The following is a 44,524-nucleotide window of genomic DNA, read 5'->3' on the forward strand; positions in this document are numbered from 1 at the left end:
ACCTAGGAAAAGATTTGGGTACAAAACCCCAAACGAAGTTTTTATACATTCATTAAATAATAATGGTCAAGTTGCATTTATGACTTGAATCCGCCCCCTAAAAAAATGCCAGATTATAAATTACTCAAATAAAATGCAATAATCAACAACCAAATAATTTAAAACATGAAATACGCATTAGTAATCGGGCTCTTTTTAGTCCAAATCTTTGGTTATGCACAATCGAATAAAGAAACTGTTCCTACTCCAAAACCCGATGACAAGTTGTTATTGACTATTTTTCTTAAACACGATCAGAGCATGAATTTGAATGAGATCGAAAAGATTAGAACCGATCAAGGTTTTTATAAAAATTTTCCACCCGAAGGAGTTTCTGTAGTAAACTGGTATGTGGTTATGGGGATTGGACAAATGGTGGTCTTAGAACTTCCAGCCTCCAAATTATCTGCAGTAAATCTAGCCATTGAAAGAACCGCATGGAAGGCTTTCAAAACAGAAATTTATCCAACGTATAACTTGTACCCAATTGTAGAAGGCAAGTTGGAAAATAAAGCAAAGGTATCTTACTAAAAATGATAAAAAATTAAGATAGTACAAATGGGAGTTTGTACTATCTTATTTTTTTGTTTACTGTTGACATATGGTGTGTCTTACCAATTTAGGTTGGGAATTTCTGTTGTACAAAAGAGGGTAATTTGTTCTATTTGGAATTGGATAGTCATTTTTATAAGACATACCATCATTTAGTCCCCACATAATGACTCTGCTTATTTTATCTTTATTCTTTACAAAAATCGCTAAATATTTTTTTTGGGAGCTATTTCCAGCTATCCGTTACAATCTTTTGGCAAGGCAGAAAAACGCCTTCCCAAAAGGATTTTCACTCCTATCTGGGCTAGCGATTTTGGAGGTGAAAGAAATGTTTTTTTTAACATAACTTCGTTTTTGCACAAAATATATGTAAAAATTTTAATTGTTTTATCTTACTTTAGCATAATGAATAAAGTATCATAGTTGTGATACATATCTATCCATAACTGAGTGCCTTTGTATCGTTTTGTGATACAAATAAACGAGTTAACAAACATTAAAAAAAAATGATTGATATTTACAAAAAACGTCCTTTCAAGACTAGAAACGCTGATGAATATAACCTAAGCGACATATTATCTCTTTTTGTCAATCCTATTGAAGGTCTAAGGTCACCTGTTGATTTTGAAAATTCAATAATAAAGGGAAGAATGGGCTCTGGAAAAACTATGTTTTTAAGGGCTAATTATGCATATTATTTATTCAACATTGTTCCTAGACTAATTGAAGGGGAAGAACTTATTCTTCCTGTGTTTATTAGGCTAAGTGATTTCCAACATATAAAAGAACCTAATGAGATATATCGTCAATTAATAATAAAAATAGTAGAAGAACTTTCTACTATTTATTTAAAATTACAAGATCAAAAAGCGATGGTAAATATTCAATTAGGTATGAAAAAAATACCTAATGATATTTATTTTGACTCTAAAATAAGGCAAACAGCAAATCAATTATTAAAACTAGGCTCAGAAGAATATGTAGAAAAATTAACTTCTGAATTTGGAATAGAAGGCCAAGCAAAATATTCATTTTTTAGCCTATCTGCTAATTACAACAAAACAACGGTATTAGAACTTAAGAAAAAGGAAAATCCCGGAATAAAAGATATCGTGGATATTTATGACTTACTATTGAAAGATAGTGACGGGAAAGTTTTACTTTTAATAGATGAGGCAGGCTCCTTAGATAGGCGATTTTTCAAAAATGACGATAATGATTCATTTTTTGAAATTTTTATGAATCAACTTAGAACGTCTAGTTTTATAAGAACCAAAATTGCAGTATATCCTAATTCATATTCCGATATTCTAACTGAGACAAGATATGGTGATATTGTTCAATTAGAAGAAGATATAAATAGTAAAGAGTCTTATTTAAAATTTAGAGATAAAGTAGAGGCTATAATATATAATTACCTGAATTTTGATTTTTATGGATTAGATGAGAGTGAAAAAATTTTACCCAAAGAATTATTCGATATGAATGAAACAAAAATGGGCGACTCTGTTGAACAAATAATAAGTGGTTCAGCTGGTAACCTTAGGAGATTAATTCATCTTTTGGACCAAGCTATGAATGAAGCTTTTATTTCAAATCAAGGAACTGGAAAAGTTACTAAAGATGACGCCATATCAGCGTTAAAAAATCATTGCCAAAGTATTTTAACTTTATTTTCTGCTCCAGAAAAAGAGTTTATTCATAGTATAGCTAAAGTTTGTAAAAATAGAAGTACATACAGGTTTAAATTCCCAAATAATGGTCAAACACTTTTCAAATATTTAACTAAGTCGCAGGAATATAATATACTTAATATATTAGAAGCAGGTTCTGGAAGAAGAGGAACGACATATTCTTTTGATTATTCTTATTGTGTACATCAAGATTTAACAACACACATTATCTTAAATACCGAAAAAATTGACAAGGAAAGGTCATATCAAACAGGTGATTGGGTTGCAAGGAATGTAACTGTAGACGATGACTTAATAAAACAAGCCGAAATGCCTGGTAAGATATCTGGACTTGTTCGATTTATTAATGAAGGAAGTGGTTTTATAACAGACGTAGACGAAAAAGAATACTTCTTTAGAAAAGATTACATAGTTGAGTCAGATAAAAATAAGTCAATATATCGTGGAAAAGAATTAATTTTCCATCCTTGGAAAAGTGGAGATATTTTAATTGCAACAGAAATTGAAATAATCTAAAATGTTTGCTAACACCCGTTATATTTAATTGTTAGTTTCTTGATTGCTTATTAAAATTTACAACCTGGCGCACGTTTGCAGGTTACCCCGCTACGCAAAGTATAATTTTTAATTCAATTTTCAAACGGCAACTACATCGTGAACGTTGCGCAAATGTATCAGACTTTGCGCCCATTCCTATTGACAATCACAGTAGCTAACACTTATTATATTTTGTAAATGACCCGACCACTCGGATATCAAAGTATTTCAACGGTTTGTTAGCGCATTCCCGACGCTTTGTGATTTCTGTTCCCGCAAATTAAATTCGTTAATAAACAACAGGCATCCACTAATAATAGTTTAAACTCAAATCTGCAAATCAATAAAAAGTGATACACTTTACGTGACTGCTTCCTTAGTCGCAATGACCCTGATTGTGATGCTCATTGTGCATGCGTGTGTGAGATTCTTTAAGAATGACAAACTAGGTGGATTTGCTTTGTGTTTTGTTGGCTGCTTTAAAAAATCATAACTTAAATATTATTCTATCTCTCATAAGATTTAAAAAATCAGCCAAAGTATAATGGTAATAGGAAAGAAGTACTTTTCACCATCAGAAGGACAAAATATTGTGTTGCTGTCTAATCTTGTTTAGCAAGATATCGTTCATTCAATCCTCAAACGCATTAAATAACAAAGACGTTTCTTGCCCTCGTATCAGGTACGAAGGTAAATAAAGCAAAAAATTACCCTCGTTTATTTATTTCTTGATATGATTTCTCGATTGACTTTGGTACTTGTGTGAAAAGCAATCCATTCGAAAATAATCGATATTCAGAAGCTAAACTCTTTTTCGAAAATAAATTCATTTTCAAAAAGCAGCCAAAACAAAAAACGCTCCCTTTTCAGGAAGCGTCTACTACTTTTTATAAAATTCTAACTAGCAATCAAATTTATTTTATAGTCTTCATAATTCCTTCAATCGCCAATTTAGGTTCGGAATTTCTTCTGGACCAAAGTGAGTGATTTGTTCTTTTTAGATAATAATTTACTAATAAACTCAATCGTCTACTACTTAATACTCGAAAGAATTGGTACAATAAGGGGTAACGAGGAAATAAATCTCTGCTGTTGCCGACCACTAGAAAAGCTTCATAGAAATAGGAGGCTTTGTTTATTTCCAATTCTTTCATAAAATCTTCTAAGACCCAGACCACAACCGAGTTATTCGGTCTAGCACCCTTAAAAGTTGTTTAACCATATCCCCTCTTTTTAGTTAATCATTTCTTAAGCTATTAAAAAAACCATCCGTATTACTATAAATTCGCCTTATCAATTCAGATTAATTTATCCTTGTTTAAAAACAAATAAATTATTACTGACCAAAAAATAAATCTATATCAAACTTTTATATTAGAAATATTGATCTACATAGCACTTTTAAATATTGCGATTTTTCAGGGAATTGTCTTAGGATTTATTATAATAAAGTCTTCACTATTCAATAGTAACTCAAATAAATATTTAGCCTATTTGCTATTTACGCTGTCAATAGAATTACTGAAACATGTTAGTGAAATTCAACACGTATTCACCTCCTACCCTTTTCTGCAATTTATTGACGACATCGAGTGGGTTTTTCTGATACCTGTTTTCCTGTTTTTGTTTGTAATCAATCGCATTGATAAAACTTCAAGAGGCCAACAACGAAGCTATTTGTACTATATTCCGTTTGCATTATCTGCTACCCTTGCCTCAATAAGCAATCTTGGTCATTTTGTAGAATCGGTTACTTTTTCTGAAACAGGAATGATTATAATGCAAATTTTCAGTCTGATTCATCTTTTTTTAGCTGTCACATTCATTCCTTTTCTTTCGATTTATTCTTTTTCCAAGGTAAAACATTTAAAAGATTTACAAGAAAAAAATTGGATACTTACCTTATTAACCATTGTTTCATTACTACTGTTTGCTTGGCTAACTGCTGCACTAACTGGTTTACTCCTTAACTATGACATTTCTTACTCCATGAGTACATTGGCCTTGGTGGCAACATTTTTAATTCATTGGATAGCATATATGGGTATTTACAAATACAAACTGGCCAAAAACAAAGATGCTGTTACTACTTTTTTAAATACCGATTTAACGCTTTACGATCATAGAATTCCAATCATAGAAAATAGTAAACCCGAAGCACAAAAAGAATCGATTACTGCAGACAATATTTATTATCAAAAACTCGAATCACTTTGCAAAGAGCAGCATATTTACACAGACTGCACATTAAATAGAGAGAAAGTTGCTGAAAAACTAGGCATTAGTCCAGGTTACCTATCCCAAATTGTAAATAGCATAACAGGTGATAACTTTGCCAATTACATCAATAACTATCGGATTGAAGCGGTCAAAGAAATGATCTCAAATTCTGAATATGAAAATTATAATTTATTGACAATTGGATTAGAATCTGGGTTTACATCAAAAACTACTTTTTATAATGCTTTTAAAAAAGTGACTAATCAAACACCAAATGAATATAAAAATGCCAATAAATAAGTACCAATTTCTACACTTTTAAGCTTTTGAGACCTTTAGCACTTATTTTTGCTTGAGTTTTGTATAAAATAATTCAAATCACATTTTATGAAAAAAATTTTGACACTTGCTGTTTTTACAGTTTTAGGATTTACAAATGTTACTGCACAAAAAATCCATTTTGGTATTAAAGGAGGTTTAAACTTTGCGAATATCAGCGGAGATAATTCAAAAAACTTTGATGGTGTAACAGCTTTCAATTTTGGTGTTTTATCAGAAATTCCAATTTCCGATAAATTTTCCTTCCAACCTGAGTTGGTATATTCTGGGCAGGGATATAGCTTCAATGATAATACAGTTGCTTTAGGTTACTTAAATGTTCCTTTGATAGGAAAATATTATGTAACAAAAGGATTTAGTGTGGAAGCTGGACCGCAAATAGGTTATTTGTTGTCTGCTAAAAACGAAAGTATTGATGTAAAAGATTCGTTTAAGTCTCTTGATTTTGGAGTTAATTTTGGTCTAGGGTACAAACTAGATAACGGTCTTAACTTTGGTGCAAGATACAATATGGGAGTATCTAACATCAATAAAGCAGACAATACTTCAAATAAAAACACAAACGGAGTACTTCAATTATCTGTTGGTTATTTCTTTTTCTAAATTGCAATAATCCCAATAATTCACATCCTGAACTATATTTTAAAATTCATCAGATGGATCTGGAAGAACACAAACCTTAAAACAGATATAAACGCAAAAAAACCTCGAAAACACTAAGATTTTCGAGGTTTTTTATTTTCGAAACAATTACAAAACTGTAATTATCATCAATTCAACAAATATTGATTATTACAATGCTAGAAATTTCGATAAAAATTCTAACCAAAAATTCTATTTCACAGTCTCCAATACAGCCTGTCTCGCCAATTTAGGTTCGAAATTTCTGTTGTATAAAAGCGGGTAATTTGTTCTATTTGGAATTGGGTAGTCATTTTTCCAAGACATACCGTCTTGCAGTCCCCACAAAGTGACTCTGCTTATTTTATCTTTGTTCTTTACAAAAATTTCGAAGAATTCTTTGTAACGATTTGCTAATTGCACTTCTACAGATTGCGGCAAACCATTTTTATACGGGTCTAAAAAGGTTTCGAACTCCTCTAATTGATACTGAGGCTCCATCATGCTTTTCCCTGTTATTTGACCTTCCTTGGTAATTGGTAATACATCCACATCCAACTCTGTAATCATTACTTTGATTCCTAAGGCCGCATAAGCATCAATCGCTTGTTGAATGTATTCCGTCTTAGGGAAATTTAAACCCCAATGTGCTTGAATCCCAACACCATCAATTCTGATTCCGGCATCTTGAAGCATCTTTATCATGCGAACAATTCCGTCTCTTTTTTCTGGACGCCAAGCGTTGAAATCATTATAATACAATTCGGTGTTGGGGGCATATTCACTAGCATATTTGAAGGCTAAGCGAACCATTTCATCGCCATCGCCAATACCGTTTACCCATGTTGTAGGTCGGTATTTGCCATTATCATCCATAACCTCATTTACTACGTCCCATGCTTGTACTTTTCCAGCATAACGACCAGCAACCGCTTTGATGTGGGTACGTAATTGCTCTTTTTGTTCTTCTTGCGAATTTGGCGCTCCTTTATCGTTCGTAAAAAACCATGCAGGCGTTTGGTTGTGCCATATCAAGGTGTGACCCATAACGAACATCTTGTTTTCTTTGGCGAAAGCAACATAGGCATCAGCCAATGTAAAATCATAAACTCCTGGTGACGGACATACAACTTCCGCTTTCATACAGTTTTCGGGGGTAACAGTATTGAATTCCCTTTTTATAATTGTTTGTGAGGCCTTATCCTTGCCCGAAACGATATCATCATTTATGGCACTACCTAATAAAAAGTAGTTTTTAAAGGCATCTTTTAATGTTACATTTTCAGTAGTTGTTACTGTTTTCGAAACAGCATTGGTTTTCACTTTTTGAGCATTGCAAGCTGCGAATGATAGTGATAAAACACCCAAAATTGTGGCCATTTTATTTACTGTGAACTTTGGTTTTTGCATAGTTTTTTGTTTATTAATAGAAAAATGTATTCCAACCTATTGTAATGACAAATAGAGTATAATTATTAAAAAGGGGCTTCGACAAGCTCAGCCTGACAAAGAAAACGTCATTAAATATTACTTGTACTTATCGAACTCCATGTACGGCCATGGCTAAGGTATATACCGAATCCAAGGCAGTAATAAAAAGTGTGGTTTGCTTTGGTCCACCAAAAGTGACATTGGCAGTCCAGTCTTTAGGCACGGCAATATGTGCTATTTGTTCCCCTTTTTTATTGAAAACAGTAACGCCTTTTCCGGTGAGATACACATTCCCTAAGTTGTCAATCGTCATCCCATCCGAACCCATATTGGCAAACAATTTTTTATTCGAAAGTTGGCCGTTTTTACCAATTGTATAGGAGTACGTTTTTTTACCAGATTCATCAGCAACATATAGGGTTTTGCCATCGGGAGTACCTATAATTCCGTTCGGTTGATTGAAGTTGTCGTCGGCTACAATTATCGGTATTTTTGTATTTGGTGCTAAATAATACACCCTTTTTGATGCTTGCTGTGGTTCTTGATGTTGCCACCACGTACGTTGGTAATAAGGATCCGTAAAATAAATACCGCCTTTGGCATCTACCCAAAGATCATTGGGACCATTGAATTTTTTACCTTCAAAATTAGCAAGAATCACGGTCACTTTTTTATCTGCATCAATAGACCATATTTCATTTTTTTCATCGGCAATGGCCAATAAATTCCCTTGGTTGTCAAAATAAAGTCCGTTAGAACGACCGGATGGTTTCATATAATCTGCAACCTTATTGTCACTGGCATTCCATTTCAGGATACGGTCATTGGGCTGATCTGTAAAATAGACATCGCCATTTTTGTCTGCGGCAGGACCTTCGGTAAATTCGAAACCATCAGCAACCAAAGTAAGCTGCGCACCATTGGCAATTATAGATTTGTTTAAATCTTTCTGCGCCTTGCAAGCTATATTTACGATCAAAAGCAAGCTGATGCTAAGTATATTTAGACAATTGTTATAAATCTGTTTTTTTGATTTAGTATTCATATCGTATTGTTAGTTTATTTTTTGATTGAATCTCCTTTAGCCCAATAAATAGCGCCAAAAATGTGGTTTAAGAAGTTTTTGTCTTTAAACGATTCTGGTTTATGACCCATAGCCGTATAAAAGGATCTTCTTCCTTCCTACTCTATATAACATGAAATAAGATGCAGCTTTTCCTTTCAACAGGATCGGATCATAAGCTGTAAACTCTTCTTATTACTTCATTATAATTAGCATAACCAAATGATCATCAGCGTCCCCGTTTATTAGTTATATCAGGAGATAATTTGACTATTTCTAACAACTAAAACACTAGTAAGTTACCTTCGATTTATTCTTCAACTTATTTTCTACAATAGGGTATAGATTGTAAGTTGGATAAATTTCTGACTTAAAAGCTTTCCATGCCGTTCGCTCAATCGCTAAATTTACGGCTGCCAATTTTGAAGCAGGGAGTTCCAATACAACCATTTGGCCAAGCCCCATAACTACATACCAATTCACTACAGAAACACCTTCGGGCGGGAAATTTTCATAAAATCCTTGATCGGTTCTTATCTTTTCAATCTCATGTAAATTCATACTTTGATCATGTTTAAGAAAAATGGTTAACAACAACTTGTCTTCACCTTTTTCAGAACTTGTTTTTACAGCAGTAGATTGCGAATAGCCAATGATTTGGAAAAAGAATAATGCGATAAATAATGCGTATTTCATATTTTATAAATTTCAGATTTATTGTATTTAATTAACTTAATGCTTCTTGTTACAGCAGCAGTTAAAAGTATAGTGGAAATTCGATAATAGAATAGTATTGCTTTTTTCATCCTATTAGTTGAGGATTTTTTTAAAAGAATTTCATCTAAAATAATTGATTTATATACCCATAAGTTTCATGATTTTTTTTGGTAAATCTGTATTATCGAAGAATTCCGAGAACTCTTCTTGACCTTTACCTATAACTCTCACAGGAATCGGCGAACCAGAATGATTGCCAGAACCCCAACTTATTCCTGCCTTTTCATTCAAAATATAGGCTGTTGTTTCTGCAATGGATTTTGTCTTGGTTTTAGTTAAATAATCGGCATCCGCGTTTACTTTCTTATTTTCTTTAAACTGTTTGTTGTAAGCTGATTTTAATAGTGCTAATTCTTTATCATCTAATGACAAACCGATATCATTGTTTCCTAAGCCAAAATCTGCCTGTACTAAATCTAAAATAGTATTAAAAGAAACTTTTGGATCCGTATTTTTAAGTTCCGTCATTTTTCTTTTAAACTCTTGAACTGAAATTATTTGGTATTTTAATAATTCAGGATGTGTAACATAATTTATCCCCGTAGATAAGGCACCTGTTTCATGGTCTGCAGTAACTATTATCAACGTTTCATCTGGTCGTTTTTTGTAAAACTCATAGGCTTCTTTAATGGCATCATTAAAAGCGAGTACTTCATGAACCATTGAAACACCATCGTTTCCATGACATGCCCAATCAATTTTACCTCCTTCTACCATCATAAAAAAACCTTTGTCATTATCAATCACTTCAATTCCTTTTTTTGTAAAATCGGCAAGAGAAAGCGCACCCTCATTTTTATCAATAGCCCAGAAAAATTCTCCTGAAGGATACATATCAGGATTTATGGCAATAATTTTTTCATCGCCATTTTTTAGTTTATTAAATTCCTGATGAGAGTCTGCAATGGTATAGCCTTTTTTAATAGCATTTTCAAAGGAATCCGGTTGATCTCCTTTATCTCCCTTAGGATGACGGAAGCCTCCTCCTCCGAAATAATCAATATTATAATTGGGTAGCTCCATGCTAATTTCGTAATACATATCACGAGAATTTTGATGTGCATAAAAAGACGCTGGAGTAGCGTGATCTATCGAAACACTAGATAATATACCTACTTTAAAACCTGCTTTTTTTACTTTTTGACTGATATTTTCATACGCTATTTCTTTGTCGGGTGATTTTCCTATAATACCATTATTCGTTTTAAATCCTGTTGACATTGCTGTTGCTGCTGCGCAAGATGTAGTAACATAAGAACTAGCTGAATAGTTAGTCATATTTGAGTTAACCGGAAAACTACTCATTAATAGTTTGTCCGCTTTAATCTCGTTAGGTTTTGCATTTAAATACATTTCAGTAGTATAAACTTGATTTGCTCCCATACCATCTCCAATAAACAGAAATACATATTTTGCATTTTGTTTCGTTTGACTATATCCAAAAGCGCCAAAAAGAGCCATTGAAATTATCATTATTTTTTTTATCATCTCTTATATATTTTAAATTTATTTTTTCTTAAACCAATGGCTTTCTAGTTTGGTAGTGTTAGTTGTTTATTTTGTTTTTTGAATACATATTTTGAAGTAAATATATCATTAAATGAAAATTTTTGATAAAACTAATTAAGCATATTACCCTAAATATGTTGCATTGTTACTGTAAATAGTATCTAAAAAGTTTGTAAAGACCTATTTATTAGCTGCCCAATAAATACCGCCAAAAATGTGATTCAAAAAGTCTTTATTTTTAAACGATTCTGGTTTATGACCTAAAGCAGTGTAAAACGATCTTCCTCCTTCATATTCTTGATACCATGCAATAGGATGTGCCTTTCCCATTCCTTTCAATGGAATGTCATCATAACCCGCAGTAAAATCATACGAAGTTTCATCAACCGTCAATAGAATATGAAGTTTATCTAAATTCATGTTTTTAAAGTTGTACCATTCATCAGAGCGAAGCCATTTATTGGGTAAATGCCATGTTGCTGGAAAATCATGATTGGCAACGTTTACAATGGCTGCTTGTAATTTTGGATGATTTACGAACTTCGCTCCTACTAGACCATCAAACCAAGCGTTATCGTTTTCGCCATCTGCCGTTCCGTGTATGCCCACAAAGCCACCGCCTCGTTTCATAAATGCCTTTAAAGCATCCATATGTTTTGGTATCAAAAAATTGGCATTGGCGTTCATGAATATCACAACATCATATTCTGGTAATTTCGTTATAAGATCATCTGGTCTTTGGGTCCAATCAAACTTAAACTGATTTTCTGCTGCCATTTCTTTGAATGCTTCTACAGCTACAGGGATAGAATTGTAATGCCAAGTATCATGCTGAGTAAACAATAAAACACGAAACTGATCTTGTGCATTGGTTTTAATCATAGTAAGGATAAAAATAGTTACTAATAGATGTTTCATTTTAAAAGGTTTCATAAAAAAATTTTATTTTAATAATTCATAATAAATGTATTCCCAAGCCAAATCCACACTATACAAAGGTGGAAAGCTATAGTCTTCCACTTCAGACAAGATGTACTGTACTCCAGCTATTTCTTGATACTTGAAAATATCTTTGAAATCTATTTTTCCACTTTCGCCTAATTCTTTATAATCCTTTACATGCCAACTAATAAATCGGTTGGGATAATTTTTGAAATAATCAATAGGATTCACTCCTCCCCTGTGCATCCAATACAAATCCAATTGAAAAGAGACATAATCCGGATTGGTGTTTTTAAGAAAATAATCATAAATGGATACGCCTTCGACCTTTAAAAATTCATCGGCATGGTTGTGATACACAAACTTAAGTCCGTTCTTCTTGCAGAGTTTTCCAACTTTATTATAATAATTGCAATACTCTTGCAATTCTTTGATCGTCTTAATTCCTTTTAATTTACTATTTGAAGTCGATAGGTATTCAACACCAGCTATTTTATGGTCTTGTATCGTTTTGTTCCACCAAGCATTGATTGCGGCATCATCATTTTTGTCTTCGGGATCGAAAAAGGTCATCGAACCCAAAAATTTCATGCCTGCTTTTTCGACTATTGTCTTAAACTGCGTTGGACTTTGACCGTAAAAATCTCCGTCTTTATATACAAAGGTTTCCACATAGCTATACCCCATTCTACCTAACTGAATTAGGGTTTGCTCTGGGTTTTTAAGCATTTCTTTGTGAACAGAAACGAGCTGAATACCAATGTTTTTATCTTTAGGATTGTTTTTAATGTATCTTGTTTTCCATAAACTCTTTTCATCAGGATCAAAGCCTTCCAATATGACATCGGTATAATTTTGAAAGTTAAAAACAACCTTCATTGTCTTATTACCATTCAGGTCTTTGTCTTGCATCGTCCAATGATTTTCTGAAGAAAAGCTGCCTTTTCCTGTGAAAAATTCGCCTTTTGCATTATGCCCTGCAGCAAAAATAGCATCGGTAACCGTATCATAACCAATAATTTCATGCAATATTGGGTTGTATTGATTGGCACTGTTTTTTTGAAAAACTTCAACCGTGAGCGAATGATTATCGAAATTGGTCAAACTACTCATTTTTATCTCAGGAAGTTTTGCAACACTATCAGAACTAGGATTTATAGCACTTACCCATTGGCCCGAATATTGCCTGAGTCTATCTTTTTGAGAAGAAACACTGTAGTTTTCTTGAGCAAAACTGACGAATGACTTTAGCAAAAGAACTAAAAAAAGAACTCTTTTCATTTTTCTTATTTTTTATCAAGGTGAATAAATAGTGGCTTCTCCATTTCTTTTTTATACGCTTCTAATACAAAAGGATTTTTTTCTATACGGGCATCTTTCCAATCGTGCCACGGAAAACCATTTCTATTCGACCAATATTCCCAATCCCAATTGATGTAGCAAAATGCTTTTATTCCTGGATTGTCATATAGCATCTTGAAGAAAGGTTTGAACCATTTATCCCAAGAAACTTTACCATCCATAACACCGACAAATCGTGGTGTACACTCGCCTATCATCACTGGTTTTTTATGCTCATGAGCACCATCAAAAAAGTTTTGCAAACCATTGTTATCAAATTCTTCAGGGCTAAAAATATCAATACCCCACCAATCTACATATTGGTCACCAGGATAATATTCCATCAACTTTTCTGTACTTATAAAATCTGCCGAGCCACCACCTGAGCACCAAACTGTAGCCGATTTTATATTTTTTTCTTTAAATGCCTTAGAAATAGTAATGAATACTTTTTTATAACTCTCAGGAGAATAGCCATTCCAATCGCCTTCAAATTCGTAACCAATTCTGGTAAAAGAGGGTCTGTCTAATTCCAAAAGCACTTTATAGAATGCTTGTAATTGTTGGTCATATTTTCCATCAGCAACTTCTTTATCCAAACCTGCTCCTGTATCTTTTCCGCCCGTAAATCCTAAACCAATTTGAGGAATCATTCCTTTTGGCAAACTATCTAAAACTTGTTTTAAACCTTTCCCCCAACGTTGAATCTTTTTCACGGATGACGTTACGTTAACATACGTCATATAAATTGCTGGCATTTTATCTTGTCCAACGGCATTAACATAATCATTAAAGCCATTTTTATCCTGACCAGCACCGTGGTAAATTCCGGTTTGGGGTTCGTATTTGGCATTGTAAAATTCACGGTTACCCTTTATTTCTTGGCCATGCAACTTTACAACCAATAGCAAAAAAAGTAGGGTTGAAAACTTCACAATATTATTTTTGATATACCTCATATTATTTGTTTTCTATTTTCATTTTTAGTCCTTCTTGAAAACCATAATAAGCAGGTTTAGGTTTTAAATCTTCATCATAAATAGTAGGCCAATCTTTCATGTTGAAAAAACCTTTAATCCAAGAATCTCTATCTGTAAAATCCCAAACTGTAATTCCAAATTGCTGTTTTTTCGGAACTATCCTGCGATACATCAAAACTAGATTTTTATATTTTTCAGCCTGTGCTTGCTTCATTTCATCGGTTACCGAACTAAATTTTTCGATACCACCTAACCTTTCATCGTTATGGGAATTAAAAATAATATCGACTTCCGACAAGTGAATTTGCAAACCAGTTGCGGCCGCTTTTTTCAAAGAATAGGCAATGGCTTCATCTGGCGTATCCATACGAATGTGCATTTGAAAACCAATTCCATGAATGGGTACACCCTCTTTTTTGAAGTCTTCGACCATTTTCAAAACAGCATTTAATTTTGTAGTATCACTCTCAATGTTGAAGTCATTATAAAACAAAACGGCATCTGGATCTGCTTCATGGGCATATCGAAAGGCATTTGCTATATATTCTTTACCCAAATTGTTGTACCAAAACGTTTTTCTATATTCACCTCCTGCAGATTCAAAAGCTTCGTTAACAACATCCCATCCAGCTACTTTTCCTTTGTATCGGCCGACATATTTTTGAATATACTCTTTCATGAATTTTCCCAACCAGATGTTGTCTTTAGCCCCTTTTTCTTCTACCCATTTAGGTGTACTGCTGTGCCAAATAAGGTTATGACCAAAAAGACGTTGGTTGTGCTTGGTGGCGTAATACAATAAAGTATCGGCCTTTTTCCAATTAAACTGGTTTTCAGTAGGTAAAATCGACTGCATTTTCATATCGCTAGTAGCCGTGATACTATTGAAATTTGAAACCTGCAAAGCCATCAACGCTTGATCATTGATCAATTTATTGATATTAATTGCCGTGCCAATTGGAAATTCTGAAACGTTTTTCAAACCTGCCTCAGACGTAGTTTTTTGGCTTACACTTTTACAGCTTGTAAAGGCAAACACAGTTGAGACAAAAAGGATCTTAGCGATTTGAGGATAACGTTGTTTTTTATGTATCATGTTATTTATTTTTTGACATTAGTTACAGATCCGCTCACAATAGTTTCCGATCCGACGTTCTTTCTTTGAAGATAAGCTTCTGAATTTTCAAGAACATCTTTTCCTTTTGACTTGGGAGTATTTCTTAGTATTTACATAAATGATCATATTAAAAAACCACAATGTGTATTGTGGTTTATATGTTGGATAATAATAATTTTATAAAATTAGACGTCCTCTTTAAATTCAGTAAATGCTTTATAGATTGATAATTTTACTTTGCTTTCGTCGAATCCCAACCTGTCAGTTTTACTATTTTCGAAAAAATCTCATTGTTTTCATAGATGCCATTAAATTCTTCGGAACCTGGTCCATAAGCAAAAACTGGAATCAATGTAGCAGAATGTCCGCCAGTAGAAAATGAAGTTCCTACCTTACTATAATCATCATATTCCGTTCCATCTGCTTTCTTTTTTCTTTTTGCAGATAGTGTAAATCCTCCTGTTTCATGATCAGAAGTAACCACCACCAATGTGTTTCCATCTTTCTCAGCATAATCCAATACTTTTCCAATTAGATTATCAAAATCTAATAATTCAGCAATTAAATAAGGTGCATCGTTATCGTGTCCGCCCCAATCAATTTGCGAACCTTCAGTCATTATAAAAAAGGGGGCATTGTCTTTACTTAAAAATTGGATTCCCAACTCGGTTGCATCCGAAAGAAAATCACCTCTACCTTGAGACATTTTTGGCATTTGATCTTTAGCTAAAAGAAAACCAGCCTTTTGGCTTGATTTAATTTGAGCAAAATTCCCTAAAGCTGTAGTGTCTATTTTATAGTTTAGCGCTGTTAATTCGGTGACCAAATTACGTTTGTCTTTTCGCTGTGTAAAATATTTTAACCCTCCTGCCGCAAAAAAGTCGACTTTACCACCTAATAAATCCATTGCTATTTCGTCCCCCATACCGCGATTAATTTGGTGACCATAAAAACTGCCGGGGGTGGCGTGCGTAATTGAAGAAGAAGCTATTAAACCAGTCTTAACATTTTTTGATGATGCCAACTCTACTATCGTTTCTACTACCGTAGAATCATTTGCAACTCCAATGGCGCTATTGAAGGTTTTAACACCACAACTAAATGCCGTAGCGCCAGCAGCCGAATCTGTTATCTCCTGACCTGCAGAAGATGTTTTTATAAGTCCGATATTTTTAAATCGAGTATAATTAGGTTTCGAATCCTTAAAGAAAAATGCGGTTGAAATTTGCGACAATCCTGTTCCGTCACTAATTAAAAGAATAACATTTTTGGGTTTAGTAGACTGAGCTGTTTTTTTTGTAGTGGAGCAAGAAAATAGCGTAAATGCTATAAAAAATGCGGAGATAGATTTAAAATTCATTATTTGTAATTATTTTGGTTTGTACTTATTTTAAGAACTTTTTAAGTTATGATGGCTTTCATCTTACTAACTATCAGTAATCGCAAAATTAACATATTTAACAACAACTGACAGATTATCTAATTCGCACCTAAATTGAGTACTACAACTAGGTTTGAAAAAGCAGACCAACTTAAAAAAGTTTTGAAACTAGTATCTAAACATTATTCCAAATACGGATCTAAAGTCTGGATTTTCCCGTCATTATCATAAGTGATTTCAGTCACTTTTACGGATCTTAAGTGCGTAACTCCTTCAGACAAACTGGAATCGTGGTAGAACAAATACCATTTATTTTCGAACTCACAAATAGAATGATGCGATGTCCAACCAATCACCGGATTTAAAATACGACCCTGATACGTAAACGGTCCATAAGGATTGTCTCCCGTAGCGTAGCAGATAAAATGAGTATCTCCTGTTGAATAAGAGAAATAATATTTGCCATTGTACTTGTGCATCCACGAAGCTTCAAAAAAGCGACGGTCATTGTCTCCTGCTAAAAGCGGTTTTCCATTTTCATCCAGGATTACGAGCTCTTTTACCGATTCGTCAAAACTTTTCATATCAGCAGAAAGCTTTGCCATAATTGGATTTAGAGCCAACTCATTTCCTACTGGTTCTTTGTGGTTTACATCATAACTATTGTTTCTATAGTTTTGTAATTGACCGCCCCAAATTCCACCAAAATACATATAATAACTTCCGTCATCATCACAAAAAACAGCTGGATCAATAGAATAACTTCCTTCAATCGCTTCTGGTTCAGCAATAAATGGCCCTACTGGAGAATCGCTAATGGCAACACCAATCTGGAAAATTCCGTTGGCTCTTTTAGCTGGGAAATACAAATAATATTTTCCGTCCTTAGTTGCTGCATCAGGCGCCCACATTTGTCTTTCGGCCCAAGGCACATCTTTTACATGTAGTGCTAAACCGTTATCTTTTGCTTCACCTGTTGGGCTGTCCATAGAAATAACGTGGTAATCTTCCATCCCAAAATGGTCTCCGTTGTCGTTAAACGGAATTCCCGCTTCGATGTCATGCGAAGGGTAGATATATATTTTTCCGTTAAAAACATGTGCAGAAGGATCTGCGGTGTACATGTGTTTAATTAACGGTTGTGAAATTGCTTTTTTATTTATTTCGTCAAAATTGATATGACTGATATTTTCTTCTGGCATAATAATTTAATTTATAGTTTTACTTCTTCTTTCTTTTAATTCACTTTCTAGTTGCACTTCCATTTTTTTATCGATCATATAGAAACATACCAAACCGGCACTTGCGATAAAAAACAATCCTGGATAAACACTCACGGATAATTTTATTCCATCAATTGCTGATTGCGCTTGATTTGCCGCTTCAGCCACATAACCGTATCTTGATAATAGAAAAGCACCCAAAGCACCACCAATACTTAAACCTACTTTTAGACCGAAAATCATAGCCGAAAAGATGATCGCAGTAGCGCGTCGGTTATTTTTCCACTCGCTATAATCAGCCACATCAGCAATCATCGCCCACAATAACGGAATCGTAATTCCGTACAAAAATCCATGTGCCATTTGCGTTAAAAAAACCAAACCTATAGAAGTAGGCGCATAAAAATTGAACTGAATCAAGCTTAAAGCAGAGAGGAATATAAAGGCAATGAAAATGTTTCTTTTTCCAAATTTATCAGCCAATCCTTTTGAAAACATGATTCCGAAAATCATGAACAAAATCCCACCCGAATTGAACAAACTAAAGGCAGATGTAGGTGCATCTTTTGGCCACTGAAACTCGGTAAGTCCCATTCCAATTAATGTATCGTTCAATCCTGCAATCATATTATTGAATCCAATATCTTGTAAGAACGTAGCTTGAGCAATAGGATCTAGATAATATTTAAAATAAAAAATATACATTCCTCCTTTTAGCGAAAGCGTAACAAAAATCAAAATAGTTACAAAAAGCATTATGACCCACGGCTTGTTTTTAGACAAATCGATTAAATCTTGTTTTACTGATGACTCTTGTTCTTTCTTAGGAACAATACGTTCTTTTGTAGTCAAGAATGTGATAATAAAACAAATAACTCCCGCAATGGCAAAAATCATCATGGTCGTTTTAAAACCAGCCGCTTTGTCGCCATGACCCAAAATTAAAACCAAAGGCAATAACAATCCTTGAATAATAAATTGTGCAAACATTACTGCCACAAAACGGTATGATGACAAACTGTTACGTTGTCCCATATCCCCAGTCAAAACACCACTTAAAGCAGAATACGGTAAATTATTAGCCGAGTACACCAATATCAATAAGAAATAAGTTACCAAGGCGTAAATTACTTTTCCGTCTGGTCCAAAATCTGGTGTAGAGAAAGCCAAAATAGCGATAATCCCAAATGGTAAAGAAGTCCACAAAATCCAAGGTCTGAATTTTCCCCAACGGGTTCTTGTTCTATCGGCAACCGCACCCATAATAATATTAAAAAAGGCACCTATAAACCCTCCAAAAAAGATAATTGCACTGGCTGTTCCTGCTGGAATTTTATACACATCGGTGTAGAAAAATGCCAAAAAAGTCATCAAAGTTTGAAAAATCAAATTGGCTGCAAAGTCGCCTAAACTGTAACCTACTTTCTCTAAAACCGAAAGCTTTTGGGATGTGTTATTCATTTTGTAATTTTATTTATGGTTATTCTTTCTAAACTTTTTTTCTTATTTCATCGTTTTATCACTAAAGCGCTCTATTGTTTTTAATTCCGGTTCACCACCTCTTTGGCCACAGCCTGAAGCGATATACAATTCTTTTTTGTACCAAATAAATTGTGTACCATGTCTACCTCGCTCCAAAGAGGGTAGCGTACTCCAAATTCCGGTTTTTGTATCTAAAGCTTCAACTTCATTATGTGCTAGTAATTGATCTGCATTTTCGCCACCAGTAACTAAAATTTTATCACCAATACAAATTGATGCAATACCTGCACGTTGCGTGGGAACAGGATTGGCAAGTGTGCTCCATTTTCCAGTTTTGAAATCAAAGACATCCACTTCTGGAATTGTTAACTCAAAAACCTTGTCGATAACGCCTGATGAAACCCTTCCTCCCAATACATATAATTTGTCTTTACACACTACTGAGGTAGCATGATCACGAGCTCGAGGTGTATCAGTTAGTTTTTCCCATTTTCCTGTTTTGAAATCGTAAACATCAAACCAGCTTACGTGTCCATCCCAGTGACCGTCAATAATACCACCCGAAATATAAAGTTTGTCCTTATAAACATTGGTAGTTGTAGAGGACCTTAATCTGTTTTCTGGCATCGAAAATCCTTTTTCCCAACTGTCTTTTACAGGATCATACACATAAGATGTAGCTACTGGCGTTTCGTGTGGGAATTGCCCCGTAGCAGCTCCAACGATATAAATTTTCCCTTTATAGGAGAAACTTTGAAAATGGTGCAATTCAATTGGAGGTTTGGCTCCTGAAGTCCAAGTACTAGTTTCTGGATTAAAAATGGAAACTTCTTGAATACGGCGACCTCCAAGAAGATAAAACTTACCTCCAACTTCAACAAATGCAGCTTCATGTCGTTCCGTAGGCTCTCCTGTACAAGCCAAGGTTTCCCATTTATAATTATCAAAAGATTGTGAAATCCCCTGCTGACAAAATAAAGTGAACAATGATAAAACCAATATTTTTGAAAGTCTAGAAAGTAGTATCATAATCTCTTATTATTTTATTTAATTTTATATGACTATCCGCTTCACATACTAGATAAAAAAATCACACGCAGATTAGACAGGTTAATTACAGTTAATCAATTTTAAATCTGCGCGCTTTTTTAAATTTAATAAAGAAACAGATAGTCCTATACTTGTAAGCCGTTTGCACTACTACTAGTTACAATCGCTCTATTTTTTTTTCAAAGCCATTACTTTATCGTATGCTTTGTTGGTCTTATTATTTCGATCAAAAAGCAATGGATAATTTGTTCTGTTTTTAATAGGCCAATTGTTTAACCACGATTGACTATCATTCACTCCCCAGAAAGTAACACGACTAATTTTGTCTTGGTGCTTCAAGAATACTTTAAACAAATCTTCATAACGTTGCGCAAGTTTCACTTGAACACTATCTGGAACTCCATTAGTGTACGGATTCATTTTTGCGTCTTGTTCAAAATTTTGATTCACATTGGCACCCACTAACTTCTCTGGCACTGGTAAAACAGAAATATCCAACTCGGTAATCATCACTTTCAATCCTAATTTAGAATAAGCAATTATACTTTCTTCAATATCTTTTAGTGGCAAACCATCAAGGCTCCAGTGCCCTTGAATTCCAACTCCGTCAATACGAGCACCACTATCTTTTATTTTCTTTAATAATCGAATAGCTCCCTCTCTTTTTACCGGTTGCTCGATATTAAAATCATTGTAATACAATTCTGTTCCTGGAGCTGCTTTTTCGGCTAATTTGAAAGCGGTTACTAGGAAGTCATCGCCTAATTTTTCGAAAAATATAGATTTTCTATACGTTCCATCTTCGTTTAAAGCCTCGTTAACAACATCCCATCCATCAATTTTACCTTTGTATCTTCCGGCAACAGTACTAATGTGATTTTGCATAAACATGCTCAATGAATCTTTGCTTTTTATTGCAAGTACAAAGGGAGACAATTGCTCATGCCATATAAGTGCATGACCTACAACAAACATGTTATTCTTTTTTCCATAAGCCACATATTTGTCAGCTACATCAAAAGTGTACTCATCCCATTTTGGATGAATCATTTCACATTTTAAATTATTCTCTGGAGATATAGCACTAAATTGTGATTTGATCAAGTTATTTACATCTGCATCTTTTTCATTGATTTGGTCCGCACTAAGAGCAGTACCTATGTAAAAATCTTGTTTATAAGCGCTTTTTAATGTTGGTGCAGTACTTACAGCTTCTTTTTTAGCCTGACAACTCATCATTAAAACCCCTGCCAATATAATTGTAGCCGTTTTGCTATTTACTATTTTCATATTTTGTTTTTTAAATCAATTTTTATATTAACTATATCTTACTTTGTATTCGAATTTTTGAACCAATTAAATTGGGCTTGATTATCACTTTCTTGTCCCATTGAGGTGGTGTACATGGCATAAAATGCACCTACAAAACCACCGCCAACTTGCGTACTTAAAAATTTGGCATCCACTTGATCTTCCAGCGTACTCCATTTTTTATTATCGACAGAATATTCGAAACTATAAACTGGTCCATTGGCAACTATTTTCAAATATAATTTCCCTTTACTTTCAATTGTAACCGATTTGATTTCGTCAATTGCCTCACCATTGGATTTGTACAGTTGCACTACGTTTTTATCATTCTTTACCGATTGGCAGAAATAGTAAAAATGAGATTCATTTTGGAAAACTATTAATCCTGATTTTTCATTTTCTTTCTTAGTCGAAAACTCCATTTCGGTGCTTACTTCGCCTACTAAATGTTGTTGTCTAAAGCCTACGAAACTAGGATTACCAGTTCCTGAAACTGTTTCTGGTCTTGTCTTTATAGTAAGAGCTCCTTTTTTAGAATCTAAAGAGTACCATTTTTCATGTGGTGTTCTTAAAAACATCCATTGATAATCTAAAGACGTACCATTAAATTCATCCACAAACAGATCGCGATTGCTTTTGATTGCTGTAGCAGGTTTCGTTTTTAAAGTGTAATTCTTTTTAACGACTTCTCCTTCTAAGTTGATTTTTGGCCAACCTTTTTTCCAAGATACGGGCGCCATAAAAGTTTCTCTTCCGGTATTAAAAAATTCTCCCTCATATGGACGACAACCAAGGAAAACCGCATACCAATTGCCATTAGCGTCTTCAACAAAATCAGCATGACCTGTTGATGTTACAGGATCTTTGCGATTGGGATCTAAATTTCGCTGTGTCAAAATTGGATTTTGAGCATAAGATTCATAAGGCCCTAAAACATTCTTACTTCTAAAAACTACTTCCGAATGGTTAACATCCGTTCCACCTTCAGCAGCAATTAAATAATAAAAACCATCCTTTTTAAAAATATGAGGGCCTTCAATCCAAACTGGTTTTTGACTTATATCAGCTCCTCCATTAATTATAATTTCAGGACTGCTGATTACTTTATTTGTGGCAACATCAAATTCTACTATTTTTATCGAGCGATGCCCGTCATAAACCGAAACCTTATTTGGAGGATCACTGTTGTAAATGATAAAAGCACGATTTGTATCATCAAAAAATAAGGAAGGATCAATCCCTTCGACTTCTGGAAGCCAAATGGGATCACTCCAGCCTTTGGATAAATCTGTAGTCGTAATCACAAAATTATTTCCGTTATCTATCAAAGTACAGGTGATGTAAAAAGTCCCGTTGTTGTAGCGGATCGCTGGCGCAAACAAACCTCTTGAGATTCCTAAACCATCTAGATTTAATTGCGTAGTTCTGTCCATTGCATTTCCTATTTGTTCCCAATGCGCCAGATCTTTCGAATGAAAAATAGGCAGTCCCGGGAAATAAGAAAAGGTAGAATTGACCAAATAGTAATCCTCTCCCACTCTGCAAATACTTGGATCTGGATAAAACCCTTTTAGAATAGGATTTTGAACCACCGTCATATTTTGAGCAAGAATTACATTGGCACAAAAAAGAACTAATACAATTAAATATTTTTTCATTCTGCGCTATTTACAATGGTTTTCACGTATTCAAAAAAAGCTTTCTTTCGTGCAGAACTCACTTTCCAATCTACAGGAACACTTTGAAATCCTTCTTCAATATTTGTTTCCCCTTCTCTTCTAAAATCAAAGAAACCCCATGAAGCTTTGTTCTCGATTGCTGTTTTGAAATTGTTTTCTTCTTTATCAAATTCATAATGATCATCTTCATTAAAAACAAGTGGTTTTAAACTATAACCTGACACTTGTTTTGTTTTTTCGATCATTGTTGCCACACCTTTTGGATCTTCAACAGCGTTTGCATGAAGTAGAATATAATCAGACGCTTCTATCACACTAGAAGTTGGAATCGAAGCACCTTGAAAACTAGTTGATACTAAATACCTAAAGTTTCCTCTTTTATTGTTTTTTACTCTATTAATCAATGTGGCCATACCACTTTCGGTTAAGATTTTGTGGTCGTAATAGGGTAAGTCACATTCATTCACAACTTCAATAAGAATGTTTCTATATCCCGTTTTATGAAGTCCGTTTATAGTATTATCAACAGCATTGATTACTGCTTTTTCATCTGCCAAAAGTTGGTCTTGACCGAAATAAAATAATCCTAGGATTACGACCATTTCTAAATCATCGGCTTTTTTAAGCACTTTTTCTAATCTATTCCAATAGGCTGGTTTAATAGAACCATCAGCAGTAAAAGCAGAGTTGATCCAATTTTTATTGCCATATCCTGTTGGACTACCACCTTGTAAATTCACGGTAATCGCGTTTAATCCATACGATTTCCATTCTGCCATGGCAGCAACAAACTCGTCTGTATTGCGATCGGCACTCCATTTTTGAGTGTCGGGATATTTCCATAAAACAGCTGTTTCTGGATTCTCATCATCAAAAGTCGCTTGCACCATTCTGGAATTAAACAACAATCCTTCGATTGGATTCCCTTTCCATGTTTTGCCCTTATTTATTATTTGACCGTTGATTAAAAAATTATCTTTTTCGATAGAAACAACAGTATGTGCTTTTCTTTTTTTAGTACTAACTTGACCATTGGTCGCTATACTAAAAAGAAATAATGCCGTAATTGATAGACTATAAACTATTTTCATAACGTTTTAATTAAATTCTGAATGGGTTTCCTTTTAAAGTAACTGTGCTAACAACCACATTTGCTGCTTTTATTCTTTCCTCATTTGGTTGTGCACCACCTACAGAAAAAGTATAATCTCCTGGATTTACTTCCATTTTTACATCAGCATTGATTTGTGCCAATTGTTTTGGTTGCACTTTAAAACGAACGGTCTTCGTTTCTCCTGCTTTTAGAAAAGTTCTTTCAAAACCTACTAGTGTTCTTATGGTGTTTTGAAAATCTTCTTTGGCGCTTTTCATATACAATTCGGTTACTTCGTCACCATCTACTTTTCCTGTATTGGTAACATCAATTGAAAGTAGAATTTCTTTGTTCGTTGCTTGTTCTTTGTCTAAAACTAGATTGCTGTATTTATAACTTGTATAACTCAACCCAAAACCAAATTCATACAATGGTTTCCCTTGAAAATAGCGGTAGGTTTTCCCTTTCATGTTATAATCATCAAAAGCTGGAATATCATTAATGTCTTTATAAAAAGTAAGCGGCAAACGCCCAGACGGATTGTAATCCCCAAATAAAATATCAGCAATTGCAGTACCTCCCGCTTGGCCAGGATACCAAGCTTCTAGAATAGCCGGAATATTGTCGTTTTCCCAGTTGATGGCAAGCGCACTACCGTTTAACAAAACCAAAACCATTGGTTTCCCTAGTGTGCTTATTTTTTTCATTAAATTTGTTTGAGAAGCTGGTAGTTTGATATCCACACGATCACCACCATCAAAACCTTCTACTTTTACTTTCATTTCTTCCCCTTCTAGAAGCGGACTCAATCCCATACAAAAAACGACAACATCAGATGCTTCAGCCAAAGCCATTGCTTCTTTTTCAAGATTTTCATTAGGTGCTTCCCATAAAAAACGCATTATAGCATGCTCTGAATTGTCTTGTTTGTACTCTAATTTAATTTTATACACTTTATTAGCTTCTAAGTCTAAATACTCGTATTCTGTTTTAGGCTCATAAACATTGTCACTTTCAAGAATTAATTTTTTATCGACATACAATTTCATTCCAGAATAGGACTGTCCTCCTAGCGCGTAACGACCTGATTTTGGAACAGAAAGATATCCCGTCCAGCGAACAGAATATTTATCATACGTCATTTCTGGAAATGGCGGTGTTGTTGCCCATAAAAAGTCAACGTTTTTATCGATTTGTTTGTGCGATGGGTTACCTTTTAATGTGGTATTCGAAAAATACTCCGCTTTCAAACCTTTATTTTTCAATTTGCTATCGGTATATAAAACAGCTGCAGGAACCGCTTCTAAAATTGGCAAACTGTCTGCTAGTCTACAACCTTGTGCAAAACTCACATTGGCATTTGGTAATTTATTTTTAATTCCTTGCAAAGGTGTGATAGGTTGTGACGGAAAACCGTTATAATTGCCAAGCAACACATCCGCATCATTCGCATTTGGACCTATAACCGCTACTTTTTTCAAGTTTTTTCTTAATGGCAATAGGTTATTATTTTTTAATAAAACCATTGATTTTCTAGCCGATTGCAACGCCAATAAACGGTGTACCTCTGAATCTACAACTGAATACGGAATATCTTCATATTTCACATCGCCTTTAGGTGCAAACAAACCTAGTTTTAAACGTGCTTCTACTAATCTTTCTACTGAAACGTTTAGTTCCGCTTCTGAAATTAATCCTTGCTCCACGGCTTTAACCAGTGAAGGATACGAATCCCCGCAATTCAAGTCAGTTCCCGCTTGCACTGCCATTGCAGATGCTTGTTCCTTTGTTTGTACTACTTCATGAGCTCCTTTATTATAAAAATCAGTCACCGCCCAACAATCAGAAACTATGTATCCTTTGAAACCCCAATCTTTTCGCAATAAACCACTCAATTCTTTATTACCGCAACAAGGCACCCCTTTATAACTATTGTAAGCACACATTACAGAATATACGCCCGACTCCTTTACCACTTTTTCAAACTGTGGGCTATAGGTATTCAACATATCAAAAGCCGATGGATCTACATTAAAACTATGACGACTCGCTTCTGGTCCGCTGTGTACCACAAAATGTTTGGCTGTAGCAATCAGTTTGTAATATTTAGGATCGTTTCCTTGTAAACCTTTTATAAATTGTACCCCAAGTTCTCCCGTTAAATAAGGATCTTCTCCGTAGGTTTCCATTCCGCGTCCCCATCTTGGATCTCTAAAAATATTGATGTTAGGTGTCCAAAAAGTCAAACCTTGATGAATGCCTCTTTTATTTTTCGATACAAAATCATGATGTTTGGCTCTCGCTTCATCTGAGATAGCACTGGCAATTTCGAACATTTGACTTCTATCAAACATAGCACTCATTCCGATTCCTTGTGGAAAAACAGTGGCAATTCCCGCACGAGCTACTCCGTGTAAACATTCGTTCCACCAGTTCATTTCCGGGATTTCTAATCTATCTATTGCAGCAGAGTTGTAGGTCATTTGAGAAACCTTCTCTTGTAGTGTCATTTTCGAAACCAAAAAAGAAGCGCGTTCTTCAAAAGTTTTTGAGGCATCTTTATGTAAAGCCACTTGTGCACCACAAGTTGTAATGGCAAGTAAAAAGAAAAGACAAATCTGTTTTAATGGAGACATATTGTATTTTTTAATTTATAATTGGGTAAATCTTCTTTGACTATTTGGAGCTGTTTTTATTTCGAAAATAGTCCATTTTTTTTAGGATATAAAACTGAATTTTCAAGACAATTCTGAACTTACTATTCTTAAATTATTAGCTGTTATCAAACCGACTAGTAATTGTAAAAACTGTTTGGTAAAAGTAGTAGGATGTTGCGTGGTCGAATGGTAAAATTGAAGCTATAAATAATACAAATCGTGCGTAATGCACTATTTGAAGCCCTTCGTGAGTGTTTGCAATACAAAAATGTAAATTTTGATCAAGATTACAAGCATTGCATAAAATACAAATAAAGTTCACTATTATTTAGATAATCGTAAAAAAAACAACTTTTAAATATTGATATTCATTTTAAAAAAGCTGTAATAAATGTGACCAAAAGCACTCTTATGTAGCCTTTTACTATTACTTAAAATAGGATATAAAAAAAACGGACTCATTCAAACAAGGCACAATTTCGATGATAATATATCCGTGAAAAAGTGACTTGAAAGTATGAATCCGTAATCTATATAGTGCACAGACTATTTTAATCCTTCAAGGAAACCAGTATGTGCTTTTTTTGCACTGTAGTCTTCATTGAACATCAAAGGCCAGTCAATATGTCCCCAAAAGGCAATCAACCATGTCTCACTATCTCTCATTCCCCAAACGGTAAGTGCATACTGATTGGCTGCAGGAATAGCATTGAAAATTTTCACTACTTCTTTGTACTTATTTTTTTGAGCAATGGCTCTTTCAGGTGTCAAAGCAGTTAAATCATTATCAGGATTGGCTTGAATATCCAATTCAGAGAAATGCATTAACAACTTTCTAGAAACCGTTCCATCTACTACCGCTTGAATTTCTGATGCAGCAGGGCCTTTGTAACTAATGTGCATTTGTGCTCCAAGACCATCAATAAGGTTGTCTTTTTTCAAATCATCAGCAATTTTAAAGATTGCAGCTCTTTTACCAGCATTAGATGCAAAATTGTAATCATTATAGAACAACTTACAAGCAGGATCTGCATCTCTAGCCCATTGGTAACACTTTTTGATATAATCATCTCCCATTTTTTGTTTGAAGATAGAATTTCGCAATGGGTTACCACTACCATCATCAACAGCTTCATTTACAACGTCCCAAGATTTAATTTTCCCTTTGTAACGTGTTACGACGGTAGTAATATAATCTTTTACCATAGCCTCAAACTCAGCATTAGTCCCTACAAAATTAGTCACCCAACTCGGAACTGAATTATGCCAAATTAAAGCGTGTCCGTGAAGGTTTAATTTATTGTCTGTAGCATAGTTCACAATTTTATCCACAGCTGTAAAGTCATACGTCCCCTTACTTGGATACATTTTATCCATTTTCATTTCGTACTCAGAAGTAATATTATCAAATTCTCTTAAGATAATGTCTGAAGTAATTCCCGTTAGTCTGTTTGATCTTACAATCATACCTACATTAAAGTTAGCTACTGCTTTTAGCGCCGTTGTAGGTTCAGGTCCCGTACTTATGATTTCTGCAGCAATTGCGTTTGAAAATGCTGAAATTGCCTCTCCTCGTACGGCTCTTACTCTATAATAATAAGTAGTACCCGAAACTAAACCTTCAATATCTATTGTAAGAGCATTAACAGCCAATTCATTATAATTTGGTAATACACTTGAAAAATCAGCTGCTGTAGATACATCAACTAAATATTTATCAGCGCGATACACCCTTGTCCAATTGGCAGTAAAACCAGAATCAGTCAAATTTACTGCACCATATGCAGTAGGTACGCCAGCGGTCACCACTACCGCTTCATCACTCTTTGAACAGCTTAGAACAAATAAACTGATACAGAGTATCCATAAAGCTTGTCTTATTTTCATTTTTTTCATCTTCCTATTTTTTTAAAAAAAGGTTGCTGATTATATGCAGCAACCTTTCTAACTATTAACATCATTTGTACTAAATCGAACTAACGTAAAACCTTAAATCTAATATTATCAAATTGAACTTTAGAAGGATTTACAGTTCCTCCATTTTGATTAATCGTCATCTTAACTTGGTTAATTTTAGCAGGATTTACATCACCTTGACTTTGATCTGTAGAGACATAATTAGCTCCGAAATCGGAAGTTTTGGCCTCAATTGTCTGCCATCCTGTAGTTGCAATTGTATAAGAATATGCCCAGTTTCCACCATCACTATCTACAAGAAGTAAATCTATTTTGGTTCCGATGGCTCCTCCACAATTCACATCGACAAGATAGGATGCTTTTGTTGCATCCGTCGCAGTTTCTTTCAATAGTGCATTCCCACCATCAGATTGGCTACCATTATATCCATTTACAGTAGCACCTGCCCATGTAAATTCTGCATATTTTCCAGATATACCTCCTACGTCCGAATAACTAAGCGTATTGGCATCACCATATTTAACCCAATTGTTGTTTGGACGTAAACCACCTCCATCAAAATCAGCTACTTTGTATAAATCAAAGCCTTGATCAATATCCAAGAATCGTTTTACTGTCCCTACAGGAGTTGTAATTTCTACATCTCCTCCAACAGTTGCAGTAGCGGGTACCATAAAACTTAAGGAGGTAGAATTGATACGAGTAAACGTAACTGGCGTACCCGCGAACTTAACAGATGAAATGTTGTAAAACCAACCTCCATTTACCGTAACTACTGTTCCTACTTTTGGAATTGCAGGTTCGAATTTTTCAGAGATTATTGCTTTTGGCTGTAGTATCTCGAAACTAGAAACAACTACTTCACCATTATTTTTGGTGATTTTCAATTCTTGAACCCCAAATCGGCTTCCTTTCTTATCATCAAAAGGCACATTAAAGAACAACGATTTCTCAGAACTCAATGCCGGATTAAAAATAACGTTCACTAGGTTATCAAATACAACGGTTTTAACATTGCTTAATCCTGATCCTTCGATTTTTACTAAATCCCCAGGGTTACCTTTATCCTTATTTTCAGTTGGTGGAGTGGTAGAGTTATCTAAACTATAAACGCCTTCCAATATTACTGCCGCACTAGAATCATTGTCATTTGAGCATGATGATAGCACTAAGCAAACAATCAGGAATCCTAGAAAATGTCTACTATTTTTTATTATTTTACTCATTGTTTTATATTTTAATTATTAAAATTGAAAAGGAACTGGATTCTCTCTAAGAAGTGGATTTAAATCTAATTCGGGAGCAGGAATTGGAATCAAGAAAGAATTTGCAGATGGTATCACTTTTTTAGAATTTACATCCAACAAAGCAATATTATTATAGGCTCCTCTTTCCTGATTTGAAATAATATTTATCGCTTCCGCTCTATCTCTTCTTATTAAATCAAACCAATAATCTCCTTCTAAAACTAATTCAAGCCTTCTTTCTTTAAAAATATCGTTCTTCGTAATACTCGTTTTTACAGGTAATCCCGCTCTAGTTCTAACTTGATTGAATGAATCCAAAGCGTCTGCTGATGAAGTTGAAGCTGAACTAGCTAGTATAGCCTCAGCATGTATTAATAATACTTCAGCATAGCGTAACATTTCTGTATTTTGATTGGTTTGTTGTGCACAAGCTCCAACAAATTCAGCTACTGAACCGATAACATATTTTCTGAAACCCATTGATCCACCAAAACCACCAGGGCTTACTGTGTAACCTCCTTTTTTTGTAACTAATTCAGGATAAAAATCCCCAGGTAACATTATAGTAGCTTTTCTTCTTTTATCATTCGGTTCGTAAGCATTACGTAAATCTATACTAGGTACAAAAGTTTTCCAACCTGTATAATCTCCTGTAATTTCTGAAGTGGGGGTAATATAAGCCTGAGCTGAATTACCGTATCCATATCCTACACAACCAATCCATTGTAAAGAAAATATTGACTCTCTACTGTTATTATTTGTTGGACTATTGAACAGCAATCCATAATCGTCAATAAGAGAGTAATCTCCACTTTTTATAACATTTTCTGCATGGGTTTTTGCGTTTGGATAATCTTTTAGCGTAATGTACACTTTAGACAACATTCCGTCACAAGCACTTTTGATCACTCTACCTCTTTCAAGAGAACTATTACCAGTTGCTAATGGTAAACGCTTGTATGCCTCATTATAATCGTTGATAATAAATTTGTATACATCGTCTACATTGTTTCTGTACGTAGGGATTTTTTCTGTGTATTGCTCTATTTTATTTAAAATAGGCACGGCGCCAAAGATTCTAACCAAATAAAAGTAAGCAGTAGCTCTCATAAAATAAGCCTCCCCTTTTACTCTTTCTACCACTTCAGGAGTAGTTGCTGGCCCAACATTTTTTTCTAAATTATTTAATAATGTATTGGATTGTGCTATAACATTAAACAATGATTGCCAACCTTCAAAAACAAACTGATTAGTTGAATTAACAGCAAAGTTTTCAAACTGTGCTAAATCGGAATAAGCACCTACCGAATTACCCGCATAAGTATCTAATCCGTAAACAAACTTCTCGTTAAAGTAGAACCAAGGACGACCATAAAGTCCGCTACCAGATCCTAGAATTTGACCATCTGAAGTATAAAAATTATCTAAAACTAATTTGTCCTGTGGTGGATTATCTGAAAATTCTGTTGAGCAGGATATCGTAAAAAATACAGCTATCAAAAGCACAAAATATTTTGTTGAATTTTTCATATTGTTATTTTTTTTTTTTAAAAATCTAAATTTAAACCTAATGTATATATTCTAGCGACTGGATAACGACCGTTATCGACTCCTGATAGTAAGGCATCTTGACTAAACGAACCTACCGCAGGATCTAATCCAGAATACTTTGTAATTGTGAACAAGTTTTGTCCTGTCATATACACTCTTAATTTACTGAAGAATTTAGTTCTTTTAATGATGCTTTCAGGTAGTGTATATCCCAAGGTTAGATTTTGCAATCTCAAATAAGAACCATCCTCAACAAAACGGTCAGAAACTCTACTGTTTGCATTTGGATCTCCATTTACGTAACGTGGAATATTTGTATTCTCATTTACACCTGCTATAAAACGATTGTTTACAGCAACACTTTGATTTGAATAGGGACCTCCTGTTCCTCCTAAACTTTCAGTAAGTTTTCTAGTCCAGTTGTATATTTTATTTCCTTGAGTCCCTAGAAAAATAATAGATAGATCTAGGCTTTTGTATGAGATATTATTAATAATACTATACGTGAATTTCGGAATTGGATTCCCTATATTCGTCCTGTCTCCAGTATCAATTTTCCCATTACCATTGATATCTTTAAATTTAATATCACCAATCCAAACTTTTCCATTTGCACCAACTTCATTATCTGGTGTAGGACTATCTTTAATATCTTGTTCAGATTTGTAAATCCCATCTACCTGATACCCAAAAAATTGTCCTACAGGTGATCCTACTCCTGTTTTTGTAAGTGTATTATTAAACTGAAAATTTCTATAGATAGCTGAATTTTTATCTCCAAAAGACGTTAATTTATTTTTGAACGTTGAAAATATAAAAGATGAATTCCAGTTGAAGTTATCATTTGAAATATTTCTTGTATTTAAACTAATATCCCATCCTTTATTTTCGATATCTCCAAGGTTAACTACCTTCGCTCCTAGACCTAAATTTCCTTGTTGTGGATTTGTACCTAAATAAGCAGGTACTGGTTCACTAAATAAGAAATCACTTGAGACTTTTTTGTAATAATCAACGTCTAAACGCAATGCATCTTTGAAGAATCCTATTTCTACACCAAAATTAGATGCTTTAGTTTTTTCCCATTGTACCGTTGGGTTCTGAATATTTTGTTGTGCAAAACCAGTTCCAAAACTAGTAGGAAAACTTACAATTGATGCTCCGTATGTGTAACTTCCTATATTTTGATTTCCAACTTCTCCATAACCTGCTCTAAATTTTGCGTGATTGATCACACCTTTAATTCCTTCAAAAAAAGGCTCGTTACTGATTACCCATCCCGCAGCGAAAGAAGGGAAATAACCTGTTTTATAACCATCTCCAAAATTGGACGAGGTATCAGATCGCAAAGTAGCCGTTAATAAATATTTACCATCAAAAGAGTAATTCAAACGAGTAAAATAAGAGTTTAAACTACTTCTACCTTTATAATTATCATTTGTAGCCGTTTTAGAATCTCCAAGATTTAATGTACTAATATCATTAGACAGGTATCCCCTTCTAGTACCAGATATACCTTCATAATTTGATTGTTGTGCCTCTTGACCTAATAAAGCCACAAAATTATGTTTTCCAAAAGTTTTCGAATACGTAAAGTAATTTTGTAACGTCCAGAAGATACTTTGATTTTGTTGCTTAACAGATATACTACTTGTACTTGTTGTACCTATAGTAATATCTGGGTAAAAAACAGAACCGTTAGTAGTATTAAAATCATATCCTAAAACAGATTTAAAAGTCAAATCTTTAGTAAATGAAATTTCACCAAAAAGACTTCCTACAATTTTATATTTATCAACATTGTTTCCTCTGTTTAAAGCTGTAGCTACAGGATTGTTTGCAGAAGTATTACCAAAACCTTCTATCGGTCCACCAAAACTTCCATCAGAATATCGTACTGGAATATTAGGGGATTGTGACACAGCAGCACTAATTACACCATTTTCAGTATCATTAAAGGCAAGTTTTTGTTTTGTATTTGATAAAGTAAGATTGTTTCCTATTTTGAACCAATCATTAACTTTAGTATCAATATTCAATCGCATCGAATATCTTTTGAAACCAGTATTAATTACAATACCATCTTGTTCAAAATAATTCATTGACGTATAATATCTCGTATTATCTTTTCCGCCTGAAATAGTGATTTGATGATTTTGCATTTGAGCATTTTTAAAAATTTCTTTTTGCCAGTTTGTTCCTTGCCCTAGAATTTCGGGATTTTGAAACTCATACGGAATTTGTTGTCCTAATTCTGTACTTACACTTGCTCTATATTTGGCGAAATCTTGTAAATTAAGAACATCTAAAAACTTAGTAACCTGTTGCACACCCGTATAGGTTTCATAAGTAATCACCGATTTTCCTTTTTTTCCTTTTTTGGTTGTAATCAAAACAACTCCATTAGATCCTCTAGATCCATAAATCGCTGTTGCCGAAGCATCTTTAAGAATGTCCATAGATTCAATATCTGAAGGATTTATCGCTGATAAAGCACTTGACTTCGTTTGTCCACTTCCTCCTCCTAAAGAGTTATAATTAAAAGAGTCATTATTATCACCTCCATTAATTGGTACACCGTCAACAACATATAGAGGCTCATTTCCTGATAGAGAAGCGATTCCACGTATTCTAATGGAAACACCACCTCCAGGAGTTCCTGAATTTTGAGTTACTGTTACCCCAGAAACTTTTCCTTGTAAGGCTTGATCTACTCCTGTAAAAGGTTGATCCTTGATCATTTTTGCACTAACGGTAGAAACGGCTCCTGTTACATCTCTTTTCTTTACAGAACCATAACCAACCACTACAACCTCATCTAGGTTATTTGTGTCTTCAACAAGACTTACATTTATTGTTTTTTTATTATCTACTGCAACTTCTTTTGAAGTAAACCCTATAAAACTAAAAATAATTCTAGCGTTTGCAGGAACTTTATCTAGTACAAAAGAACCGTCAGAGTTGGTTACAACTCCAGTAGGTATTCCTTTGACTGAAACATTTACACCAGGCAAAGGCAATCGCGCCTGATCTGTTACGACCCCTTGAATGGTCTTCGTTTGCGACAGCACCGTCTGTGTGCAAATCATTGCCAACGCTATTAGTGCGAATTTTAGCTTGATCATCATATTAAATGGTTTTTATTCGTTAGTTAAATTGTTTTTACTTTTTATCAAAATATTTAATTTTTAAAATTTTAGTGATTCTAAAATATGTGTTCATTCATGTCGTTTTTTTAGCTCCTTTTTGATAGCCGTTCTTATTGAAAAAATAAAATTTAATTTTCCCAGCATAGTTTGTGTGTTAATGGTTTAATTAAAAAGTTAGGTTAATAAATTAGTTTACTAAGCCAAATTTAAAGCAACACTACACCTATTTGATAAAACAAATGATGCAAAATATAGTTCATTTGATGCATCGAGCTCTATTGAGACCAATGATTTCGGGATATTGTACGTATTGATAAAAAAAAGGTGGTTTTATAAGCAATTATCAATATATAACTGTTATTTTTTTATTAAGTAAAAATAAGTCGCCAACTAAATACATAATGTGCAATGGGTCAAAAAACAAGCACTAGTACTTTCAATCATTTTATCGAATAAAACAACTTTGAATATAGAAACTAATTACCGTCAATTTTCAACGTCTTTTTATGATCATTTCCTATTCAAAAGGTACAAAAAAAGAGCTCCAATAGAGCTCTTTGTTATAATAATTAGTTATGTTTTTATTCTAAATCCGGTTTGTTTTTATCCAGCTGTGTGGGTAGATGTCCGTATTTTGCTTTGTAACATTTTGTGAAATAGGAAGCCGAAGTAAACCCAACCTGATAGCTTATTTCGTTAATACTACTATTTCCTAATTGGATTAATTCTTGCGATTTTTCCAAACGAACATTTCGAATAAATTCATTCACAGTAACTCCCGTTAAAGTTTTAATTTTTCGATACAATTGACTACGGCTCAAAAACACATTAGATGCTAAAACCTCAACACTCAAATCGGACTCACTGATATTTTCATGAATGTAACTGAGTGCTTTTTGTATAAATTCATTGTCGAGAGTAGTTGTTTTTTCTTTTGCATTCTTACTAATTCCTTTGTAGAACTTGTCAAACATGATTTGTCTACTATTGATCAATTGTCCTAAACTGGATTTCAAAACATCCATGTCAAAAGGTTTGCTCATGTACATATCTGCACCCGAATCGATTCCTTCTAATTTGTCTTGAACCAAGGCTTTGGCCGAAAGCATCAATAACGGAATATGACTCGTTTTTATATCTGCTTTGACTGCTTTACACAATTCAAGACCATTCATTACGGGCATAATCACATCGGTCAAGATCAAATCGGGCAATTTTTGTTTAGCCAACTCTACCCCTTTTTGACCATTTTCGGCAACAATTACCTTATAACTTTTCTTTAATTCGTCTTTCAAGTAATTTCGTAATTCAGTATTGTCTTCAACAATTAAGATCGTGTGTGTAATTTCAGTTGCAATATCTCCTCCGCTACTTTCCTCATTTTCATCAACCACTCCTTTTTTGATAGATTCCCTCAATACAACTTGATGCTCCTCGTCTAGAATTTCAGCTTCGGTAAAATATTCATTCCCCAACGGAAAAACTACTGTAAATGTAGTTCCTACTCCCAATGTGCTATCAACTTCAATCTTACCTTTGTGCAATTCGACAAAACCGCGTACCACTTCGAGTCCGATTCCTGTACTACCATAATAGGTTTTATTAAGATTGTTCACTTGGTAAAAACGATCAAAAATACGTTTGATCTCTTTCTTGTTCAATCCTGCACCCGTATCTTCAATGGCTATTTCAAATGTTTCAACTTTGCCTAAATTACTTGCCAGCGGTAAAAACATTTTTTTTTGCGAAGCATTAATACTGATCTTTATTTTTCCGTTATCAGCCGTAACTTTGAAGGCATTCGAAATAATATTAAAAATAATTTTTTCGAACATCTTAGGGTCTAACCAGTCCTGCAGCGATTCTACAGTAGATTCAAATTGTAAATCAATAGCGCGACTTGCAGCTTCTTCTTCAAAATAACTGACAATATTTTTGGTGAAACTCACTACCTCTACTTGCTGTACATGCAAGGCCATTTTATTAAACTGTAATTTATTAAAATCCATTAACTCATTGATCAATCGGGACAATCGATCTGAACTTTTGTGAATAACAAACAATTTATTCAACACTTCAGCAGGTAAACCAAAGCTTTTATTTTTTAAAATATCTTCTAGCGGATTGATAATTAGCGTCAATGGTGTTCTAAACTCATGCGAAATATTGGTAAAGAACTGCAATTTCTTTGCATTTAGTTTTTCGATTTGAACGGCCTTATCTCTTTCGAATTGAATAGCTTGTTTTTCCTCAAAACGTCTTTGCAAATATTTCTTCATGTAAATAGACACCAAGATAAAAGCCAAGATATATAAGAAATAAGCAAAATTTGTGCGCCAGAATGGTGGCAATACTTCAATGTGTAATTGTAAAGGTTTATCACTCCATACTCCCCCTCTTTTGGCTGCTTTTACATTAAAAACATAATCACCTGGAGGTAAGTTAGTATAGGTAGCAGCTCTTTTTCCGCCTACATAATTCCATTCTTTCTCAAATCCTTCTAGGTAATAAGCATACTCATTTTTACCCGGATGCGAATAATTTAGTCCCACATATTCTAATGTAAAAACAGATTGATCGTGCGTTAAAACTAGGTGATCCGTCTCTGAAATCACTTTTGTAAGTGGTGAATCTGCATCATTGGGACTTACTGACTTATTGAACAGTTTCAAATCACTAAAATACAATAAGGGTTGCTTGGTACTTTTTAATATTTGTTTTGGATTGAAATAATTGATTCCTTCATAACTACCAAAATACAAATCACCATTTTGAACTTTTAAAACGGAGTTGTTATTAAAATCGTTATCCAAAAGTCCATCGTCTTTAGTGAAATTAACCGCTGATTTTTTCTTCAAATCCACTTTGGTAATTCCCGCTTTACCGCTGATCCAAATAGCACCCTCTTGATCTTCAATAATTGCTGCAACTGATTTTTCGACCAAGCCTTCAAAATTATAGTAAAAGTCAAACGTATTACCCTTGGCTGTGTAGCTAAAAAGACCTGCTCCATCCGTTCCTATCCAAATTTGTTTGTTTCGAGACTCATACAAAGACAAAACCGATTGGTTTTTTTGCATTTTTTTGTCCTTCATCATTTGGTTTTTCAAGGCTACGACCGTAAACTTAAAATTATTGTCATGTGTAACAAGAAATAATCCTAATGTAGACCCCACCCAAATTCTATTATTCGAATCAACCAATACTTTTCTAACATCGCCATTAATCAAACCATTTAACGAAAATGGTTTTGAGTTACAATGGTAAAATTTATTTTCGGACGGAACATAATAGTGAAGTCCTCTCAAATAGGTACCAATCCAGATGATTCCATTCGAATCTTCAGAGAAGCTAAGCATCCTGTTTGACGCGATGCCACTAGTATTGTTTGTATTAAAATTGACAAAACTAGAAGCTCCTTTTTTTAGAAAATAAATCCCTCCATCCCAGCTTCCTAACCAAACATTTTCTTTACTATCTACAAAAACAGTTTGAATATCATCACTTTTTAAACCCGATAAAAAGGAAGCATTTTTACTATTGACATGCTTGTTAGCACTCGTAATTGGGTCATAATAGTCAACGCCACCGCCTTCAAGACTAATCCACAATTTACCTGCTTTATCCTTTGCTATTCCTGTTACAGATTTTGCTTGTAGTGCATTTTCTTTATTATAAAGATTGCTACCTATAGCATTAAACTTACTGTATAATTTGTCAAAAACATCAACTCCTTGATTGTAGTAACCCAACCAAACTCTATTTTCTTTATCGGCAAATAGAGACCAAACCGAATTTGATTTTAAACTATTATTCTCTGCTTTGTTGTTGATATATTTTTTAAGAATCGCTCCTTGCTCATCAACCAGAAACAACCCATCATTTTCTGTTGCGCACAAGATGGAATTGCCTTCTCCTTGCAGTAGCGCCATCACTCTCTTCTTGGTGATTGGAAATGACTTTTGAGAAAAACCTGCTGCATCTTTCGTTACTTTTACCAGTCCGTCGTAGAATGTTCCCAACCATATATTTTGCTTTCGATCAAGAACAATTGATTCGATATATTGATTGAAAATGATTTTTCCTGTCCTATCTCGTACGTTTTTTGCAACTGTTGCCCCTGCTTGTAGAGACTTTAAGCCATAACTAGTTCCAATATAAATGGTACCGTCTTTACTCTTGGTCAAACAATTGATTTGGTAATTTGTATAAGTAGCCACTTCCGACTTTAAAAAGGTGACTTTTGCTGTCTTTAAATTAAATTTAAAGATACCTCTCCCGTAGGTACCAATTATCAAGTTACCAAAATTATCTTGGATAATACTTTTGACAGCAACATCAACTTTCGCGCCTTTAGTGTGAGTCACTTTCAGGTCAATAGTTTCAAATTTATTGATTTCTCTATTGTAAAAACAAATTCCTTGGTCTGTACCTATCCATAATTTATTGTTTGCATCGACGTAAGTACAATAGATAATGTTACTTATGATTGAACTTTCTTTTTGCCAGTCATTTTCAAAAACAGTATAACTTATTCCATCATATTTATACAAACCAGCACCATAGGTCCCAATCCATATGTAGCCATATTGATCCTGAGTAATGCAAGAAACACCCCTTTTCGATATTCCCTCGTTGATATTTATAAATTGATAGCCCTCATACATTTTTTGAGAAAATGCAGCAGTAGAAATTAAGCTTATCAGCAGTACTGAAAGCATTAATTTAAAGAAATTCATCGTTTTAATTATTTTCAAGCTAGGTTGTATTTTATTTTATTCGAAAGTGATATTATCCTTTATAATCGACATGTTGACTGATGATAAATCCAGTCAAACAGCAACTAACAGCTTCTAATTTACAATAAATATCTCAACAATTTTTAACTAAATTTTAACTTCATAAAAATAAGCACGCCTAAGCTCCTTATTGAAAGATGAATCCAAAGCAAACCCTTCAACTTTAAGCAATAACGAATACTATTTTAAAACATCACCTACTATTTCCTAATTTATTCGAACTAATTTCTTATCTATTCAAATAAAACGAGACCGTTTATCGGATTCTTCCTTTATTTCGAAAAACAACTTAAATAAAGTGTCTATATATTATCTACCGGATAAATAATTCCCGCTTCTTTACGCACGTGGTCTGCGATAGTGATTAAGTCCAAACTATTTTGATGTGACCACATTTCGCTTTCAATTTTATTTGCAGCGATGCATTTATGACATTCTTCGATTTCATAGGTAAAACCTTTTCCTTTTGTAGGTAAATCAAACTTCGTTTCTACCTCATCTTGAAACAGCGAAAAACTCTGAGCTTCATGCCAAAGCGGGTCAATTACAATTCGCCCTTTTTCTCCGCTTATCGTAGCATGCATGTTGGTTCTAGCTATAAAACTACTATGTAAAACCGCTTGCGCTGTTGAATAATTCAAAAGCATGGTGGTTTGTTTGTCGGCTCCGCCTTCATAAAAGAGTGAAGATGCCGCAATGTTTTCGGGTTTTCCCAAAATCATATAGGATAAAAACAAGGGATAAACACCCATGTCTAATAATGATCCACCGCCCAGATTCACATCTTCTAGGCGGTTTTGACCATTGTTCATTATAAAGCCAAAATCGGCATTTATGTATTGTATTTTCCCTAATTCACCCGCTCTTATTTTTGATAAAACAGCTGTAAAAGTAGGATTGAATCGGGTCCAGAAAGCCTCCATAAAAAAACGATTATTTTCTTTGGAAGCTGCAATCATTTGCGAAGCTTGTACAAAGTTGATCGCAATTGGTTTTTCGCAAAGCACATGCTTTTTAGCATTTAGTGCTTGTATGCTCAAACTAGCATGCGAATCATGTGGCGTAGCGATATAAATAATATCAACTTGATCATCATTAATGAGCGAATCGTAATCTCCGTAGCTTTTTACAGCACTAAACGTAGAACCAAATTCGGTCGCTTTTTCTAGTGATCGAGACGCTACAGCATACAACTGTGCATTTTCAACCAAAGCTAAATCACGTGCAAATTGCTCGGCAATATTCCCTAAACCTATAATTCCCCATTTGATTTTATTTTCGCTCATCTTGATAATTTTTAAAAGTTGAAATGTGTAAGGATTTAGCCAAAGGAACATAAATGTTTTGGCTAAAGCCCTATTGCAATTTAATAAGAACCGTTGACTAAAGTCAACGGCTATTGATGCCAGACTTCACCAGAATCACTGATGATAGTCAACGGCAATTTATTTACGACTCATCACTTTTTGAACGGCTTTTAAAATAGCTTCACTATTCAAACCATATTTAGCCATCAATTGTGCTGGAGTTCCGCTTTCGCCAAAGGTATCTTTGGTAGCCACATACTCTTGTGGTGTAGGCGTATTTAAGGATAATAATCCCGCGACACTTTCACCTAAACCACCTAAATAATTGTGCTCTTCACAAGTAACAACACAACCTGTTTTGGCAACCGATTTTAAAATCGCTGCATCGTCTAATGGTTTTATGGTGTGAATGTTGATTACTTCAGCACTAATACCCATAGCTTCTAATTGCTCAGATGCTTGTAAAGCTTCCCAAACCAAATGTCCTGTAGCAACAATAGTTACATCTGTACCTTCAGTTAATTGTATAGCTTTTCCAATTACAAATTTATTTTCGTTTGCAACATCGGTATATTTAGGCATAAATATTGGCACTACTGGACGTCCAAAACGTAAGTATACTGGGCCGTGGTGTTCAGCAATTGCAATAGTAGCTGCTTCTGTTTGGTTGTAATCACAGGTATTAATAACGGTCATACCTGGTAACATCTTCATCATTCCGATATCTTCTAATATCTGATGCGTTGCTCCATCTTCACCCAAAGTTAATCCTGCGTGAGAAGCACAAATTTTCACATTTTTATCAGAATACGCAACAGATTGACGAATTTGATCGTACACTCTTCCTGTTGAAAAGTTGGCGAAAGTTCCTGTAAACGGAATCTTGCCACCGATAGAAAGTCCTGCTGCAATACAAATCATATTTGCTTCGGCAATACCGATTTGAAAAAAACGTTCTGGGTTTTCTTCAATAAATTTTTCCATTTTAAGCGAACCAATAAGATCCGCACAAAGTGCAACAACATTAGGATTTGTTCTTCCTAATTCGGCAAGACCAGCTCCAAAACCAGAGCGCGTGTCTTTTTGTTCGGTAAATGTATATTTTTTCATTGTTGTAAATTCAAAGATTAAAAAAAGAATAATAGAAAGATTTTTAGCGACATTCTGAAAACTGATCACTCATCCCAACTCTTAAGCAGTAATCAAAGAAACTGATAACTGAGATTGAGACTGAATACTGAGACTGAAAACTTTCTAATAATCCCCCAAAGTTTCTGGATTTTGTCCTAATGCGTTTGCTAATTGCTCATCACTAGGTGCTTTTCCGTGCCATGCGTGTGTATGCATCATAAAATCAACACCATTCCCCATCATTGTATGCAACAAAACACAAACTGGTTTTCCTTTTCCAGTTCTAGATTTGGCTTCTTTCATTCCAGCAATAACTGCTTCGATATTATTTCCTTCTTTGATTTCGATCACATCCCAATCAAAAGCAATAAATTTATCCTTCAAACTTCCCATGCACAAAACAGTGTCTGTAGAACCGTCGATTTGTTGCCCGTTAAAGTCGATTGTAGCAATAAGATTATCCACTTTTTTTGCAGAAGCATACATGATTGCTTCCCAATTTTGGCCTTCTTGCAATTCTCCGTCGCCGTGAAGTGTATAGACTAAATTAGTGTCTTTATTTAGTTTTTTTGCTTGTGCTGCACCAATCCCCACAGACAATCCTTGACCTAAAGATCCTGAAGCAATACGTACGCCAGGTAAACCATCGTGAGTTGTTGGGTGCCCTTGCAATCTTGAATTTAATAGTCTAAAAGTACTTAATTCCGAAACAGGAAAATAACCACGTCGTGCTAGAACACTATAAAAAACTGGCGAAATATGACCATTAGATAGAAAGAATAAATCTTCATCTTGACCTACCATTTCAAATTCTGGTTTCAATTCCATTAGTTCATTATACAATGCAACTAAAAACTCCGTACAACCCAAAGAAGCCCCAGGATGTCCCGAGTTTACTTTGTGTACCATTCTTAAAATATCTCTTCTGGTTTGAGATACATTATCTTGTAATTGTGAAATTTCCATAATTAGTTTCCTTTTTGGTAATCGGCTAAAAATTGTGCTAATCCGCTATCTGTCAATGGGTGTTTTAATAAACCTGTGATTGAAGATAATGGACCTGTCATTACATCTGAACCAACTTTGGCACAGTTGATTACATGCATTGTGTTACGAACAGAAGCAGAAAGAATTTGCGTTCCAAAATCGTAATTATCATATACTTGTCTGATTTCGGCAATTAAGCCCATTCCATCGGTACAAATATCATCTAATCTTCCTAAGAAAGGCGATACATAAGTAGCACCTGCTTTAGCCGCTAATAATGCTTGACCTACCGAAAACACAAGAGTTACATTCGTTCTAATTCCTTTATCAGAAAAATATTTACATGCTTTAATTCCTGCAGCAATCATTGGTAATTTTACCACGATTTGTGGGTGCAAAGCAGCTAATTCTTCTCCTTGACTAATCATTCCTTCATAGTCTGTTGCAATAACTTCTGCAGATACGTCACCGTCCACGATTTCGCAAATTTTTACATAATGCTTCAAAATATTATCTGCACCTGTTATACCTTCTTTAGCCATTAACGATGGGTTTGTAGTTACTCCATCCAAAACCCCTAAGGCTTGTGCTTCTGCTATTTCGGCTAAATTTGCTGTGTCAATAAAAAATTTCATATTAGTTTGTTTTAGTTTATTATTGTTGTTTGTTCAAGTTGAATAAAAAAAAAGTAGTAGCAAAAGCATCAAGAATACATGCTCTTACTACTACTCCTTAAGTCAAAAAATAGTGTAAAGACTAAATGTATTGGTTGATTATGTTTTCAAACAATTCTTGTTTACCGCTTTGTAAGTTAAGCTCACCATTTTCATGTGCAATTTTGTATAAATCTTGCATAGATAATTTTCCATCTTCAAAAGCTTTTCCGTTTCCAGCATCGAATGAACTGTAACGGTCTGCTCTTAATTTATCATAAGCTGATGATGTGATAATTTTGTCAGCAGTCAATAATGCTCTTGCAAACGTATCTGCTCCACCAATGTGTGCGTGGAAAGCATCTTCCATATCCGTTGAGTTTCTTCTGATTTTTGCATCAAAATTAACTCCACCACCTTGAAGACCACCTGCTTTTAAGAATACCAACATAGCTTCTGTAGTTTCTTGAATGTTATTTGGAAACTGGTCAGTATCCCATCCGTTTTGGTAATCTCCACGGTTTGCATCCAAACTTCCTAACATTCCTGCTTGTGCAGCAACATCAATTTCGTGTTGAAAAGTATGTTGTGCCAATGTTGCGTGGTTTACTTCGATATTGATTTTGAAATCTTTATCTAAACCTTGTGCACGTAAAAATCCGATTGCTGTAGCGCTATCAAAATCGTATTGGTGCTTCATTGGTTCCATAGGTTTTGGTTCAATCAAGAAATTTCCTTTAAAACC

At 34.3% G+C, this 44,524-nt stretch carries 32 protein-coding genes; 4 read left to right on the plus strand and 28 right to left on the minus strand.

Going from position 1 to position 44,524, the window contains the following annotated elements; all coding sequences use genetic code 11:
* Positions 1 to 165 precede the first annotated feature (165 nt).
* Positions 166 to 570: a hypothetical protein gene (locus M2326_RS13335; RefSeq protein WP_264620051.1), complete on the plus strand. Its 405-nt coding sequence runs from the start codon at positions 166 to 168 to the stop codon at positions 568 to 570.
* A 57-nt stretch (positions 571 to 627) separates the two neighbouring features.
* On the opposite strand, the gene M2326_RS13340 is transcribed toward M2326_RS13335, so the two are convergent.
* Entirely contained in the window at positions 628 to 831 is a 204-nt protein-coding gene (locus tag M2326_RS13340; protein ID WP_264620077.1) for an endo-1,4-beta-xylanase, read from the minus strand.
* Positions 832 to 1,097: 266 nt separating this feature from the next.
* On the opposite strand from M2326_RS13340, the gene M2326_RS13345 reads away from it, so the two are divergent.
* The 3 genes from M2326_RS13345 (at position 1,098) to M2326_RS13355 (ending at position 5,984) form a co-directional block, all read left to right on the plus strand.
* Entirely contained in the window at positions 1,098 to 2,801 is a 1,704-nt protein-coding gene (locus M2326_RS13345; protein ID WP_264620052.1) for a hypothetical protein, read from the plus strand.
* Positions 2,802 to 4,316: 1,515 nt separating this feature from the next.
* Positions 4,317 to 5,342 carry a helix-turn-helix domain-containing protein gene (locus M2326_RS13350; protein ID WP_264620053.1) on the plus strand — a complete coding sequence of 342 codons (1,026 nt, stop codon included), beginning with the start codon at positions 4,317 to 4,319 and terminating at the stop codon, positions 5,340 to 5,342.
* 87 nt (positions 5,343 to 5,429) lie between these two features.
* On the plus strand, positions 5,430 to 5,984 hold the full coding sequence (locus tag M2326_RS13355; RefSeq protein ID WP_264620054.1) for a porin family protein: 555 nt from the start codon (positions 5,430 to 5,432) through the stop codon (positions 5,982 to 5,984).
* 231 nt (positions 5,985 to 6,215) lie between these two features.
* On the opposite strand, the gene M2326_RS13360 is transcribed toward M2326_RS13355, so the two are convergent.
* The 27 genes from M2326_RS13360 to M2326_RS13485 all read right to left on the minus strand — a co-directional run.
* Positions 6,216 to 7,412: an endo-1,4-beta-xylanase gene (locus tag M2326_RS13360; RefSeq protein WP_264620055.1), complete on the minus strand. Its 1,197-nt coding sequence runs from the start codon at positions 7,410 to 7,412 to the stop codon at positions 6,216 to 6,218.
* A gap of 127 nt (positions 7,413 to 7,539) precedes the next feature.
* Positions 7,540 to 8,478 carry an SMP-30/gluconolactonase/LRE family protein gene (locus tag M2326_RS13365; protein ID WP_264620056.1) on the minus strand — a complete coding sequence of 313 codons (939 nt, stop codon included), beginning with the start codon at positions 8,476 to 8,478 and terminating at the stop codon, positions 7,540 to 7,542.
* Between the two features lie 14 nt (positions 8,479 to 8,492).
* Positions 8,493 to 8,588, minus strand: coding sequence for a hypothetical protein (locus M2326_RS17610; protein WP_413603274.1), 96 nt, complete (start codon positions 8,586 to 8,588; stop codon positions 8,493 to 8,495).
* A 199-nt stretch (positions 8,589 to 8,787) separates the two neighbouring features.
* The gene (locus M2326_RS13370) at positions 8,788 to 9,192 is read right to left on the minus strand and encodes a hypothetical protein (protein ID WP_264620057.1); all 405 of its coding nucleotides are present in this window, start codon (positions 9,190 to 9,192) and stop codon (positions 8,788 to 8,790) included.
* Between the two features lie 159 nt (positions 9,193 to 9,351).
* Entirely contained in the window at positions 9,352 to 10,761 is a 1,410-nt protein-coding gene (locus M2326_RS13375; RefSeq protein WP_264620058.1) for an alkaline phosphatase, read from the minus strand.
* A gap of 201 nt (positions 10,762 to 10,962) precedes the next feature.
* Positions 10,963 to 11,700, minus strand: a complete 738-nt coding sequence (locus M2326_RS13380) for a ThuA domain-containing protein (protein WP_264620059.1) — start codon at positions 11,698 to 11,700, stop codon at positions 10,963 to 10,965.
* 24 nt (positions 11,701 to 11,724) lie between these two features.
* Positions 11,725 to 13,005 (minus strand): sugar phosphate isomerase/epimerase family protein, encoded by a 1,281-nt coding sequence (locus tag M2326_RS13385; RefSeq protein ID WP_264620060.1) that lies wholly within the window; start codon positions 13,003 to 13,005, stop codon positions 11,725 to 11,727.
* A 5-nt stretch (positions 13,006 to 13,010) separates the two neighbouring features.
* A complete protein-coding gene (locus M2326_RS13390) occupies positions 13,011 to 14,024 on the minus strand; it encodes a glycosyl hydrolase (RefSeq protein WP_264620061.1) in 1,014 nt (337 codons plus the stop codon).
* A 1-nt stretch (position 14,025) separates the two neighbouring features.
* Complete coding sequence (locus tag M2326_RS13395; protein WP_264620062.1) at positions 14,026 to 15,141, minus strand: endo-1,4-beta-xylanase; 1,116 nt, start codon at positions 15,139 to 15,141, stop codon at positions 14,026 to 14,028.
* Positions 15,142 to 15,394: 253 nt separating this feature from the next.
* Positions 15,395 to 16,522, minus strand: a complete 1,128-nt coding sequence (locus tag M2326_RS13400; RefSeq protein WP_264620063.1) for an alkaline phosphatase — start codon at positions 16,520 to 16,522, stop codon at positions 15,395 to 15,397.
* Between the two features lie 203 nt (positions 16,523 to 16,725).
* A complete protein-coding gene (locus M2326_RS13405) occupies positions 16,726 to 17,745 on the minus strand; it encodes a glycoside hydrolase family 43 protein (protein WP_264620064.1) in 1,020 nt (339 codons plus the stop codon).
* 6 nt (positions 17,746 to 17,751) lie between these two features.
* Positions 17,752 to 19,227, minus strand: coding sequence for an MFS transporter (locus tag M2326_RS13410; protein ID WP_173855749.1), 1,476 nt, complete (start codon positions 19,225 to 19,227; stop codon positions 17,752 to 17,754).
* Between the two features lie 42 nt (positions 19,228 to 19,269).
* Positions 19,270 to 20,277, minus strand: a complete 1,008-nt coding sequence (locus M2326_RS13415; protein ID WP_264620065.1) for a Kelch repeat-containing protein — start codon at positions 20,275 to 20,277, stop codon at positions 19,270 to 19,272.
* A gap of 189 nt (positions 20,278 to 20,466) precedes the next feature.
* Positions 20,467 to 21,588: an endo-1,4-beta-xylanase gene (locus tag M2326_RS13420; RefSeq protein WP_264620066.1), complete on the minus strand. Its 1,122-nt coding sequence runs from the start codon at positions 21,586 to 21,588 to the stop codon at positions 20,467 to 20,469.
* 38 nt (positions 21,589 to 21,626) lie between these two features.
* A complete protein-coding gene (locus tag M2326_RS13425; RefSeq protein WP_264620067.1) occupies positions 21,627 to 23,267 on the minus strand; it encodes a glycoside hydrolase family 43 protein in 1,641 nt (546 codons plus the stop codon).
* Positions 23,264 to 24,379 (minus strand): hypothetical protein, encoded by a 1,116-nt coding sequence (locus M2326_RS13430; RefSeq protein WP_264620068.1) that lies wholly within the window; start codon positions 24,377 to 24,379, stop codon positions 23,264 to 23,266. The genes M2326_RS13425 and M2326_RS13430 overlap by 4 nt, the downstream gene beginning before the upstream one ends.
* 10 nt (positions 24,380 to 24,389) lie before the next feature.
* A complete protein-coding gene (locus M2326_RS13435; RefSeq protein ID WP_264620069.1) occupies positions 24,390 to 27,017 on the minus strand; it encodes a glycoside hydrolase family 3 C-terminal domain-containing protein in 2,628 nt (875 codons plus the stop codon).
* 567 nt (positions 27,018 to 27,584) lie between these two features.
* On the minus strand, positions 27,585 to 28,934 hold the full coding sequence (locus M2326_RS13440; RefSeq protein WP_264620070.1) for an endo-1,4-beta-xylanase: 1,350 nt from the start codon (positions 28,932 to 28,934) through the stop codon (positions 27,585 to 27,587).
* An 80-nt stretch (positions 28,935 to 29,014) separates the two neighbouring features.
* Positions 29,015 to 30,181 (minus strand): IPT/TIG domain-containing protein, encoded by a 1,167-nt coding sequence (locus M2326_RS13445; protein WP_264620071.1) that lies wholly within the window; start codon positions 30,179 to 30,181, stop codon positions 29,015 to 29,017.
* 18 nt (positions 30,182 to 30,199) lie between these two features.
* Positions 30,200 to 31,732, minus strand: coding sequence for a RagB/SusD family nutrient uptake outer membrane protein (locus M2326_RS13450; RefSeq protein WP_264620072.1), 1,533 nt, complete (start codon positions 31,730 to 31,732; stop codon positions 30,200 to 30,202).
* Between the two features lie 17 nt (positions 31,733 to 31,749).
* A complete protein-coding gene (locus tag M2326_RS13455) occupies positions 31,750 to 34,881 on the minus strand; it encodes a SusC/RagA family TonB-linked outer membrane protein (protein WP_264620073.1) in 3,132 nt (1,043 codons plus the stop codon).
* A 602-nt stretch (positions 34,882 to 35,483) separates the two neighbouring features.
* Positions 35,484 to 39,659, minus strand: coding sequence for a two-component regulator propeller domain-containing protein (locus M2326_RS13460; RefSeq protein WP_264620074.1), 4,176 nt, complete (start codon positions 39,657 to 39,659; stop codon positions 35,484 to 35,486).
* A gap of 344 nt (positions 39,660 to 40,003) precedes the next feature.
* The gene (locus M2326_RS13465) at positions 40,004 to 40,987 is read right to left on the minus strand and encodes a Gfo/Idh/MocA family protein (protein WP_264620075.1); all 984 of its coding nucleotides are present in this window, start codon (positions 40,985 to 40,987) and stop codon (positions 40,004 to 40,006) included.
* Between the two features lie 159 nt (positions 40,988 to 41,146).
* Complete coding sequence (locus M2326_RS13470) at positions 41,147 to 42,118, minus strand: transketolase family protein (RefSeq protein WP_264620076.1); 972 nt, start codon at positions 42,116 to 42,118, stop codon at positions 41,147 to 41,149.
* 144 nt (positions 42,119 to 42,262) lie between these two features.
* On the minus strand, positions 42,263 to 43,105 hold the full coding sequence (locus M2326_RS13475; protein WP_108742144.1) for a transketolase: 843 nt from the start codon (positions 43,103 to 43,105) through the stop codon (positions 42,263 to 42,265).
* Positions 43,106 to 43,107: 2 nt separating this feature from the next.
* The gene (gene fsa, locus M2326_RS13480) at positions 43,108 to 43,761 is read right to left on the minus strand and encodes a fructose-6-phosphate aldolase (protein ID WP_173835977.1); all 654 of its coding nucleotides are present in this window, start codon (positions 43,759 to 43,761) and stop codon (positions 43,108 to 43,110) included.
* 121 nt (positions 43,762 to 43,882) lie between these two features.
* The coding region (locus M2326_RS13485) for an apurinic/apyrimidinic endonuclease family protein (RefSeq protein ID WP_463671346.1) at positions 43,883 to 44,524 on the minus strand (642 nt) is incomplete at its 5' end.

This window comes from Flavobacterium psychraerolatum, from assembly GCF_025960985.1.
Lineage (GTDB): Bacteria > Bacteroidota > Bacteroidia > Flavobacteriales > Flavobacteriaceae > Flavobacterium.

Coding starts and splice junctions, on each gene's coding strand:
- M2326_RS13475 (WP_108742144.1), bottom strand. CDS start 43,105: ATGGAAATTTCACAATTACAAGATAATGTATCTCAAACCAGAAGAGAT.
- M2326_RS17610 (WP_413603274.1), bottom strand. CDS start 8,588: ATGGGTCATAAACCAGAATCGTTTAAAGACAAAAACTTCTTAAACCAC.
- M2326_RS13450 (WP_264620072.1), bottom strand. CDS start 31,732: ATGAAAAATTCAACAAAATATTTTGTGCTTTTGATAGCTGTATTTTTT.
- M2326_RS13430 (WP_264620068.1), bottom strand. CDS start 24,379: ATGAAAATAGTTTATAGTCTATCAATTACGGCATTATTTCTTTTTAGT.
- M2326_RS13455 (WP_264620073.1), bottom strand. CDS start 34,881: ATGATGATCAAGCTAAAATTCGCACTAATAGCGTTGGCAATGATTTGC.
- M2326_RS13405 (WP_264620064.1), bottom strand. CDS start 17,745: ATGCCAGAAGAAAATATCAGTCATATCAATTTTGACGAAATAAATAAA.
- M2326_RS13465 (WP_264620075.1), bottom strand. CDS start 40,987: ATGAGCGAAAATAAAATCAAATGGGGAATTATAGGTTTAGGGAATATT.
- M2326_RS13445 (WP_264620071.1), bottom strand. CDS start 30,181: ATGAGTAAAATAATAAAAAATAGTAGACATTTTCTAGGATTCCTGATT.
- M2326_RS13360 (WP_264620055.1), bottom strand. CDS start 7,412: ATGCAAAAACCAAAGTTCACAGTAAATAAAATGGCCACAATTTTGGGT.
- M2326_RS13365 (WP_264620056.1), bottom strand. CDS start 8,478: ATGAATACTAAATCAAAAAAACAGATTTATAACAATTGTCTAAATATA.
- M2326_RS13380 (WP_264620059.1), bottom strand. CDS start 11,700: ATGAAACATCTATTAGTAACTATTTTTATCCTTACTATGATTAAAACC.
- fsa (WP_173835977.1), bottom strand. CDS start 43,761: ATGAAATTTTTTATTGACACAGCAAATTTAGCCGAAATAGCAGAAGCA.
- M2326_RS13415 (WP_264620065.1), bottom strand. CDS start 20,277: ATGATACTACTTTCTAGACTTTCAAAAATATTGGTTTTATCATTGTTC.
- M2326_RS13395 (WP_264620062.1), bottom strand. CDS start 15,141: ATGATACATAAAAAACAACGTTATCCTCAAATCGCTAAGATCCTTTTT.
- M2326_RS13355 (WP_264620054.1), top strand. CDS start 5,430: ATGAAAAAAATTTTGACACTTGCTGTTTTTACAGTTTTAGGATTTACA.
- M2326_RS13470 (WP_264620076.1), bottom strand. CDS start 42,118: ATGAAAAAATATACATTTACCGAACAAAAAGACACGCGCTCTGGTTTT.
- M2326_RS13410 (WP_173855749.1), bottom strand. CDS start 19,227: ATGAATAACACATCCCAAAAGCTTTCGGTTTTAGAGAAAGTAGGTTAC.
- M2326_RS13425 (WP_264620067.1), bottom strand. CDS start 23,267: ATGAAAAAATATTTAATTGTATTAGTTCTTTTTTGTGCCAATGTAATT.
- M2326_RS13370 (WP_264620057.1), bottom strand. CDS start 9,192: ATGAAATACGCATTATTTATCGCATTATTCTTTTTCCAAATCATTGGC.
- M2326_RS13420 (WP_264620066.1), bottom strand. CDS start 21,588: ATGAAAATAGTAAATAGCAAAACGGCTACAATTATATTGGCAGGGGTT.
- M2326_RS13335 (WP_264620051.1), top strand. CDS start 166: ATGAAATACGCATTAGTAATCGGGCTCTTTTTAGTCCAAATCTTTGGT.
- M2326_RS13400 (WP_264620063.1), bottom strand. CDS start 16,522: ATGAATTTTAAATCTATCTCCGCATTTTTTATAGCATTTACGCTATTT.
- M2326_RS13390 (WP_264620061.1), bottom strand. CDS start 14,024: ATGAGGTATATCAAAAATAATATTGTGAAGTTTTCAACCCTACTTTTT.
- M2326_RS13435 (WP_264620069.1), bottom strand. CDS start 27,017: ATGTCTCCATTAAAACAGATTTGTCTTTTCTTTTTACTTGCCATTACA.
- M2326_RS13345 (WP_264620052.1), top strand. CDS start 1,098: ATGATTGATATTTACAAAAAACGTCCTTTCAAGACTAGAAACGCTGAT.
- M2326_RS13375 (WP_264620058.1), bottom strand. CDS start 10,761: ATGATAAAAAAAATAATGATAATTTCAATGGCTCTTTTTGGCGCTTTT.
- M2326_RS13385 (WP_264620060.1), bottom strand. CDS start 13,005: ATGAAAAGAGTTCTTTTTTTAGTTCTTTTGCTAAAGTCATTCGTCAGT.
- M2326_RS13440 (WP_264620070.1), bottom strand. CDS start 28,934: ATGAAAAAAATGAAAATAAGACAAGCTTTATGGATACTCTGTATCAGT.